This window comes from Sphingomonas yabuuchiae (assembly GCF_001477495.1).
Lineage (GTDB): Bacteria > Pseudomonadota > Alphaproteobacteria > Sphingomonadales > Sphingomonadaceae > Sphingomonas > Sphingomonas yabuuchiae_A.
The window spans coordinates 1-49031 of sequence record NZ_LDTF01000019.1 but is presented as its reverse complement, the minus strand read 5'-3'; the positions used below and the strand labels follow the sequence as shown (position 1 = coordinate 49031).

48 protein-coding genes and 1 tRNA gene are annotated in these 49031 nt (G+C 67.0%); 11 read left to right on the top strand and 38 right to left on the bottom strand.

Features of this window, described 5'->3' with window-relative positions; genetic code table 11:
• Positions 1–435 precede the first annotated feature (435 nt).
• From NS355_RS05575 to NS355_RS05495, 17 genes are all read right to left on the bottom strand, one after another.
• Complete coding sequence (locus NS355_RS05575) at positions 436–2247, bottom strand: glycoside hydrolase family 127 protein (protein ID WP_244489569.1); 1812 nt, start codon at positions 2245–2247, stop codon at positions 436–438.
• A 286-nt stretch (positions 2248–2533) separates the two neighbouring features.
• Positions 2534–3052, bottom strand: coding sequence for an FUSC family protein (locus NS355_RS05570; RefSeq protein WP_058744791.1), 519 nt, complete (start codon positions 3050–3052; stop codon positions 2534–2536).
• The gene (gene poxB / locus NS355_RS05565; protein ID WP_058744790.1) at positions 3049–4773 is read right to left on the bottom strand and encodes a ubiquinone-dependent pyruvate dehydrogenase; all 1725 of its coding nucleotides are present in this window, start codon (positions 4771–4773) and stop codon (positions 3049–3051) included. The genes NS355_RS05570 and poxB overlap by 4 nt, the downstream gene beginning before the upstream one ends.
• Positions 4774–4907: 134 nt before the next feature.
• A complete protein-coding gene (locus NS355_RS05560) occupies positions 4908–6656 on the bottom strand; it encodes a hypothetical protein (RefSeq protein ID WP_153008068.1) in 1749 nt (582 codons plus the stop codon).
• Between the two features lie 13 nt (positions 6657–6669).
• Entirely contained in the window at positions 6670–7743 is a 1074-nt protein-coding gene (locus NS355_RS05555) for a protein-glutamate methylesterase/protein-glutamine glutaminase (protein WP_042490563.1), read from the bottom strand.
• 5 nt (positions 7744–7748) lie between these two features.
• A complete protein-coding gene (locus NS355_RS05550) occupies positions 7749–8603 on the bottom strand; it encodes a CheR family methyltransferase (protein WP_244489568.1) in 855 nt (284 codons plus the stop codon).
• A 70-nt stretch (positions 8604–8673) separates the two neighbouring features.
• Positions 8674–9162 (bottom strand): chemotaxis protein CheW, encoded by a 489-nt coding sequence (locus NS355_RS05545; protein WP_058744788.1) that lies wholly within the window; start codon positions 9160–9162, stop codon positions 8674–8676.
• A complete protein-coding gene (locus NS355_RS05540) occupies positions 9159–10832 on the bottom strand; it encodes a methyl-accepting chemotaxis protein (protein ID WP_058744787.1) in 1674 nt (557 codons plus the stop codon). The genes NS355_RS05545 and NS355_RS05540 overlap by 4 nt, the downstream gene beginning before the upstream one ends.
• Positions 10833–11003: 171 nt before the next feature.
• Positions 11004–12908 (bottom strand): methyl-accepting chemotaxis protein, encoded by a 1905-nt coding sequence (locus NS355_RS05535; RefSeq protein ID WP_058744786.1) that lies wholly within the window; start codon positions 12906–12908, stop codon positions 11004–11006.
• A gap of 37 nt (positions 12909–12945) precedes the next feature.
• Entirely contained in the window at positions 12946–13431 is a 486-nt protein-coding gene (locus tag NS355_RS05530) for a chemotaxis protein CheW (protein WP_058744785.1), read from the bottom strand.
• Positions 13428–15335, bottom strand: a complete 1908-nt coding sequence (locus NS355_RS18140) for a CHASE3 domain-containing protein (protein ID WP_084787564.1) — start codon at positions 15333–15335, stop codon at positions 13428–13430. Before NS355_RS18140 ends, NS355_RS05530 begins: the two co-directional genes overlap by 4 nt.
• A 129-nt stretch (positions 15336–15464) precedes the next feature.
• Positions 15465–17267, bottom strand: coding sequence for a methyl-accepting chemotaxis protein (locus tag NS355_RS05520; protein ID WP_058744784.1), 1803 nt, complete (start codon positions 17265–17267; stop codon positions 15465–15467).
• Between the two features lie 328 nt (positions 17268–17595).
• Entirely contained in the window at positions 17596–18093 is a 498-nt protein-coding gene (locus NS355_RS05515) for a chemotaxis protein CheW (RefSeq protein WP_058744783.1), read from the bottom strand.
• A gap of 4 nt (positions 18094–18097) precedes the next feature.
• On the bottom strand, positions 18098–20065 hold the full coding sequence (locus NS355_RS05510) for a chemotaxis protein CheA (RefSeq protein WP_058744782.1): 1968 nt from the start codon (positions 20063–20065) through the stop codon (positions 18098–18100).
• Positions 20062–20430, bottom strand: a complete 369-nt coding sequence (locus NS355_RS05505; RefSeq protein WP_058744781.1) for a response regulator — start codon at positions 20428–20430, stop codon at positions 20062–20064. Before NS355_RS05505 ends, NS355_RS05510 begins: the two co-directional genes overlap by 4 nt.
• On the bottom strand, positions 20427–20738 hold the full coding sequence (locus NS355_RS05500; protein WP_058744780.1) for an STAS domain-containing protein: 312 nt from the start codon (positions 20736–20738) through the stop codon (positions 20427–20429). The genes NS355_RS05505 and NS355_RS05500 overlap by 4 nt, the downstream gene beginning before the upstream one ends.
• Before the next feature lie 444 nt (positions 20739–21182).
• Positions 21183–22001: an arylamine N-acetyltransferase family protein gene (locus NS355_RS05495; RefSeq protein ID WP_058744779.1), complete on the bottom strand. Its 819-nt coding sequence runs from the start codon at positions 21999–22001 to the stop codon at positions 21183–21185.
• Positions 22002–22069: 68 nt separating this feature from the next.
• Here NS355_RS05495 and NS355_RS05490 point away from each other — a divergent pair, with 68 nt between their 5' ends.
• Positions 22070–23005 (top strand): L-threonylcarbamoyladenylate synthase, encoded by a 936-nt coding sequence (locus NS355_RS05490; protein WP_058744778.1) that lies wholly within the window; start codon positions 22070–22072, stop codon positions 23003–23005.
• 118 nt (positions 23006–23123) lie between these two features.
• On the opposite strand, the gene msrA is transcribed toward NS355_RS05490, so the two are convergent.
• Positions 23124–23663, bottom strand: a complete 540-nt coding sequence (msrA, locus tag NS355_RS05485; RefSeq protein ID WP_058744777.1) for a peptide-methionine (S)-S-oxide reductase MsrA — start codon at positions 23661–23663, stop codon at positions 23124–23126.
• A gap of 79 nt (positions 23664–23742) precedes the next feature.
• On the opposite strand from msrA, the gene galE reads away from it, so the two are divergent.
• Positions 23743–24747, top strand: a complete 1005-nt coding sequence (gene galE, locus NS355_RS05480) for a UDP-glucose 4-epimerase GalE (protein WP_058744776.1) — start codon at positions 23743–23745, stop codon at positions 24745–24747.
• A 4-nt stretch (positions 24748–24751) separates the two neighbouring features.
• A complete protein-coding gene (locus NS355_RS05475) occupies positions 24752–25591 on the top strand; it encodes an HpcH/HpaI aldolase/citrate lyase family protein (protein ID WP_058744775.1) in 840 nt (279 codons plus the stop codon).
• Here the strand turns inward: NS355_RS05475 and NS355_RS05470 are convergent.
• From NS355_RS05470 to NS355_RS05460, 3 genes are all read right to left on the bottom strand, one after another.
• Positions 25568–26299 (bottom strand): phosphatase PAP2 family protein, encoded by a 732-nt coding sequence (locus NS355_RS05470; protein WP_244489567.1) that lies wholly within the window; start codon positions 26297–26299, stop codon positions 25568–25570. The genes NS355_RS05475 and NS355_RS05470 overlap by 24 nt on opposite strands.
• A 455-nt stretch (positions 26300–26754) precedes the next feature.
• Positions 26755–27834 carry a glycosyltransferase family 2 protein gene (locus NS355_RS05465; RefSeq protein ID WP_084787563.1) on the bottom strand — a complete coding sequence of 360 codons (1080 nt, stop codon included), beginning with the start codon at positions 27832–27834 and terminating at the stop codon, positions 26755–26757.
• Complete coding sequence (locus NS355_RS05460) at positions 27831–30326, bottom strand: DegT/DnrJ/EryC1/StrS family aminotransferase (protein WP_058744774.1); 2496 nt, start codon at positions 30324–30326, stop codon at positions 27831–27833. The genes NS355_RS05465 and NS355_RS05460 overlap by 4 nt, the downstream gene beginning before the upstream one ends.
• A gap of 233 nt (positions 30327–30559) precedes the next feature.
• Here NS355_RS05460 and NS355_RS05455 point away from each other — a divergent pair, with 233 nt between their 5' ends.
• Positions 30560–30979 carry a DUF2721 domain-containing protein gene (locus NS355_RS05455; RefSeq protein ID WP_244489566.1) on the top strand — a complete coding sequence of 140 codons (420 nt, stop codon included), beginning with the start codon at positions 30560–30562 and terminating at the stop codon, positions 30977–30979.
• Between the two features lie 17 nt (positions 30980–30996).
• On the opposite strand, the gene NS355_RS05450 is transcribed toward NS355_RS05455, so the two are convergent.
• Together NS355_RS05450 and folK are read right to left on the bottom strand one after the other, a co-directional pair.
• Positions 30997–31072 (bottom strand) — tRNA-Lys (locus tag NS355_RS05450).
• Positions 31073–31092: 20 nt separating this feature from the next.
• A complete protein-coding gene (gene folK, locus NS355_RS05445; RefSeq protein WP_058744773.1) occupies positions 31093–31569 on the bottom strand; it encodes a 2-amino-4-hydroxy-6-hydroxymethyldihydropteridine diphosphokinase in 477 nt (158 codons plus the stop codon).
• A 22-nt stretch (positions 31570–31591) separates the two neighbouring features.
• Here folK and NS355_RS05440 point away from each other — a divergent pair, with 22 nt between their 5' ends.
• Positions 31592–32266, top strand: a complete 675-nt coding sequence (locus NS355_RS05440; protein ID WP_058744795.1) for a uracil-DNA glycosylase — start codon at positions 31592–31594, stop codon at positions 32264–32266.
• Positions 32267–32398: 132 nt separating this feature from the next.
• Here the strand turns inward: NS355_RS05440 and aguB are convergent, their stop codons facing one another.
• From aguB to NS355_RS05400, 8 genes are all read right to left on the bottom strand, one after another.
• Positions 32399–33247 carry an N-carbamoylputrescine amidase gene (aguB, locus tag NS355_RS05435; RefSeq protein WP_058744772.1) on the bottom strand — a complete coding sequence of 283 codons (849 nt, stop codon included), beginning with the start codon at positions 33245–33247 and terminating at the stop codon, positions 32399–32401.
• Positions 33248–33306: 59 nt separating this feature from the next.
• Entirely contained in the window at positions 33307–33759 is a 453-nt protein-coding gene (locus tag NS355_RS05430) for a hypothetical protein (RefSeq protein ID WP_056431983.1), read from the bottom strand.
• A gap of 116 nt (positions 33760–33875) precedes the next feature.
• The gene (locus NS355_RS05425; RefSeq protein WP_058744794.1) at positions 33876–34850 is read right to left on the bottom strand and encodes an agmatine deiminase family protein; all 975 of its coding nucleotides are present in this window, start codon (positions 34848–34850) and stop codon (positions 33876–33878) included.
• A gap of 11 nt (positions 34851–34861) precedes the next feature.
• Positions 34862–36493 carry a M28 family peptidase gene (locus tag NS355_RS05420; RefSeq protein WP_058744771.1) on the bottom strand — a complete coding sequence of 544 codons (1632 nt, stop codon included), beginning with the start codon at positions 36491–36493 and terminating at the stop codon, positions 34862–34864.
• Between the two features lie 14 nt (positions 36494–36507).
• Positions 36508–37368, bottom strand: a complete 861-nt coding sequence (locus tag NS355_RS05415) for a Brp/Blh family beta-carotene 15,15'-dioxygenase (RefSeq protein ID WP_084787561.1) — start codon at positions 37366–37368, stop codon at positions 36508–36510.
• The gene (locus tag NS355_RS05410; protein WP_058744770.1) at positions 37368–38063 is read right to left on the bottom strand and encodes a bacteriorhodopsin; all 696 of its coding nucleotides are present in this window, start codon (positions 38061–38063) and stop codon (positions 37368–37370) included. Before NS355_RS05410 ends, NS355_RS05415 begins: the two co-directional genes overlap by 1 nt.
• Positions 38064–38219: 156 nt before the next feature.
• A complete protein-coding gene (gene rpsD / locus NS355_RS05405; protein ID WP_058744769.1) occupies positions 38220–38834 on the bottom strand; it encodes a 30S ribosomal protein S4 in 615 nt (204 codons plus the stop codon).
• Between the two features lie 160 nt (positions 38835–38994).
• Positions 38995–39219: a hypothetical protein gene (locus NS355_RS05400; protein ID WP_042490487.1), complete on the bottom strand. Its 225-nt coding sequence runs from the start codon at positions 39217–39219 to the stop codon at positions 38995–38997.
• A gap of 105 nt (positions 39220–39324) precedes the next feature.
• Here NS355_RS05400 and NS355_RS05395 point away from each other — a divergent pair, with 105 nt between their 5' ends.
• Entirely contained in the window at positions 39325–39633 is a 309-nt protein-coding gene (locus tag NS355_RS05395) for a chorismate mutase (RefSeq protein ID WP_058744768.1), read from the top strand.
• Between the two features lie 150 nt (positions 39634–39783).
• On the opposite strand, the gene NS355_RS05390 is transcribed toward NS355_RS05395, so the two are convergent.
• The 5 genes from NS355_RS05390 to rpiB all read right to left on the bottom strand — a co-directional run bounded on the left by NS355_RS05390 (position 39784) and on the right by rpiB (position 43157).
• Positions 39784–40515, bottom strand: coding sequence for an RNA methyltransferase (locus NS355_RS05390; RefSeq protein ID WP_058744767.1), 732 nt, complete (start codon positions 40513–40515; stop codon positions 39784–39786).
• Between the two features lie 211 nt (positions 40516–40726).
• Positions 40727–41194: a transcriptional regulator NrdR gene (gene nrdR / locus NS355_RS05385; RefSeq protein WP_058744766.1), complete on the bottom strand. Its 468-nt coding sequence runs from the start codon at positions 41192–41194 to the stop codon at positions 40727–40729.
• Entirely contained in the window at positions 41195–41386 is a 192-nt protein-coding gene (locus tag NS355_RS05380) for a hypothetical protein (RefSeq protein WP_058744765.1), read from the bottom strand.
• Positions 41387–41397: 11 nt separating this feature from the next.
• Entirely contained in the window at positions 41398–42696 is a 1299-nt protein-coding gene (glyA, locus tag NS355_RS05375; protein WP_058744793.1) for a serine hydroxymethyltransferase, read from the bottom strand.
• 17 nt (positions 42697–42713) lie between these two features.
• Positions 42714–43157 (bottom strand): ribose 5-phosphate isomerase B, encoded by a 444-nt coding sequence (gene rpiB / locus NS355_RS05370; RefSeq protein WP_058744764.1) that lies wholly within the window; start codon positions 43155–43157, stop codon positions 42714–42716.
• Between the two features lie 118 nt (positions 43158–43275).
• Here rpiB and NS355_RS05365 point away from each other — a divergent pair, with 118 nt between their 5' ends.
• Positions 43276–43722, top strand: coding sequence for a hypothetical protein (locus tag NS355_RS05365; RefSeq protein WP_058744763.1), 447 nt, complete (start codon positions 43276–43278; stop codon positions 43720–43722).
• Positions 43723–43766: 44 nt separating this feature from the next.
• Positions 43767–44315, top strand: coding sequence for a Uma2 family endonuclease (locus tag NS355_RS05360; RefSeq protein ID WP_058744762.1), 549 nt, complete (start codon positions 43767–43769; stop codon positions 44313–44315).
• A gap of 157 nt (positions 44316–44472) precedes the next feature.
• On the opposite strand, the gene hemA is transcribed toward NS355_RS05360, so the two are convergent.
• A complete protein-coding gene (gene hemA / locus NS355_RS05355) occupies positions 44473–45714 on the bottom strand; it encodes a 5-aminolevulinate synthase (RefSeq protein ID WP_058744761.1) in 1242 nt (413 codons plus the stop codon).
• Between the two features lie 155 nt (positions 45715–45869).
• Positions 45870–46667 (bottom strand): glutamate racemase, encoded by a 798-nt coding sequence (gene murI / locus NS355_RS05350; protein WP_058744760.1) that lies wholly within the window; start codon positions 46665–46667, stop codon positions 45870–45872.
• 103 nt (positions 46668–46770) lie between these two features.
• On the opposite strand from murI, the gene plsY reads away from it, so the two are divergent.
• From plsY to NS355_RS05335, 3 genes are read left to right on the top strand one after another with little or no spacing between them, the layout of a single operon-like run.
• A complete protein-coding gene (plsY, locus tag NS355_RS05345; protein WP_058744759.1) occupies positions 46771–47376 on the top strand; it encodes a glycerol-3-phosphate 1-O-acyltransferase PlsY in 606 nt (201 codons plus the stop codon).
• On the top strand, positions 47369–48448 hold the full coding sequence (dprA, locus tag NS355_RS05340; protein WP_058744758.1) for a DNA-processing protein DprA: 1080 nt from the start codon (positions 47369–47371) through the stop codon (positions 48446–48448). Before plsY ends, dprA begins: the two co-directional genes overlap by 8 nt.
• The gene (locus NS355_RS05335) at positions 48445–48948 is read left to right on the top strand and encodes a GNAT family N-acetyltransferase (protein WP_058744757.1); all 504 of its coding nucleotides are present in this window, start codon (positions 48445–48447) and stop codon (positions 48946–48948) included. Before dprA ends, NS355_RS05335 begins: the two co-directional genes overlap by 4 nt.
• The last annotated feature ends 83 nt before the right edge of the window (positions 48949–49031 follow it).

Sequence of the window (49031 nt, the reverse complement as noted above, 5' to 3'; positions counted from 1 at the left end):
CTGGCGAAGGCCGGGGTCCAGTTGCCATGCGGCAGGTGGAGCGCCGATGCGTCGGACGATTTTATTCGCGCGGAGGCGCGGAGAACGCGGAGGTGTCTCGTCCGTGGCAGCTCTCGACCCTGATGACCTGAAATGGCCCCCCTCCCCTTCAGGGGAGGGGCCGGGGTGGGGCGCTTCCGCAAGCGCGGCGTGCGTGGAAAGGCCCCACCCCAACCCCTCCCCTGAAGGGGAGGGGCTCGCATAGAATCAGCGTAAGTCATCCTGTTCTATGCCTCTCTCTCCATCACCTGTTTATGGAGCCGTGCCGCCGCCAACCGGACACCCTCTCTGCGTCCTCCGCGCCTCCGCGCCTCCGCGCGAACAAATCTTCCGGGATCAACCGCGGTGACAGGGCAACTGGCCCCCCGGCCTTCGCCGGGGTGGTTGATCTTGGATTTAGGCCAGCTTCCAATATGTCGCGTAGCGCTCATGCGCGATGCGGTGGTAGGGGATTAGCCGCACCGGCTGGCCGTTCACCGCCGGGATGGTGAACTCCAGCGGCTTGCCGGTCGCGCTGATCGTCTTCGCCAGGGCATCGGGCTCGCCCGCCAGCGTCGGGGCCTGGAACGGCGTATCGTTATACTCGCCGTACTTCCGCTCGCTGACGATGATGTCCGCGCCCGGAGCCAACCCTTCGCGACCCAGGGCGCCGGCCAGCACCATCGGGCCATAGGTGAAGGCGACGATCTCGGGCGTGGCGGGGGCACTCTCGACTGCGGGTTCCATCACCATACGCCATTCGACCGTGTCGCCGGTCTTCCACGTCCGGGTCAGTTCCACATAGCTTCCCGGCTTGTCGGAGCGCTGTACTTCGGTGCCGTTGACCAGCAGGGTCGCGGTGCGGCTCCATTTGGGGTGGCGCAGCTTCAGGGTCAGCTCGGTCGGCTGGCGCAGTTTCCAGCGGAACTGGGTATTCGCCGCCTCCGGGAAGTTCGTCGCCTGGGTCAGGGACGCGCCCTTGTCGGCCCAGGTCACGGTCGAGGGGATGAACAGGTTCACGTACAGCGCCCGGTCGTCATGGAAGTAGATCGAGTCGCGATACTTCACATGATTTTCCATGCCGGTGCCGGTGCAGCACCAGAAGCTGTCTTCGGGGGTATGGTACAGCTTCATATAGCCGGGCCGTGCACCCTGGAAATAGGTCGCCATGCCCGAGTCCGGGTCCTGCGAGGCGAGGATACCGTTATAGAGCGTGCGCTCATAATAATCGGCATATTCGGCTTGCGGGTCGCGCAGGAACAGCGCGCGGGTCAGCTTCAGCATATTGTGCTGGCAACAAGTCTCCGAACCCTTGGCGGAGAAGACGTGCTTGTCGAAGTCCGCCATGGCGAAGAAATGCTCGCCATCGCCATGCCCGCCGGTGGCGAAGGCGCGGGTATGCGCGACCGTGCGCCAGAAAAAGGCGGCGGCGTTGTGATACGCGTCGTCGCCATTCGCCTCATAGACGCGCTGGAAACCGATGATCTTCGGGATTTGGGTGTTGGCGTGCATCCCGTCGAGATAGTCGCGGCCCTGGCCCAGCGGCTTCATCACCGCCTTTTGCGAAAAGCGCTCGGCGAGGCGGCGATAATCCTCGTTGCCGGTCATGAAATACAGATCGGCATAAACCTCGTTCATGCCGCCATATTCGGTCTCCAGCATCGTCTCGAACTGCGCGTCCGACAGCGGCTTGGTGGCGACGACGCCCCAATCGGCCAGCCGGATCAGCACCGGCCGCGCCGCCTCGCTCCCCGCCAATTGCACCGCATCGCGCAAGCCCGCATAGACCTTGTGCAGCGTGTACCAGGGCACGCCGGTGATCGGCTCACCGCGCAGATGCGCCGCGACCAGCGCAGGGCCCTTGGGAAAGGCGCAGACCAGGCCGGTGCCCGCCGCCTGCTGGCACGCGGCCAGTTCGTTCGCGATATAGTCGATCCGCTGGCGGTAGCGCTTGTCCTTGGTCGCGCGGTAGGCGAGCGCGCAGGCCGAAAGATAATGGCCCAGCGTATGGCCATGGCAGTTGATGTCCGCCCACTGCGCCTCCGACTCCCAGCCGCCATAGACCGGTGCCTTCGGCTTCAACCCGGCATTGGTGCGGAAGTTCGCGAGTAACCGGTCGGGCTGCAGGCGCATCAGATACGCCTCGGTCATCTTCTGCGCATGGAGGAAGGGGCTGTCCGCCAGCGTGACGTCGGCCATGTCGAAGGGCTGGACGGCGTTAGCCGGCATGGGGGCCGCCATAGATGCCATGGGCTTGAGGCCGTTCTGCGCCCAGGCCGAAGCGGGCATCACCGCCCCCCATCCTGTCGCCAACGCGGCCGTGCTGGCCGTGGCAAGGACTTGACGCCGCGACGGGGCGGGACAGCATGAGGGCACCGATCTTCTCCGACTATTGTATTTTCCCGCATTTTGCGTCGGACGGCCGAGATCCGCAAACGTTTTTGAAACCGGCCGCGAAATTTGCGCCCTAGCGACGGAAAAACGGCGTTTATTTGTCCGACAGACGATGCTTGATTCAGCCGGTCCGGCGGAACAGCAATCGCTCGAAACCCCAGTGCAGGATCGCCCCGATCCCAACGCCCAGCATGACCTCCTGCGCCCGCGCCAGTGCCGCCGTCAGGATCGTGCCCCCCGGCGGCACGGTCAGCAGGACAATGACCGAGGTCCACATGCATACCCGCAATTCGGTCCGAATCCGCGCAATGGCGGCGGTGACGCCGACGGCCACCGCCAGCATGGCCACCGCCCCGGCATCGGGCATGGTCAAGGCGACGAGCAGCGCCACCGCCACCCCGATCAGCGTCGCGACGATCCGCCAGGTGAGCGAGCGATGCGTGTCGCCCAGCCGGTCCTGCGAGACGACGAGCGCCGACACGCTGGCCCAGACCGGATGGTCGAGGTGCAGCCGGTCGGCGATGCTGAGCGCCAGCACCGCCGCGCCGGTACAGCGCGCGACGAAGGCGATGGTGCGCACCGTCTCCTCGCGCGAGACATGCGCCGTCACCCAGTCGCGCAAGAGCGGCGGCGGCGTCACCGGAGCAAATTGGCCCGCGCCAGCTCCAGCACCTCGTCACCACGCCCGCTCAGGACCGCGCGCGCCGCATAGAGGCTGAACCCCTTGATCTGCTCGGCCTGGATCTTGGGCGGCATGATCAGTTCCTGCGTCTCGGTCACGACATCGACCAGCGCCGGGCCGTCATGCGCGAACGCCTCTCGCAGCGCCCCCTCCAGCGCGTCCGAACGGGTGACGCGGACGCCGAAATAGCCCATCTCGCGCGCGATCGCGCCGAAGTCCGGGTTCTGGAGCGACACATTGTCGTCGACATAGCCCGCCGCCTTCTGCTCCAAGGCGACGAAGCCCAGCGTCGAGTTATTGAAGACGACGATCTTGACCGGCAGCTTCATCTGCACGGCGGTCAGCATGTCGCCCATCAACATGGTCAGGCCGCCGTCCCCCGACATCGACACGACCTGCCGCCCCGGATAGGCCCCCTGCACGCCCAGCGCCTGCGGCAGGGCATTGGCCATCGATCCATGGTTGAACGACCCGATGATCCGCCGCCGACCGTTCATCGTCAGGTAGCGCGCTGCCCAGACGGCGGGCGTGCCGACATCAGCGGTGAACACGGTATCCTCGTTCGCCAGCCGGTCGATGGTGCGCGCGACGAACTGCGGATGCAGCGGCTTGTCGCCGTCGCGCGGCGTGGCGAGGTCATCCAGCCCCTTGCGCGCATCACGGTAATGCGACCGCGCCTTGTCCAGGAAACGCCCGTCGCGCTCGCCCGCGATCAGCGGGATCAGGCCGCGCGCCACCTCGGCCACGTCGCCGACCACGCCCAGGTCGAGCGGCACCCGCCGCCCCAGCGCGCCCGGATCGCGGTCCACCTGCACCACCTTCGCCTTTTCGGGATAGAAGTTGCGATAGGGGAAATCGGTGCCCAGCATCAGCAGCGTGTCGCACTCCATCATCGCGTGATAGCCCGACGAAAAGCCGATCAGTCCGGTCATGCCGACATCATAGGGGTTGTCGTATTCGATCCACTCCTTGCCCCGGTATGCATGGACGATCGGGGCCTTCAGCGCTTCGGCCAGCGCCACCACTTCGTCATGCGCGCCCGCCGTGCCCGCGCCGCACAGCAGCGTCACCGCCTTCGATCCGTTGAGCAGGTCGGCGATCTTGCCCAGCTCCGCCTGGGGCGGCACGAGGCGCGGGGTGGCCAGCGGGGAAAAGGCGACGCTGCGCGTCTCGGGCGCGGGCTTCAGCGCGACATCGCCGGGGATGACCAGCACCGCCACGCCGCGCTTGCCGATGGCGGTGCGGATCGCACGGTGAAGCAATTCGGGCATCTGGCGCGGGTCCTGCACCATCTCGCAGAAATGGCTGCATTCGCGGAACAGCTCGGTCGGATGCGTTTCCTGGAAATAGTTCAGGCCGATCTCGCTCGACGGGATATGCGCCGCGATCGCCAGCACCGGCACATGGTTGCGGTGGCAGTCGAACAAGCCGTTGATCAGGTGGAGATTGCCCGGTCCGCAGCTGCCCGCGCAGACCGCCAGCCTGTCGGTCGCCGCCGCTTCCGCCCCCGCCGCAAAGGCACCCGCTTCCTCGTTGCGGACATGCATCCATCGGACCTTGCCCGATTTGCGCAGCGAATCGTTGAAGGCGTTCAGGCTGTCGCCCGTCACGCCCCAGATTCGCTCGACACCGGCCTCGACCAGCGTGCGGTTCAAAAGATCGGCGATCGTCTCGGCCATGGTTCGTCTTTCCCTTGCTGTGGATGGGGCCGGTGCCCGTCATGCTGCAAGAGCGAAACGAACCGGGGTGCGAATGGCTTCGCACCCCGGGAATGAACTTCGTGCAAGGCGGCTAAAGCGCCGTGCAATCGCGATCAGAACAGTCCGTCATCATCGTCGTCGAACATTACCGCCGCCGTCACCGTCACGACCGGCTCCATACCGGGCAGCAGATAGGCCGCATGGATCAGACGCTCAGAGGCCATCGTATAGAGGCTTGCCGCCCAGGGCAGCAGGTCCGCCAGCACGGCCTCGTCCGTCGCCGTCAACTCGGTGCCGTCCGGGGTCTCGGGTGCGACCCGATCGGCATAGCGGGTCAGCTCCAGCGCCACGGAGCACAGCGTCTCGGCGAAATCATGCTGCTCGCCCAGATCCCCGGCGCTCGCCTGGAGCGAGGCGACGATCCGTTCGGCATCGCCGCCGCCCTTGACCATGGCCCCCGCCGAGCTTTCGCAGGCGCGTCGCACGACCGCCAGCGCTTCCTGCAGCGCGCCGCGCGTGTCGCCATTCTCGCTGTGCGTGTTGTCCTGCTGGACCAGATCGATCCCGCTGAGCACGCCGATCAGCGAACCGACCGCCACGCTCAGCTGGTCGAGGCGGCTGGCACAGGGGGCGACTTCCTTGGCGATCACCGCCACCGCGCGGCCCAGCGTGCCGTGGCGGCGGCACAGCAGCTGGGTGTTGGTCGAGATGTCCTGCACATTGACCGCGATGTGGCGGATGCGGCTCAGCCCATCGGTCAGGTCGGCCAGCGTGCGGCTGACAAAACAGGTCAGCTCGGCGAGATGACCATCGGCGTCGCACAGCTGGTCGGTGACATTGCCCAGCGACGAGATGCCATGTTCCAGCCGGAACAGCAGCTGCCCGTCCGCGCCGCCCTGCGCCCCCAGCAGGTCGCGCAAGTGATCCGCCAGCGGCGCCAGCCGTTCCAGCGAGGTGACGATCGAGGCGATCTCGCGCCCGAACTCGTCGGCCATCGCGTTCAGCTGTGCCGAGATCAGCCGCGCCATATGCGCCTTGGCCCCTTCCGGCATGCCGCCCTGCGCATCGTCCATCGCGACCCGGCGCAACATGGCGATGGCATGTTCGGCACGCTGGCGCACGCTGTCGCCGATCTGGATCGCGCCCAGGATGCGAGCGACCTCGCCCTGCACGGTGCGCACGATGCCGCCGACCTCTTCGGTCATGCGCATCACCGCTTCGATATGGTCCTGCAGCGCGTTGGCGTTGGCGGTCAGCTCGGCGGGCACGGCGGCCCCGGCGCGGTCGCATTCGGTGGCGAGCAGGCGGTCGGCCTGCTGCACATCGCCCACCACCCGGCCGAACTGGTCCAGCTGTCGCTCGATCTGGCGCAGTTCCTGGCGGCCGGTGGTCAGCTTCTCGTCCATGCCGACGACGAAGTTGAAGAACGCCGCCTCGCCCGACGAGGCGATCTTGATGTTCATCCCATAGATGCCGAGCAGCTTCAGGATGGTGCTGACCTCGTTCAACAGGCCGCGCAGCTCGCGGGTGCGGCCGGTCAGCGTCTCGACCTCGATCGCGCGCCGCTTCTGGATGATCGGCAGGGTGATCAGGCGATAGGCGACGTCGCGCAGCCGGGACACCGCCACCCCGGCGGTGTCGTGCGACAGGGCCTGGCGAATGGTCGTCAGCCCGTCCGCCATGCCGTCGATCGTGCCGATCGCGGTGGCCAGCGTCTCGCCGGTTTCGCGAAAGGTATCCTCCAGGCCACCCATCCGGTTCTGCACCTGCTCCGCCAGCATCGCGAAGGAAATGGCGGGCGGGGTCGGCAGGCCACCGGCCAACGGAACCGCAGTATCGGTATCGATCCGTGCCACAAACATCTGTCGTTCCTTCCTAGCGGGCCGTGGCGTGGAGCAGTTCGCGTGCGACGCTGCCCAGCGGGATAATCTTGTCATGGGCGCCGCGCGCGATCGCTTCCTTGGGCATGCCGAACACGACCGAGGTCGCCTCGTCCTGCGCAAAGGTACGCGCACCCGCCTGCTTCATCTCCAGCAGGCCGCGCGCGCCATCGTCGCCCATGCCGGTCAGGATGATGCCGACCGCATTGGACCCGGCATTGCGCGCCGCCGAGCGGAACAGCACGTCGACCGAAGGGCGATGGCGCGAGACCAGCGGCCCCTCGCGCACCGACACGACATAGCGGGCGCCCTGCCGCTCCAGCATCGTGTGGCGCAGACCGCCTGGCGCGATCAGCACGCGGCCGCGCATGACCGTGTCGCCGTCCTCGGCCTCCTTGACGTCGACCTGGCACAGCCCGTCGAGCCGCTTGGCAAAGGCGCGGGTGAAACTCTCCGGCATATGCTGGACGATGACGATGCCCGGCGAATTGGCGGGCAGCGCCTCCAGCACTTCGCGCAGCGCCTCCGTCCCGCCGGTCGAGGCGCCGATGCACACCACCATCTCGGTCGTGCGGCTCATGGCACGGCCGGTCGGCGGCGGCAGGACGGCATCGGCGGTCAGCTTCTGCGCAGGGCTCAGCCTGGTCTGGGCACGCCGCGCGCCGAGCCGCGCCTTGGCCGCGCCCTTCACCGTCTCGCGGATCATCATATGCGCTTCGTTCAGGTGATCGGCGACGCCGACGCGCGGCTTGAGGATGACGTCGACCGCCCCGGCCTCCAGCGCCTGGAGCAGCGTTTCCGACCCCTCCTCGACCAGCGAGGAGCACATGACGACCGGCAACGGGCGCTGCGCCATCAGCTTGCGCAGGAAGGTGATGCCGTCCATGCGCGGCATTTCGACGTCCAGCGTGATGACGTCGGGCACCTCCTCCTGGATGTAGCGCGCCGCGGCGAAGGGATCGGCGGCCGCGGCGATCACCTGGATATCGGGATCGGCGGACAGGATCGCGGTCATCGCCTGGCGGACGCTGGCGCTGTCGTCGATCACCAGCACGCGGACTTTGCTCATCGCCGTCAGATCCGTTGGAACACGGTGTTGGACACCGTCTTCAGGGGAAGGTCGAAACCCGTGATCGACTCGGAATGGCCCAGGAACATCCAGCCGCCGGGGCGCAGGCATTCGGCCAGACGGCGCACGACCTTTTCCTGGGTCGGCTTGTCGAAATAGATCAGGACGTTGCGGCAGAAGATGATGTCCATCGGATCACCCACCGGATAGCGCTCGTCCATCAGGTTCATCTGGGCAAAGCCGATCGACGAGCGCAGCGCGGGCACGATGCGCATCTCGTCGCGCTTGGGATCGCTGGCGCTCATGACATAGCGTTTGCGCAAGGTCGTCGGCACCGGATCGAGCATCGCGGCCGGATAGATGCCCCGGCGCGCGGTGCGCAGCACCTCGCTGTCCAGATCGGTCGCCAGAATGCCGAAATCGGGGCCACCCCTGTCGGCGGCGTAGGCGTCGAGCAGCATCGCCAGCGTATAAGGCTCCGCGCCGGTCGAGCAGGCCGAACTCCACACCCGCACCCGGCGCTGCCCCTCGTCGCGGAGACGCGGCATCACCGTGCCCATCAGATAGTCGAAATGCTTGGGCTCGCGGAAGAAATCGGTCTTGTTGGTCGTGACCGCGTTCAACAGATGCTCGCGCTCGCCCTCCAGATGATCGGCCTGGAACACCCAGGCGCAATAATCCCCCAGGCTGCTCAACCCGGTCGCACGTACCCGGCGGCGCAGGCGGCCCTCGATCATCGTCATCTTGGCGGGCGGCAGGCGAATGCCGCACTCCTTGTACACATAAGCGGAGATGCGATCGAAATCGCGACGCTGCAGCGCGTCGGGTAATGCCGATGCCGCGCGGGCCAGACTGCTCAAAGGGACGGCTCCTGTCGGAAGCAAGAGATGGGGATCGGCCGCCGCGCCGGGCGGCCGAAAAGCAATGGGATCACGCCGCCATGCCGAAATCGGCCAGGGCGGCCTGGGCCCCATCCGCGCCGAACAGACGCGCCGGGTCGAGCAGCGCGACGAAGCCCGCCCCCCGCCGCAGGATCGCCTCGATCTGCTCGGACCGCCAGCGACCGCCCAGATCGGGCGCGCCCTCGACCGATTCCGCCGGGAAGGTCGAAACGTCGAGCACCCGGTCGACGACCATGCCCAGCGCCAGCGGCTTGCCCTCGCCGCCCGCCACATCGACGACCAGCACGCGGGTGGTCAGCGTCGGCTCGACCGGGCTCATGCCCAGCCGGACGCGCAGGTCGACCATCGGCACGGAGTCGCCGCGGACATCGGTCAGCCCCAGGAACCAGTCGGGCGCGTGCGGCACGCGGTAGGCGTTGCGGTGGTCCAGGATTTCGCGAACCGTGGCGACGGGCAGCGCGAACTCTTCGTCGCCCAGTCCGAAGACCACGACCTGGATGTCGGATGCGCCGCTCATGCCGCACGTCCGAACGCGGCGTCTTCGCCGTCCGGGCCGCCACTGCTCAGGTCCAGCGCGAAGCCGCGCACCCGCGCCTGCTGGTCGGCGACCGAGCCGCTGCGTGCCGGAGCCGCCTTGGGCTTGGCCTTGGTCGGGCGCGGTGGGGCGCGGTGCACCGAGCGGATCTGCGTCCCCTGTCCGTCGACCCGGAAATAGGCGATGCTTTCCTGAAGCTCCTCGGCCTGGCTGGCGAGTTCTTCGGAGGTCGACGAAATCTGCTCGGAGGCCGAGGCGTTCTGCTGCGTCACCTTGTCGAGCTGCTGGATCGCCTCGTTGATCTGGACCGCGCCGATATCCTGTTCGCGGCAGGCGGCGCTGATCTCGGCGACCAGTTCGGCGGTGCGGCGGATGTCGGGCACCAGCTTGGTCAGCATCTCGCCCGCCTGGGTCGCGGCACCGACGGTATCCGACGACATGCCGCTGATCTCGGCCGCCGCCGTCTGGCTACGCTCGGCAAGCTTGCGGACCTCCGCCGCCACGACCGCGAAGCCGCGACCATGTTCGCCCGCACGCGCCGCCTCGACCGCCGCATTCAGCGCCAGCAGGTCGGTCTGGCGCGCGATTTCCTGCACGATGCCGATCTTCTCCGCGATGGTGCGCATCGCGATCACCGCCTTCTGGACGGCGGCACCGCTCTGTTCGGCGTCCTGCGACGACTGGCGCGCGATCTTCTCGGTCTGGGTCGCATTGTCGGCATTCTGTTTGATGTTGGCGGCCATCTGTTCCATCGACGCCGAGGCTTCCTCGGCGGCGGCGGCCTGTTCGGTCGCGCCCTGGCTCACCTGTTCCGACGAAGACGACAGCTGCTGACTGCCCGCCGCGACATTCTGCGCCGCCTGGGTGGTCTGGCCGATCGTCTCGCGCAGGCGGGTCGTCATCCGGTTGACGGTGTCGACCAGGTCCTTGATCTCGTCATTGCTGGCAACATGCACCTCGTTGCTCAGGTCGCCATTGGCGACGGCAGACACGGCTTCGCCGATCTTGCGCAGCCCCTTGGACACCAGCAACGCGACCCACAGCGCGCCCCCGACCGCAATGAGCAGCGCCACGACCGCCGTGACCATCAGGGTCGTGCGGGCCGAGGCATAAAGGACTGCGGCATCGGCCTTGGCCTTGGTCATCTGCCCCTGCGTGATTTCGGTCAGCTTGTTCAGCGTGTCGGTCAGGCGCATCGCTGCGGCGCGGCCTTCGGTCATCGAAATGGCCGATGCCTCGACATTCTTGTTCTGCATGGCCAGACCACGTGCCCGATCGCTGATCGTCTTATAGGCGCGCCATTCCTCCAGCGCGCGGGTCCAGACCGGCCGTCCCTGTTCGGTCGCGATCTTGAGACCGCCGTTCAGGCTTTCCACAATCTTGGCGTCATATTGAACGAAGCTGCTGTCGAAGGTCCGCGTCTGCACGAGATCTTCCGTCAGCATCATGTTCTTTTCGGCGCGGATGGCGCGTCCGATATCGCCATCGGCGGTCAGCGACAGCTTGATGCGCTGGGCCGGGCCGTCGATGATGTCGCCGATCATCACGTTCAACGCGTTGACCTTGGAAACCCCTACTCCGACAACAATTGCCAGAAGCAACAAGACGATCGCAAATGTACCGGCCAGTTTGGCCTTGATCGTAATGCGCATATGCCCACCCCGTTATGAAACCCGACACTGGCGGATGCTATGAACTCACCCGCCGAAACTGAGCGGATCATAGGCAGAAATTGATGAATTATTGGTTCAGGACGATGATATCGGCGTCATGACCGTGGCGCTTGCGAAGCCCCCCGGCCCTCCGCAAGCGCCACGCGTCGATCATGCCGCGTGGCCGAACTCGGCATCTTCCCCGTCCGGCCCGCCCTCGCTCAGGTCGAGGGCGAAACCGCGCACCCGCGCCTGCTGGTGCCCGATCGAACCCGCCTGCACCGCCGCCTTGCGCGGCTTGGCGACCGGGCGGCGGGACGCAGGCGTGCGCACCGCCGGCCCGGCGTGTTCGGCCACCTGGAAGAAGGCGATGCTGTGCTGAAGCTCCTCGGCCTGGCTGGCAAGCTGGCCCGAGGTAGAGGAAATCTGGTCGGAGGCGGAGGCGTTCTGCTGCGTCACCTTGTCCAGCTGTTGGATCGCCTCGTTGATCTGCGCCGCGCCGATATCCTGTTCGCGGCACGCCGCGCTGATCTCGGCGACCAGTTCGGCGGTGCGGCGGATATCGGGTACCAGCTTGGTCAGCATCTCGCCCGCCTGGGTCGCGGCCGACACGGTGTCGGACGACATGCCGCTGATCTCGGCGGCGGCCGACTGGCTGCGCTCGGCGAGCTTGCGGACCTCCGCCGCCACGACCGCGAAGCCGCGGCCATGTTCGCCCGCGCGGGCCGCCTCGACGGCGGCGTTCAACGCCAGCAGGTCGGTCTGGCGCGCGATTTCCTGCACGATGCCGATCTTCTCCGCGATGGTGCGCATCGCGATCACCGCCTTCTGCACGGCGGCACCGCTCTGTTCGGCGTCCTGCGACGACTGGCGTGCGATCTTCTCGGTCTGGGTCGCGTTGTCGGCATTCTGTTTGATGTTGGCCGCCATCTGTTCCATCGACGCCGAGGCCTCCTCGGCGGCCGCGGCCTGTTCGGTCGCGCCTTCCGACACCTGTTGGGACGAGGACGACAGCTGCTGGCTGCCGCTGGCGACCTGATCGGCCGCCCCGGCGACGTTGCTCGCGAAATGGGCGAGGTTGTCGACCAGATTGTTGATCGCATCCTTCATCCGGCGGTGATCGCCGTCGCAATCGATCTCCACGCGTTCGAGCAGCGAGCCGGTGCTGACCAGGTTCAGCACGCGGTTGCCCTCGCCGATCGGCAGCAGGATCGCGTCGAGCATCCCGTTGATCCCGCTGACCAGCCCGGCAAAGTCACCGGGGAAGCGGGTCGCATCGCCACGCTCGCTCAGCCTGCCTGCGGTCGAGGCCGCGATCAGGCGCTGGATCTCGCCGATGATCGCCTGGAAATTGGCGCGCAGAAGCTCGATCGTATCGTTGATGAACGCCTTCTTGCCGGGCAGCTGCTGCATCGGCGCGTTGAAATTGCCTTCGCCGAACTGCTTGATGCAGGCCATCGCCATCTTCTTGGCGGCGATATGGTTGGCGACCATCTCGTTCAGGCCGCGGGCCATGACGCCAAAATCGCCCTGGAACTTCTCGACCGGCACGAACACGTCGATGTCGCCGCGATCATGTTCGGCCGACATGGTGTTCATCTCGGCGATCAGGCCCTTCAGATTGCCGCGAAGCTGCTCGATCGTGTCGTTGATAAAGGCCTTCTTGCCCGGCAGTCGTGCCAGCGGCGCCTCGAAATCGCCCTGCGCCAGCGCGGCCACACAGGCCATCGCCTGTTTCTTCACCGCGATATGGCTGGCGACCAGTTCGTTGACGGTCCGCGCCGCAAGGGCCAGCTCGCCGGAAAACTCCTCCACGGGCAGCACCGCGTCGATGTCGCCACGCTCATGCTCGGCCGCGACATGCGCCAGCCGCCGGTTGAAGGTGTCCGCAGGCATGGCGGCGGTTTCGAGCAGTTCGTTGACCGCGACGAGCATCTCGCGCGCCTTGCCCGTCGCACCCGACAGGTCGGCCCGCTCGCCGACCCGCCCCTGGGCGAAGGCGCGCTGCAGACGGCCGATCTCCGTCGTGGCGACGTCGACATGCGAGGTGTCTTTCAACGAAGCATGGAAACGCATGATAGTCCTCTTTCCTATTCTATGCTGAGAGCCAGAATCAGGCGGCCACCGCCGCCGCACGGGTGACGTCGAGGTCCGCCGCGCCGAACAGACGCGCCGGGTCGAGCAGCGCGACGAAGCCCGCCCCCCGCCGCAGGATCGCCTCGATCTGCTCGGACCGCCAGCGACCGCCCAGATCGGGCGCGCCCTCGACCGATTCCGCCGCGAAGGTCGAAACGTCGAGCACCCGGTCGACGACCATGCCCAGCGCCAGCGGCTTGCCCTCGCCGCCCGCCACATCGACGACCAGCACACGGGTGGTCAGCGTGGGCTCGACCGGGCTCATGCCCAGCCGGACGCGCAGGTCGACCATCGGCACGGAGTCGCCGCGGACATCGGTCAGCCCCAGGAACCAGTCGGGGGCGTGCGGCACGCGGTAGGCGTTGCGGTGGTCCAGGATTTCGCGGACCGTGGTGACAGGCAGCGCGAACTCTTCGTCGCCCAGTCCGAAGACCACGACCTGGATGTCGGATGCGGCGCTCATGCCGCACGTCCGAACGCGGCGTCTTCGCCGTCCGGGCCGCCACTGCTCAGGTCGAGCGCGAAACCATGCGCGCGGGCCTGCTGCTCGGCGACCGAACCGGCGCGGCGTGCCAGCTGCTTCGATCTGGCTTGGGCCGGACGGCTGGCCGTATGCCGGATAGCGGCACGTCCGACACCATCGATCTGGAAATAGGCGATGCTTTCCTGAAGCTCCGTCGCCTGGCTGGCCAGTTCTTCGGACGTGGACGAAATCTGCTCGGAGGCGGTCGCGTTCTGCTGCGTCACCTTGTCGAGCTGCTGGATCGCCTCGTTGATCTGGACCGCGCCGATATCCTGTTCGCGACATGCCGCGCTGATCTCGGCCACCAGTTCGGCGGTGCGGCGGATATCGGGGACCAGCTTGGTCAGCATCTCGCCCGCCTGGGTCGCGGCCGACACGGTGTCGGACGACATGCCGCTGATCTCGGCGGCGGCCGACTGGCTGCGCTCGGCGAGCTTGCGGACCTCCGCCGCCACCACCGCGAAGCCACGACCATGTTCCCCGGCCCGCGCCGCCTCGACGGCGGCGTTGAGGGCCAGCAAATCGGTCTGGCGCGCGATTTCCTGCACGATGCCGATCTTCTCGGCGATGGTGCGCATCGCGATCACCGCCTTCTGGACGGCGGCACCGCTCTGTTCGGCGTCCTGCGACGACTGACGCGCGATCTTCTCGGTCTGGGTCGCGTTGTCGGCATTCTGTTTGATGTTGGCCGCCATCTGCTCCATCGCGGCCGAGGCTTCTTCGGCGGCGGCGGCCTGTTCGGTGGCGCCCTGGCTCACCTGTTCCGACGAGGAGGACAGTTCGTGGCTGCCGCTGGCCACATTATGCGCCGCCTGGGTCGCGTCGCCCACGACGCCGCGCAGGCGATCGACCATCGACACCAGCGCCCGGCCCAGCTTGTCCTTGTCCGACAGCGCCTGGGGCTGGACGTTCAGATTGCCGCCCGCAATCTCCTCGGCGATCTTCGCCATGCCCTCGAAGCTGGTGCGCAGGGCGTCCAGATTGGCGGACAGCTGATCGGTCAGGCCGCCGAAGCGCTGATTCATGCCGATGCCGGTATCGCCCTTCGACACGGCGGTCAGCACGGTCGAAATCTGGTCGAACGCGCCCTCGACCGCGCCGACACTGCCCTGCATCCGCCCGATCTCGTCGCGGCGGTCGGTCGCCAGCGGCTCGGCCAGACGCGCCAACGCCTGGGTCAGTCGGGCGATGGGCCGTGCGATCGTGCGGGTCATCAGCACGCCGATGCCGATCGCGGCCAGCACACTGGCCGCCATGCCGATCCAGATGGCGAGCGTGATGGACGAGAAGGACTGACGCTGCGCCGCCTGCCGCTGCGCCAGCAGCCCCTTCTCGGTCGCGATCATCTCGTCCACCCGCTGGCGCAGCTGGTCCATGGCCTGCTTGCCCACACCGCTGCTCTCCAGCGCACGCCCGGCCTCGCGGGTTTCAGGATGCGCCATCAGGCGGATGGCCTTTTCGGCCACGTCATTATGCCAGCTTTCGGCCAGCCGCTTGATCTCGTCCAGGCGACCCTGCTGCACCGGATTGTCGCTGGTCAGGCTGCGGACTTCGCCCCACGCATGAGCGAAATCGGTCCATCCCTTGTGATAGGGTGCCAGGAACTGGTCGTTCCCCGACACGAGATAACCGCGATAGCCGGCTTCCTGATTGACCATGCTGGAGACGATGCCGTCGGCGGTGGCGATGACCTGATAGGTATGTTCGTTGATTTCGGTCGTCGCTCTCACCTGTCCGGCGTTGGACAGGATGACGCCATCGACCCCCACGGTGATGGCGATGATCGCGCCAAGACATAAGGTGAGCTTTTTCGGCATCGAGAGGTGGTTGAAGGAACCCAGCATGTTCTTGTCCTAAAGGGTTGACCAGCGCGTCGTGCGGTTCGCCTGCCTGGGGCCTGCGTAGCGGCGGGATGTTCGCGAATATCCCGGCTGTCAGGGGGCGGAGCACCGCCCGCCCCCGATCGTCTTGGCTCAGGCGGCACGCCCGAATTCGGCGTCCTCGCCGTCCGGACCACCATTGGTCAGGTCGAGCGCGAAGCCGCGCACCCGCGCCTGCTGATCGGCAACCGAGCCCGCGCGAGGCGCTTGGCCCGACTTGCCGGACTTGGCCGCCGGACGGGCGAGCGGCTTGCGGACCGCCGCCTTGACGCGGCTGCGATTGCCACCGGCATCGACCCGGAAATAGGCGATGCTTTCCTGAAGCTCCTCGGCCTGGCTGGCGAGTTCCTCGGAGGTCGACGATATCTGCTCGGAGGCCGAGGCGTTCTGCTGCGTCACCTTGTCGAGCTGCTGGATCGCCTCGTTGATCTGGACCGCACCGATATCCTGTTCACGGCACGCCGCGCTGATCTCGGCGACCAGTTCGGCGGTACGACGGATGTCGGGCACCAGCTTGATGAGCATCTCGCCCGCCTGGGTCGCAGCACCGACGGTATCCGACGACATGCCGCTGATCTCGGCCGCCGCCGACTGACTGCGCTCGGCGAGCTTGCGGACTTCTGCCGCCACCACCGCGAAGCCGCGACCATGTTCCCCGGCCCGCGCCGCCTCGACCGCCGCGTTCAACGCCAGCAGGTCGGTCTGGCGCGCGATTTCCTGCACGATGCCGATCTTCTCGGCGATGGTGCGCATCGCGATCACCGCCTTCTGCACGGCGGCACCGCTCTGTTCGGCGTCCTGCGACGACTGGCGTGCGATCTTTTCGGTCTGGGTCGCATTGTCGGCATTCTGTTTGATGTTGGCGGCCATCTGTTCCATCGACGCCGAGGCTTCCTCGGCGGCGGCGGCCTGTTCGGTCGCGCCCTGGCTGACCTGCTCCGACGAGGACGACAGCTGCTGGCTGCCCGCCGCGACATTCTGCGCCGCCTGGGTCGCATCGCCCACGACGCCGCGCAGACGCTCGACCATCGACACCAGGGCATGGCCCAGCACGTCCTTGTCCGACAGCGGCTGGTGATTGACGGTCAGGTCGCCGCTCGCGATCGTGTCGGCGAGCTGCGCACTTTCGCGCAGGTTGGCGGTCATGCGGTTGACCGTGTCGACCAGGTCCTTGATCTCGTCATTCGAGGTGACGGCCACGTCCTGCGACAGATCGCCGATCGCCACCGCGTCGATCGCCGCCGACACCTTGTTCAGACCCTGCGAGACGAGACGCGAAATCCACAGCGCACCGCCGATAGCGACCAGCAGCGCCGCCGCCGCCGTGGCGAACAGGACATTGCGGGCCACGGCATATTGGGCGCTGGTGTCGGCATCGGCCTGTTTCATGCCGTCCTTGGCGATGGATACGATCTGATCGATCTGGCTGCTGATCTGGCCTGCTACTTCGCGCGACTTGGTGACCGAAATCTGTCCGGCCTCGCCATTCCTGTTGGCCAGCGCCAGAGTGCGAATCTGGTCGTTGATCGGTACATACTGGTCGAAGAGCGTCTGGATCTGCGTCCAGCGCGGCTTGCCCTCGGCCGTGGAAATGGCAAGGCCCGCCGCGATGAGATCGCGAGTTTCGTTACGCGATTTCAAAACCTCGGCATCGAACTTCTGGGTGAGCCCGACATCTTCGGTCAGCGCCATATTCTTTTCGAAACGCAGCGTCTTGTTCATCCGCTCGTTGACGCTCAGCGCGATTTCGAGCCGCTTGGACGGACCGGCGATGACATCGGTGATCGCCGTGTTCAGCGCACTCATCTTCATCACGCCGACGCCGACGACCGCCAGCAGAAGACAGACGATCAGCGCGAATGTCGCGCCCAGCTTCATTTTTATGGTGGCTCGCATGATCAGGATCCCCCCCGTAAATTGTTAATGGTGGTGTGAAGCGCCGACACGCTGTCGGACGCCCGGTGAATGGTCGTACAGGCCGGACAAGGGTCCGGCGGGAATGTCAGGAATACTGCCCATTACGCGGGCGTCGGCGGTGGTCCCGCCAGATGCGATAAGGTCGCTCCCGGGGCGGGAAATTGTCCGCCGGGGGCTGCACCGGGGATATCCGTGATGGATACCCGACCCGGTGCAGTGCGGTCCGATCCGTTTGCAGAGGCGTCGATACGGCATGGTATCGCGCGACGATGGCCTCAAAGGCACCCGACGCTCTCTGCGTCAGTAATTAGTGAATGGTGGTTTCGGCGTCGGTGGTCAGGCGGGCGAACAGCGCCGTCAGGTCCGGCAACACCACGAGGTCGCCCTCGCGCCGCACCAGGCAGCGGACATGGTCGCGCGGCCAGCGCATGCCGATGACCGGCACCTCCTCGGCATCCCCCGCGTGCAGCACGGTGACCTCGTTGACCCGGTCGGCGGTCAGGCCGATCAGGAAGGGGTCGCCGTTCACGTCCAGCTCGATCACGATGATCCGGCTGTCGGCGGTGTTGGCGTGCGCCTCCATCCCGAACGAGCCGCGCAGATCGGCCAGCGGCACGATGCGGCCGCGAAAGTTGATGACCGAGGCGGCGAGCGGATCGGCACCCGGCACCATCGTCACCGGCATCATGTCCAGGATTTCGCGGACGATGCCCGCCTCCAGCGCGAAGGTCTCGCCGCCCAGGCCGAAGGTCAGGACCTCCAGGCCGTTCTCGGGCGTCCAATGGGGTACTTTGTGATAGGGCATGGGCTTATCCAGCGGCCAGACGCCGCTCCTCCCTGGGCTGGCTCATCGCGATGAGCTGGGCGATGTCGAGGATCAGGGCGACCGAACCGTCGCCCAGGATGGTCGCGCCGGCAAAGGCCGCGACGTTGCGGTGCAGGGGCGACATGGCCTTGATGACCGTCTGGTGGTTGCCGACGATCTGGTCGACGACCAGGCCGACGCGCTCCGACCCCGTGCCGACGACGACGATCTTCTGATAGGTGTCGGGCTTGGTACCCGTGTCGAACAGGTCGCGCAGCCGCAGGAAGGGCACCAGGCGTTCGCGCAGCGTGATGATGCTGCGCCCGCGCGAACGCAGATCCTCCTCCAGCGACAACTCCAGGCATTCCTCGACCGCCGCGAGCGGGATGACATAGCGTCCCTCACCCACGCGAACGAGCAACCCTTCGATGATCGCCAGGGTCAGCGGGATGCGCAGCGTGATGGTCGAGCCCTGGCCGGACACGCTCTTCACGTCGATCGAGCCGCGCAGGCTTTCGATCGTGCGCTTCACCACATCCATGCCGACACCCCGGCCCGACAGGTTCGTGACCTGCGCCGCCGTGGAGAAGCCGGGGTGGAAGATCAGGCCCAGCAGCTCGTCCTCGCTGACCGCCTGGCCCGGCTGGATCAGGCCATTGGCCTCCGCCTTGGCGCGAACGCGCTCGACATCGATGCCGCGCCCGTCATCGGTGATGGTGATCAGGACTTCACCGCCCGCCTGATGCGCGCTCAGCCGGATGACACCGTTCGCCGACTTGCCCGCCGCGAGACGGTCCTCGGCCTTTTCCAGGCCATGGTCGCAGCTGTTGCGGATGATATGGACCAGCGGATCGAACAGCCGCTCGATCACGGTCTTGTCGACCTCGGTCGTCTCGCCTTCGGTGACCAGCTCGATCGCCTTGCCGGTTTCGTTGGCCAGATCGTGGATCAGGCGGCGGAACCGGCCGAACAGCGTCGACACCGGCACCATGCGCAGGATCATCATCGTGTCGCGCATCTCGCCCGCCAGACGCTCGATCTCTTCCGAGACCGACCGCAGGCTGAGGTCCTGGCCATGCGCCGCCAGCTGCGACAGACGGCTCTGCGCGATCACGAGTTCGCCGACCCGGTCCATCAGTTCGTCGAGGCGCTCGGCGGGCACGCGGACATGCTCGCCCTGCGCCCGGTTGGCCGATGCACCGCGCGGCGTCGTATCGTTGGCGGCCACCGGGGCATCGACGGCAACCTGCGTCGTCTCTGGAGCCGCCATGTCCGCTTCGTCGGCCTGCTCGACCGCCAGCGGGATGATGGTGATGTCCATATCGTCCATGACGAACAGGAACACGTCCTCGATCGCCTCGCGCGAGATGTCGCCGACCAGCGTACAGTCCCAGCCGACGAAGCAATGACCGGGGTTGAGGTCGTCCAGCGCAGGCAGCGTGTCGAAGGTCGCCACGATGGTCGCCTCGCCCAGTTCGCGCAGTTCGTCGAGCAGCGCCAGCGGGCTGGTGCCATTGGCCATCGCGTCGGGCGGCAGGCGGAAGGACAGGGTCCAGCCCTGCTTGCGCGGTGCCGCAGCGGCCACGGGGGCCGAGATACCGGCGGCCGCGTCGACCGCCGCCGCCAGCCGGTCCAGAATCGCCTGGCCATGGGCGGCGGGCGCGTCGCCATCGACCAGCGCGCGCATATGGTCCGCCGCCGACAGGATCACCGAGACCAGCTCCGGCGTCGCCCGGACATCGCCCTTGCGCACACGGTCGAACGCGCTTTCGCAGTGATGGGTAAAGGCCGCGAGCGCATCGAAGCCAAACATCGCGCCCGAGCCCTTCAGCGTGTGAAGGCCCCGGAACACGGCGTTGACGAGGTTCATGTCGTCCAGCCGGTGCCCCAGGTCGAGCAGGCCCTGTTCGACCTGCTCCAGAAGCTCGCCCGCCTCGATCCGGAAGGCGGCTGTCGGATCCTCGGCGCTCATCGCGCCAGGACCTTCTGGGCGACGCGGATCAGCTGTTCGGGCTGGAAGGGCTTCACCAGCCAGCCGGTCGCGCCCGCCGCCTTGGCCTGCGCCTTCATCGAGTCATCGGACTCGGTGGTCAGGAAGATGATCGGCACGCCCGCCTGGGCGGGCTGCTGGCGCAAGGCACGGATCATTTCCAGACCGTCCATATTGGGCATGTTGAGATCGGTAACGATCAGGTCGAACCGGGTCTCGGTCGCCTTGGCCAGCCCCTCGGCGCCATCGGCGGCTTCCGTCACCGTATAGCCCGCGCCGGTCAGGGCGATGCGGATCGCCATACGCAGGCTCGCGCTGTCGTCGACGGTCAGGATGGAAGCGGTCATTGGGTGGTATCTCCGTGAAGCCAGAATTGGGTGTCGTCGACCGAGGCGGGCAGGAAGGCCGCGCGGACCAGCAGGGCGTGCAGGGTCGCGTCGGCGGGCGCCGACAGCGCGAAATCGCACCCCGCCGCCGCCGCGCTGACCCGCGCCGCCTGGACAAGCTGGATGACGCTGAGGTCCGGTGACGCGACGCCGGACAGGTCCAGCCGGACGGCCGCATCGGGCGCGATCGCGGTCTTCAAATCTTCGGCCAAAGCGCCGATGGTCGGGAGGCACACGTCCTCGTTTGCCACCACCATGGTGATCGACATGATCGTTCCTTCAGGTCAAAGGTTCGGGCACACAGGATCACCCCGCGGCCCCGTCAATATTTCACGAAATACCCGTCAAAGCTGACCAAGCCGTCAACGTCCGGTGTCCGGATGGAATGGAATGGCCGGGCCAGAACCTCTTGGTACCAGCCCGTGCTTTCCGCGCCCGATCATCTCTTATGCCCCCAAGTTCATCCCTGGAGATAAGGCACAATGGTAAAATCCGACTTAAATGCTCAAGACATATGACGAAAATGGCGAATGGCCGACCAAGGCCCGCTTCGCACGCCTTACGTTCGGCATATGCTTGAAATGATTGAGGGCAACCGGTTCCGGGGCGGGCGGTACATCTGCACCACCCGACACCCGCGACCAACATAGATCAGGTAACGATCGGACTGCCCGATCCGGGCGTCACGCCATGACGGCAGGAGCCCGAATCGGCTATTGGCCGAACACCATACCCGCGTCGTCGCTGCTCAGGTCGATGCCGAACATCAGGCTCAACCGCATCCGATAGACGCGAGGGTCGGTGATTGTTGCGGCGGTTTCGTCCTCCCCGACCCGGCGGCGATAATGCCGGTCGGTCAGCGCCGCGAAGCCGCGCGGCAGGACGATGCTGACGATCGTCGCCTGACGAAAACGGCTCTGCGGCGCGGTCGAGGTCCAGTGATTGGCCATCGCCAGATCGGCATCCCACACATGGTCGGTGGTAAAGCTGTACTGGGGCTGCCACCCTTCGCCGGTCGCGCGGCCATCGGTTAGACCGGGATGGCCGTTGCGCAGCAGCATCCAGCCATGCTGCGGATCGCGGTCGAGCCGGAACAGCGCGCCGTCGGGTGCGGTCGCCTCCGCCCCTTCGACCAACGGCATGGGCGGCAGATAGCTGCCCCCGAAGCCGGCATCGGCGATCCAGTCCTGCCCGTCGATATGGACGAGGCTGAGCGTGTGGGTGGTCGGCGGCACGTCGGTCGCCGCAAGCCAGACCCGTGCGAGCAGCGGCCGCGCATGGAAGCCATGCGCCGCCAGTGCATCGAGGAACAGGCGGTTCTGCTCGAAACAATAGCCGCCGCGCTTGGCCGTCACCAGCTTAGCAAAGACGCCCGCGCTGTCGATGGCGATGGCGCGCCCCAGTCGGACATCGATATTCTCGAACGGGATCGCCTGGCGATGCGCCCATTGCAGCCGCCCCAGCCCTTCGGCATCGACGGTCACGCGCGAGGGCAGAGCGATACGGGCGAGATAGGAATCGAGATCGAACATGCGTGCGTCCTTTAAGGGCCCCGGCCTCTTCTGTCACCGCGTGCGCAAGGATATAGGCGGGGGCGATCATGACCTTTCCCCCTCAAGACCCGACCCTGCCCTTCGGCCCCGAAGCGATCCGCGCCGCCGCGGCGGTGATCCTGGATGGCGGCATCGTCGCCGTACCGACCGAGACGGTGTATGGGCTGGCCGCCGATGCGACGGCATCCGAGGCGGTGGCGCGCATCTATGCGGCGAAGGGGCGTCCGTCGTTCAATCCGCTGATCGTGCACGTCCCCGATCTGACGGCGGCGCTCGCCCTGGCGGACTTCGACGACGATGCGCTGGCGCTGGCGCATGCCTTCTGGCCGGGACCGCTGACGCTGGTGCGACCGCTAAAGGCCGGGGCGGGGATCGCCTCGCTGGTGACGGCGGGACTGGATACGGTCGCGATCCGCGTGCCGCGCCACCGCGCGATGCAGGCCCTGCTGGCCGAAACCGGCCGCCCGCTCGCCGCCCCCTCCGCCAATGCCAGCGGCGGGATCAGCCCGACCCGCAGCCCCCATGTCCGGGCCAGCCTGGGGCCGGGGGTGCCTATCCTCGACGACGGCGCGACCGAGGCGGGGCTGGAATCGACCATCGTCTTCGGCCGCACCATCCTGCGCCCCGGCCCGGTGACGGCGGCGATGCTGGCGGACGTGCTGGGCGAGGTTGAGCAAGGCCCGAAGGCCCCCGCCATCGTCACCGCACCGGGCCAGCTCGCCAGCCATTATGCACCGCGCAAAGCTCTGCGCCTGAATGTCACCGAAGCGGCGGCAGACGAATGGCTGATCGGTTTCGGGGCTGTGCGCGGGCAGGACAATCTGTCGGAGAGTGGCGATCCGGTCGAGGCGGCGGCCCGCCTGTTCGATGCGCTCCACCGCGCCGATGCCAGCGATCGCGCAAGGCTGGCGGTGGCGCCGATCCCGGACGGAGGGATTGGCGAAGCGATCAACGACCGTTTGCGGCGGGCGGCGACGCGGTAGGGTCCAGGGCCTGCATTTCGACCTCGCCCGGTACAAACGAGTTGGGCAATACCCCCCTTCCGTTCAGCCTAAGCGAAGGCAGGGGCAGAGCGAGCAGTGCCCGCCCCGCCCCAGTCCCTTACGCCGTCACCGCCTTCGACCGCGCGGCAAAGCTCTTGCGCAGCTTCTGCAGCTTGGGCGGGATCACCGCCATGCAATAGGGGTTCGACCTCCCCGAGGTTTCCCAATAATCCTGATGATAATCCTCCGCCGGATACCACTGCGCCATCGGCTCGATCGTGGTCACGACCGGCTTGTCCAGCCCGGCTTGGGCGCGTTCGACAGCGGCCTTCATCGCGGCTTCCTGCGCCTCGTCCGCCGGGAACATCGCCGAGCGATATTGCGTGCCGACGTCGTTGCCCTGACGATTGAGCTGCGTCGGATCGTGCGTCGCGAAATAGATGTCGAGCAGGTCGTCCAGCGCCAGCTGCTCCGGATCGAAACCGATGCGGATCGCCTCGGCATGGCCGGTGTCGCCGCCGCACACCTGCTTGTAGGTCGGGTTGGGCACGGTGCCCCCGATATAGCCGCTTTCGACCGATTCGACCCCGATCACGTCCTTGAACACCGCCTCGGTGCACCAGAAACAGCCCCCGGCCAGCGTCACATATTCGGTCACTCGGAATCTCCTTGTCGTCTTGTATGCTTAGATAGGAAGCGGCTAGGCCACGGCAATCCAGCGACTTGAGGCAAATGTGATGGCGACGATCGACGGCAAGGTGATGGTGACGGGCGGGGCTGGCTATATCGGCAGCCATGCCGTGCTGGCGCTGCTGGATGCGGGCTATGAGGTCGTCGTGCTCGACAATCTCGTCACCGGCTTCGACTGGGCGGTCGATCCCCGCGCGTCGCTGGTCGTGGCGAACGTCGCCGACGACGACGCGGTCCGTGCCGCGATCCGCGAGCACAAGGTTCGCGCGATCATGCACTTCGCCGGATCGATCATCGTGCCCGAGTCGGTCACCGACCCGCTCAAATATTATCGCAACAACACCGCCGCCAGCCGCTCGCTGATGGAAAGCGCGGTGGCCGAAGGCGTCGCCCACTTCATCTTCTCCTCGACCGCCGCCACCTATGGCACGCCCGAGCGGGTGCCGATCAAGGAGAGCGATCCCAGGGCGCCGATCAACCCGTACGGCATGTCCAAGCTGATGACCGAGATCATGCTGAAGGACGTCGCCGCCGCGCATCCGATCAACTATTGCGCGCTGCGCTACTTCAACGTCGCGGGTGCCGATCCGCAGGGCCGTTCGGGCCAGTCGACGGTGGGCGCGACGCACCTCATCAAGATCGCGGTCGAGGCGGCGATCGGCAAGCGCGACGCCGTCGGCGTCTATGGCACCGACTTCGCGACCCGCGACGGCACCGGCGTGCGCGACTATATCCACGTCTCCGACCTCGCCGCCGCGCATGTCGCCGCGCTGGAGCTGCTGGTCGAACGGCCGGGCGAGAGCCACACGCTCAACTGCGGCTATGGCCGTGGCTTCTCGGTGCTGGAGGTGCTGGATGCGGTCGACCGCGTGACCAACCTGACGATCGAGCGCCGGATGGAAGGCCGCCGCGCGGGCGACCCCGCCGAGTTGGTCGCCGACAATGGCGAAATCCTGGCCACCCTGTCCTGGCGGCCCGAGCGCGACGATCTGGAGGGCATCGTGCGCGACGCGCTGGCCTGGGAGCGCAAGCTGGCCGAAATGGGCCGCTGATCCGGTGCGGCTGCGCTCGCTCCTCTTCGTGCCGGGCGACCGGCCCCAGCGGATGGCCAAGGCTTTGGGGATGGGCGCGGATGCGCTGATCCTCGACCTGGAGGATGCGGTCGCCCCCGATGCCAAACCGCGGGCGCGCGAAGCGGTGGCGCGGTTCCTGGACCAGCCGCGTCAGGCGGACGTGCAGTTGTTCGTCCGCATCAACCCGGTCGATGGCCCGCTGGCGGCGGACGATCTGGCCGCGATCCTGCCCGCCCGGCCCGACGGCATCGTCCTGCCCAAGGCCGAGGGGCTGGTCAGCCTGCATGCGCTGGCGGCACGCGGGGTGGCGCATATCCCGATCCTGCCGATCGCGACCGAGACGCCGATGGCGCTGTTCCGGCTGCACGAATATGCCGGATCGCCGCTGCCGCTCACCGGGCTGACCTGGGGCGCGGAGGATCTGCCCGCCGCGATCGGCGCCGTCACTTCGCGCGAGGCGGATGGCGGCTATACCGCCCCCTATGAGCTTGCCCGGTCGCTGACCCTGTTCGGTGCGCATGCGGCGGGCGCAGCGGCGATCGAAACGGTCTATCCCGATTTCGCCGATCTGGAGGGGCTGGCCGCCTATGCCGCGCGCGGGCGGCGCGACGGCTTTACCGGCATGATGGCCATCCATCCCAAGCAGGTGCCGGTCATCAACGCCGCCTTCACCCCCTCTCCCGAGGAACTGGCACGCGCGCAAGCGATCGTCGATCTGTTTGCGGCGAATCCGGAGGCCGGGGTGCTCCAGCTGAACGGCAAGATGCTCGACGCGCCGCACCTGAAGGCGGCGCAGGCGTTACTGGCGCTCGGCCGTCCATGACCGGCGGGCGGCCGCCGTCGCCCACCACCAGCCCAGTGCCCAGAGCGTGCCGAAGCACCAGCCCGCCGCCACGTCGGACGGCCAGTGCACGCCCAGATAGACACGACTGGCCCCGATCGCCCCGACCAGCAGCACCGCGACCCCGACGATGGCATGGCGCACCCGGCGATGATCGGTCAGCTGCGTCGCGAGGGCCGCCAGCGTCATATAGACCATCGCACTGCCCGCCGCATGGCCGCTGGGGAAACTGGCATTGTGGACATCGACCCAGTGCGGCACCAGGTCCGGCCGCGGGCGCGCGACCATCAGTTTTACCCAGGTCACGACCGCCCCGCCGGTGATCCCCGACAGCGCCGTCATCAGCGCCAGCAGCCACCAGCCGCGCGCCAGCAGCAGGACCGCCGCGCCCGCCACGATCAGGACCAGCACCGGCACGCTGCCCAGCGCGGTGAAATCCACCGCCACCGTCCGCAACCCCTGCGACGATGCATGGGTGCGCAAGCCGGTCAGGATCGCCCGATCCCAGTCGAAGGGCCAGTGATCGACCGCCAGTCCGAAGAGCAGCAACAGCGCAAGCGCCACCGCCACCGCCGCCACCCCGCGCAATGCCATCGGCATGGCCGACAGGCGCGATGGCGCGGCGAGCGGCGAATCACGCGATTCGTCGCACGACGAATTGCTGCCCGAAAAATGGGTCTGGTCGATCATCGGAATGGCCTCGTCATGCCCGGCTTTTGTGGCGAATACCTCGTAAGGGCAAGCCAATCAGGCTTTCAGGCGGTAGCCGGAAGTTTTTTTGTCGGGCTCAAGCCATTGATCGACCGGCAGCTCTTTCAGAACCGGCCTTATCGATCAGCGTCATTCGAAAAACGGGTTTGTCTGTTAACCGGTTCTGTTTCATGAATGAGACACGCCGACGACAATGATTGGCGGGAGAGGACTGCACCACCATGGAAGAACATGTGATTTCGCCGATCGATCGCCTGATGATCCTGACCATCGGTGCGGTATCGAGCTGGCTGGCCGTCGGCGGCGTCGCCCTTGGCGCGTCCAAGCTGATCAAGCATTTTTTCTAAGACGGGTTGGCGCAATCCCCGGCGCGTTTGGCGGCTGGGGGTTGCCTTCGGGAAACGGCGCATGGCTCAGGCTTGAACGGGATCGGATCAATCCCGGTCGGGAGCCCGCCCCTTCCGATAGACGTGCCGCGCCATACCGATCGCGCGCCATCGCAGCAGATCGTCGACCCCGGCATAGCCGAGCCCCAGATGCGGCGGCCGCGACGCCAGTACATTGCCCAGCGTGACTTTGCCGCCCCGCAGCGCCGCCCGCGCCAATTGCCGCCAGCGTCGCGCGGTTTCCCAGCGGATCAGCGTCAGGCTCTGCGCATCGGGCGCGAACCGCTCGACGAACGCGCCCTGAAGCTGCGCGATCGCCTCCCCCAAATGGCGGAGCGTCGCGCCGTCGGGGATCGGCACGCCCCCCATATTATGCTGGACCAAAAGGCGCGCGACCGCGTCGGCGTCGTCGCCGAGCAACGGCTTATGCGCCTCGGCCAGCACGCGCGTCGCGCTGGCGCGCATCATCGTCGTGAACCGCTTCGACGCACCGCCCTCATGCTGGCGATAGATCAGCAGCGGCTCGTCCAGCCGCGCGATGCGCCCGAATGCAGCGATGCGGTGATACAGGTCGAAATCCTCGGCATAGAGGATTTCGGGCCGGGTGAACGGATCGAGCCGCCGTGCGACATCGGCGCGGACCATCACCGTCGACCATGCCAGCGGATTCTCGATCCAGCTGAGCCAGGCGATCAGCGCGGGCGTGGTGTGCGGCGCATAGTCCATGGGCAGCACGCGTCGCCCGACCAGTTGCTCGGTCTGGGTGCCGACCAGCACGATATCGGGGTGCGCCTCCAGAAAGGCGACCTGCCGCGCCAGCCGTTCCGGACGACACAGATCGTCCTGATCCAACCCCGCCAGATAGCGCCCCCGCGCCTCGGCAAATCCCCGGTTGCGCGTCGTCACCGGACCGCCATTGACCGCATTCTCGATCAGGCGAACGCGCGGATCGGGCCAGTTCCGCACCAGCTCGCGGGTGCCGTCCGACGAACAATCGTCGACGACCAACGCCTCCCAGGCGGTCAGCGTCTGTTCGCCCAGGCTCGCCAGCGTCTCACCGATCAGCGCCGCGCCGTTATAGGCGGGGATGACGACGCTGACGACAGGATCGGCGATAGGATCGCTCATGCCGCCGCGCTGCTCCGTGCCGCCGCATCGTTCCCCAGCAGCTGGTCGACGATCATCTGGCCGACATCATTCTGCCAAAGCCACAAGCCATTGGCCTGCCCCCGGAAACTCTTCTCCCCGCCCAGCGCGCCCCAGGGCACGAAACCGGCAGAGAGGCCGATGCCAAAGACGCCCGGCACCGGTCGATCCTGATCGTCGAGGACTCGGCAATGGCGGTCGACCATCGGCCGCCCCGCACGGTGCGCCAGCGCGATCGGCTGGCCGTTCACGTCGAACAGCGGCAGCGAGCGCGGGCGATAGCCGAGCGCCCCGATTACCAGATCGGCCTCGGCGATGATCCGCCGCGCCTCGGCATCGTCATCGCCCGCGATTCGGTGGAGGCGCAGGCGCGGGTCGGGCGTCCGTCCGCCCAAGCCCAGCATCCGCATCACCAGCTCGCGCGACTCCAGCCGGAGCCCGGCGAGGCGCAGCACGAACCCGCTGACCGGGCAAATATCGTCCGGGGTGAAGTCGGTGAAGCCTTCCGCCGCCGCCGCCTCGACCGATGGAAAGAAGGGCTTGGGCGGAGTGCGCACCATCAGCGTGATCGCGCCCGCCCCCCAGGGCAGGTCGTGGCATTTGAGCAGCTGCACGGCCGAGGCCAGCGCGCTGGTCGAGGCCCCGACGATCACGACGCGCGGCGCACGCCGGTCGGCCAGCCGTTCTGCCACCGCCTCCACCCCGCCACGCCGCAACACCAGGTCGGAGCGCATCAGCCGGTCACCCGCCAGCTCGCCCAGGCTGGCGCCCGCAACCCTCTTGTCCGCGACATGCGCGTCGGTCTGGTAGCCGCCGGTCGCCACGACCAGATGGCGCGAGGTCAGCACGCGCTGCCCTTCACGCCCGACGATGGTGGTCCGCCAGAGCCCGTCCGCCGTGGCCTGGGCGCTCAACGCCTCGGTATCAGTGCGGATTTCGCCGCCATGCGCCGTCACGATACCGCGCAGCCGCTGCGCGGTCGCCGCCAGCAATGGCGCGGTTTCGGCCAGCGGCGCGCCCAGCGCCCCGCAATGCCGCGCCATCATCTGCCCCGCCGGATGCGTCTCCAGCGCCGCCAATTCGGGATAAGGGTTGCCGCGCACCGCCGACAGGAAGGTTTCCGCCGTGGTGTCCGAACGGATCGCATAACCGCCCAGCGCGCCGGGCCCGACATGGGGCGACCGCTCGACCAGGACGAGCCCGTCTGCGGCCAGCCGCTCCAGCAGCCCCTTCTTGCTCGCAGCGGTCAGCACCGCGGTGCCCGCCGGTCCGCCGCCGATCATCACGCAGCCCAGCGCGGCGTCACCGCGCGCCTGTCCTGCCCCTGCCGACCCGGTATCGGCCGCGACGCGCGCGATCGCGCTCATCAGCCGCCCGGCCACGATCGTCGCATCACCGGGCCGCATCGCATCGGTGATCGGCAGGCTCAGCATCCGCGCCGAGACGTCATCCGCCACCGGCGTCGCCTCGACCAGCGCGGTGTCGCGGAACAACGTCTGCTCACCCAGATGTGGGCTGAAATACTGCCCCGTCCCGACCCCGTCCGCCGCCAGAACTTCGGCGATGGCCGCCCGGCGCGGTGCCAGTTCGGGGGGAAGCAGCACCGGCATGAACTGCGTCGCCTGCCGCCGGGCCGTCCCATGCTGGCATGTCAGCCCGGGCAGCGCCGCGCGATATTCGCGGTCCAGCGCGGCGCGGGCATCGCAGATCGTATCGAGTTCGGCCAGCTTGGTCCGCGCCATCAGGCCCAGTATCTCGGACATCTTGGCGTTGATGCCGGGCAGAGTCGCGTTGCGTCCGCGCTCAAACCCGAAATTCACCATCGCGCGCAGCTGGTCGATCCGGTCGACATCGGCGCTATAGACCAGCCCGCCCTCCCCGACCGAAAAGGTCTTGGTCGCGTGCATCGAATAGACCAGCGCGAAGGGCGCGCCCGTGCCGAAGCCCCGCCCCGCCTCGTCCAGCGTGCCGAGCGAGGCCGCCGCATCGATGACGACCCCGACCTCGTACCGCCGCGCCAGCCAGGCATAGCGATCCAGGTCGATGAGCGTGCCGAAGGTCGCATAGGGCACGATGACGCCGATCCGGCCGCCATGCTGCGCCAGCATCCGCTCTTCCTCGGCCGCGTCGGCAGTCCAGTCCCGCGGGTCGATATCGACGATCAAGGGAGTCAGCCCGGCCCAGATCGCCGCCTGCGCCGTCGCGGCAAAGGTCATGGCGGGCATCATGGCAAGCGTGCCCGGCCGGGGATGCAGCCCCGCCGCCTGCCGGATGGCGATCATCAGCCCCAGCGTCGCATTGCCGACCGCCAGCGCCGCACCGCGCCCGTCGAACAGCCGCGCCACCATCTCGGCTTCCAGCGCGCGAACCTCGGGGCCGTTATTGCTGAACTGGCCGGATGCCTCGATCCGCTTCAGGCCTTCCATCTGTTCGGACAGCCGGGGCGGTCGTGGCGCGATGAGCGGGAATTCCATCTGCCTCTCCCCCTGAAAATGGCCCCTCTCTTCCATATCCGTCCTAAAAAGCTCTTAGCACAAGATGATTGGGGTCACATGGTCGTCCGCACCATCCCATTTCGGGAGAGACATTTCGGGAGGGACAGGCCCCCGCTTCGGACCGGTCCCGGCCCATGTCGGTCCCTCGGGGATGCTTGTCCCGGGAACATTGGCGGCATTCGTTCGATCGTGGATCGTCCGAGAAGCGAGCCATGATGACCGACCCCCTGAACGCTGCTGCCCGCGTCATCCAACTGGCCCTGACGCCGATCTTCCTGCTGACCGCCGTGGGATCGCTGCTGAACGTCTTTGCGACTCGCCTGGGGCGGATCAGCGACCGGATCCAGGGATTGAAGAAGGATGGCCGGACGAACGGCTATGAGATGCGCCGCCTGCGCCTGCGCTCGAAGATCCTCGACATCGCCGTCACGCTGACCGCGGCGGCGGGCGCGATGACCTGCTGCGCGGCTATCACCCTGTTCCTGGGGACATTGCGCGACTCGCGCCATGCGGGGGTGCTGTTCTTCTTTTTCGGCGGCGGCCTGATCTGCGCGGTGGCGGGGCTGGCGTGTTTCGTCGGGGAGATCACGATCGCCGGGCGGGCACTTCGCGACGATCATGGCGAAGGCTGATCGGTATATCATCCCGGTGGTGGGTCCGCCGGGACTCGAACCCGGGACCTCTCGATTAAAAGTCGCTTGCTCTACCAACTGAGCTACGGACCCTCCATCGGGGTGGAAGCGACCTAGGGGCGCGGACGCCTGCGGTCAACACCATGTCGCATATGGCGCACAAACCGCCCGTCACGCGGATCGCGCCAGTCCGCCGCGATTGCCGCCAGCGGATGCAGCACGAAGTCGCGCGCGGCATAGGCGATGTGTGGTACGACCAGCCCCGGCGAGCGCCACCGTCCCCCCGACCATAATATGATGTCCAGGTCGATCACCCGCGCCCCCCAGCGCTGCCCGCGCCGCCGCCCGAAATCGCGCTCGATGGCTTTCAGCATGGACAGCATGGCCGGCGGGTTCAGCGGGCTTTCGACCAGCGCGGCGGCATTGGCGAAGGCGCGGATCGACGGCCCGATCGGCGCGGTGGTCAGGATCGGCGACACCGCATGGACGCCCGGCAACGCCGCCAGCGCCGCGCGGATTTCATCGCGCGGGCCGCCATGCCGCCCCGGACGGTTGGAACCCAGTGCGATGGCATAGCTTGTCGTCGTCATGCCCTGCGACTACCCGAGCGCGATGCCCGACGCATCCTTTCCTGTCATCCCGGCGCCCCTGGCCCCGATCCAGCCGCCGCGCGACTGCCCGCTCTGTCCCCGCCTGGTCGAGGTCCGCGAGACCGTCGCCGCCGAATATCCCAATTGGTGGAACGCCCCCGTACCGCCGTTCGGCGATGGCGACGCCTGGCTGGCGGTCGTCGGCCTCGCCCCCGGCAAGCATGGCGCGCACCGCACCGGCCGCCCCTTTACCGGCGATGGCGCAGGGCCGCTGCTCTATGGCACGCTCGCCAAATTCGGTCTGGCCGAGGGCGAGTTCGCCGCCAAGGTCGATGACGGGCTGACGCTGAAGGGTGCGGTGATCCTGAACGCGGTCAAATGCCTGCCGCCCGAGAACAAGCCGACGCCGGACGAGATTCGCACGTGCCGGACGTTTCTGGAACAGGAACTGACCGCGCTGCCCCGGCTGTCGGTGGTCATCGCGCTTGGCGAGATCGCGCACCGATCGGTCGTTAAGTCGCTGGGCGGCCGCCTGCCCAAGGCCCGATTCGCGCATCTGGCCGAACATCGCCTGCCCGGCGGCGGGCCGGTGATCCTCGATAGCTACCACTGCTCGCGCTACAACCAGAATACCGGGAGACTGACGCCCGAGATGTTCGAGGCGGTGTTCGCGCGGGCGATGGCGTTGCGGGGGTAAACTTATTCCTCCCCTGCAAGGGGAGGTGGCAGGGCGAAGCCCTGACGGAGGGGTGTCACCTTCTCGAGAGCGGGACACCCCTCCACCATGCTGCGCATGGTCCCCCTCCCCTTACAGGGGAGGAATTTAGGTTCAGATATCCTGGACCAGCCGCCCGTACAGTTCCGGTCGCCGGTCACGGAAAAAGCCGAACGCCGCGCGGTGGCGCTTCACCCGGTCGATGTCGAGGGTGGCGACGATCACGCCCTCTTCCTCGCGGTCCAGCTCGGCCAGGATGTCGCCGCGCTCGTCGCAGATGAAGCTGGTGCCGTAGAAGGTCTGGCCATGCTCGCAACCGACACGGTTGGCGGCGACGATCGGCACGACGTTGGATACGGCATGGCCGACCATGGCACGACGCCACAGCCGCGCGGTGTCGAGGCTGTCGTCATGCGGCTCGCTGCCGATCGCGGTCGGATAGAACAGGATTTCCGCGCCCATCAGCATCATCGCGCGCGCCGTCTCGGGATACCATTGGTCCCAGCAGATGCCGACGCCCAGCTTCGTCGCGGGGCCGTCCCACACCTTGAATCCGGTATTGCCGGGGCGGAAATAGAATTTCTCCTCATATCCCGGACCGTCCGGGATATGGCTCTTGCGATAGACGCCCGCGACCTTGCCGTCCGGGTCGACCATCGCCAGCGAGTTGTAATGATGCGGCCCGTCCGCCTCGAAGAAGCTGGTCGGGATATGGACCTTCAGCTCGGCGGCCAGCTCCTGCATCGCGCGCACCGCCTGATGCTCGGCGGTCGGCTTGGCGTTGGTGAACAGCCCCTCATCCTCGACGCGGCAGAAATATTCGCCCTCGAACAACTCGGGCGGCAGGATCACCTGCGCTCCCTGGGACGCCGCCTCGCGGACGAGGCGCGACACCTCGGCGATGTTGCGGTCGATATCGGCGGTAAAGGCCAGTTGCAGCGCGGCGACGGTGATCTGGGTCATGGCCCCGCCCTTTAATGGCTCCGCACGCGGGCGTCACCCCGCTTCCGCATCCAGCCGCGTCACGCCGTCAGGCGGGATGCCGGGACGGGATCGAGCAGGATCGAGCGCAGGACCACCGGGTAGAAGCTTTTCATCTTCAGGTCGCACAGCGCCATCAACCGCTGGTTGAGCGCGCGCGTCACCCCGACATATTCGTTCCACCGTTCCTCGATGGCGCGGGCGGTCCAGGTTCCGATATGTTTGGAATAGGTCAGGCGCAGTTCGCGGGTCTCGACCACGACCGCCTCGCATCCGGGAATGCTGGCCATCAGCCGCCGTTCGCGCAGCGGGGTCAGCAGCAGTTCGTCCTCGCTCTTCAGATGCTTGGTGATGACCTGCGCGATTCGGGTGCGGGCCGGGCCCAGCAGCGGCGCGGCCTCGGCATAGCGCAGGTCGAACAGGGCCATGAGAACGCCGACGGCGCGCGCTATGTCCTCGTGTTGCGCACGGAGCAGATTGATGGTGACTTGCAAGACGTGGGGCTCCGATCCCGGACGGGTGAATGTACCACCCTAGCCAACCCACGGTTTATGCACGGTAAAGGGAAAGGCCCGCGCTTCGACGAAGAAGCACGGGCCAGGGAGACATATCAGCCGATCGTCGGAATCTGCTGCGAGATGCAGTGGAAGCTGCCGCCGCCGGTCAGGATCGCGTCGGCGCGCAGGCCCACGACCTGGCGGTCGGGGAAGATCGCCTGAATCGCGGCGACCCCGGCATCGTCATTCTCGCTGCCATAGAGCGGCACCACGACCGCGGCGTTGCCGATATAGAAGTTCATGTAGCTGGCGGGCACGACCTCTTCATCGCGCAGCACGCGGCCCGGCGACGGGATGCCGACGACCTCCAGCCCGGCGGCCTGCGCGTCGCGCTTGGCGGCGGCATAGACCTGCCAATTGGGGTCGTTCTCGGCGGCTTCGGGAATGGCGACCCGGTTGGGGCCGACGAAGCGGGCCAGATTGTCGACATGGCCGTCGGTATGGTCGTTGAGCAGGCCGTTGCCCAGCCAGACGATCCGGGTCAGACCCAGGTCATGGGCCAGCCGCTCGGCGATCTCGCCCTCCCGCAGGTCGGGATTGCGGTTGGGGTTGAGCAGGCACTGGCGAGTCGTCACGACCAGCCCGGTGCCGTCCCCGTCGATCGCGCCGCCCTCCAGCACCCATTCGCAGCGGGTGGCGGAAAGCCCGCGATCCTCGGCCAGACGCGCGCCGACCGTGTCATCGCCGGGCAGGTCGTACTTGCCGCCCCAGCCGTTGAACTGGAACAGCCGGGCCGAGCCGTCGCCGGTGACGATCGGGCCGGTATCGCGCAGCCAGATATCGCCAAAGGGCTGGACGACGACGTCCGCCATGTCGCCCGCCATCGCGCGCGCGGCATCGGCCGCCTCGCCATCGGCGGCGACCAGGATCACCCGCTCGCCCCGGCCATCGGCATGAACGGCGCGCGCGAAGGCCAGCACCTCCTCGCGCGCAGGGTCGAGATCCTCTTCCCACAGCTCCGGATGGCTGGGAAAGCCGATCCATACGGCGTCATGCGGGGCCCATTCGGCGGGCGGGGGCGTGGTCACGGTTGGCGTGGTCACTGGACGTTCTTCCTGCTTTGATCGCGAATGCCGCGAAATTCGGCGGTGGGATACCAGTTGGGCCACAGGCCCGGCCGGTCGGCGAGCGTCCTGCCCAATTGATAATAGACCGTCAAATCCTCGACGGCGCCCGACCAATCCCAGTTGGCGTCATATTCGTCGGCGGGCTTGTGATAGCGGTTGGCCACATAGTCCTCCGCCGCCGCCTTGCCCGCCGCGACGCCGCCCATCACCTTGTCCTGCCCCGACCCGCCATCGAGCATCGGCACGCCCAGCTTGGCGAACGAGAAATGGTCGGAGCGGTAATAGCCGCCACGCTCGGGATTGGCCTCCTCGCCGATATAGCGGCCTTGCGCACCGACCAGCGACTTGGCGATATCCTCGATCTCGGACTTGCCCTTGCCGACCAGCACGAAATCCTTCGACCGGCCGGTGACGTTCAGCCCGTCCATGTTCACCCCGCCCACGGTGCGGGCGAGCGGAAAGACGGGATGCTGCGCATAATAGCCCGAACCGAGCAGCCCGCTTTCCTCCGCCGTCACCGCCAGGAAGGCGATGGACCGCTTGGCCGGGCCCGCCTTGGCCTGCGCCTCGGCCAGAGCGACCAGCCCCGCCACGCCGGTCGCGTTGTCGAGCGCGCCGTTGCAGATATCGTCACCTTCCACCGCGTCGCAGCGGCCCAGATGGTCCCAATGCGCCGAATAGAGGACGTAATCGCCCGGCTCGGTCGTGCCCGGCAGGACGCCAATGACGTTCTTCGATGCCTGGCGCCGGATGGTGTTGGTGAAGCCGCCCGAGAGGGCCAGGCCCAACGGCACCGCCTTGAAGCCCTTTTGCTGCGCCGCCTTGGTCAGCGTGGCGAGGTCCCTGCCCGCCGCCTTCAGGATGCGCTGCGCCACCGGTTCCTGAATCCAGCCGATGACCTGGCTCTGGTCCCGATGGTCGCCCGGCTCGTCCAGCTCCAGTTGCGGCCCGGTCCAGGAGGACTGCACCACCGCCCAGGGATAGGCGGCGGGTTCGGTCTGGTGAACGATCAGCGCGGCGGCGGCGCCATGCTTGGCGGCATTCTCGAACTTATAGGGCCAGCGACCATACCAGGTCATCGCGCGGCCCTCGAACGGCCCCTCGCGCCCCATGGTCTGCCAGTCGGCATCGTTGATCAGGATGACCACCGTCTTGCCGCGCACATCGACCCCGGCATAATCGTCCCAGCCCTTTTCGGGCGCGGTGATGCCGTATCCGACGAACACCAGCTCGCTGTCCTTCACGTCGATGCGCGGAGTCACGCGATAGGTGCCGACGACCATGTCGGTGCGATAGGCGAGCGGGATCGGTGCACCCTTGCCCTTGATGGTGAAGGGCTGGACATCGGTGGCGGTGATCTCGACCATCGGCACGTCCTGGGTCCAGCTGCCCTTGTTGCCGGGCTTCAGACCCGCCTTCTGGAAACGGTCGATGATATAGGCGACCGTCTTGTCCTCGGCCGGGGTGGTCGGCGCACGGCCTTCATAGGCGTCGGAGGACAGGGTCTGCGTGACCGTCTTCAGCGTATCGACCGAGATGGCGGGCTTGTCCTGCGCCATCGCAGTGCCGGACAGGAGGAGGGACAACAGGACCAGACGGCGCATGACAGGCATTCCTCTTATGTTTGGGGATGTTGTGCCCGGCCGCCGATCGCGGGGCAAGGGTGTGCGACGGGGCGGCCTGCCCGCTCCTCGAACCATGGTGTCACCAGCAGATGGGGCATGGCCAGGGCCGCGATACCGGCGAACAGGGCCCGGACGCCGGTCCCCTCGCGATAGACGAAAAATGCCCCCGCCGCCGCCGCGATGAGAAGGGCCGCAAGCAGGATGGGGCCGACCGCCCGAAGATAGGCGCGATGGCTGACGCAACCGATCGCTTGCCGCCGTAGATCGGTCTGCGGAAGCGCGTGCAGAACCAGAAAGCCGATCGAAAAGCCGACCAACGGCGGCAGGACCAGCAACGCGCCGGTGCCGATCAACAGGCGCCCGTCGCGGCGCCGTGCCGCCATGATCAGAACCAGCGCCGTCGCACCGACTCCGGCAACGGTCAGCAGGAAAAGCATGGTCGTCGATATGTCATGGCCTGCCGCGAAGGCGAGGATGTCGCCATAACCCTCGCGATGCAGGATCACCGGCGTCGCCACCAGCGAGATGCCGCGCGCCGTCCGTTCCAGCGGAGCACCACGGGGTGCATCCTCGACCCCGAAATGAATGGCCGAGGCCGCCAGGAACAGGGGCAATGCAATCTGCGGATACCCCGTCCACCACATCAGGCAGATCAGGGACACAGAGATATACAGGAACAGGAACAAGGGGCGCCGATCCGGCGCGACGATCGCCAGATCGCTGGCCCCGTGCGCCATGCCGAGGACACCGATGGCCAGGATCGCAAAGCCCAACTGGATCGGCAACGAACCGGCGGAGGCGGCCAGCGCCGCCCCCACCAACATGGTCCAGCCGATGGCCGGGGCACGGGTCATCAGGCGCGATGGTCGTGCAGCGCCGTCTTCAGATTGGCGGCCGCATAGAAGGCGTAGACGACCTTCGCCAGCACATCCATGATCAGGATCGCCCAGACCGACATCGGATCGCTGATGATCTTCAAGCCTTCCGGCCCGACCAGGAAGACGATCGGGTACAGGAACCAGATCACCGTCAGGAACACGACGTTTTTGCGATAGGCCGTGCCCAGGGCTTCGCCCCGCTCGGCCGCCAGGACGCGCAGCGGCCCCCACAGCAGATACAGCACGCCGACAAAGGCCGCGCACGACCAGAGATACCAGACCCACTTTAACACGGGCACCAGCGCCAGCGACGAGATCAGACCGGTGACGATCATGAGGACGTCGAGGACGATGATCGCGGTCAGATACCCACCGACCTCGCCCGTCTTGCCCCGCTCGTGAAAGGCCAGCAGCACCAGGCTGGCGAGCAGGATCGGCGTCGTGACGGACCAGTCGGCATAACGGGCCAGATAGGTCACCGACCCGTCGATGTTGATCAGCGTGCCGATGCCGAAGGCCATGGCAAGATAGGCCGTCGCCGCGATGAACGGCACGGCGGCATGGAGCAATGTGTGATGCAGCGACGGCGACGTCTTGCTGCCTTTTGCGTATATGGCCAGCGAGGCCAGGGACATGATCGTGAAGCCGATCAGGAACGCCATCCAATCCATCTGCAACCCTCCGGTTCAGGGGCGACGGTGGGCCGACCCATCACCTGAACAGCGCATGGGGTTTGTCGATCCGGCATGACACAAATGTTAGAATTGCAAACAAAAAGGGCGGCCCCGAAGGACCGCCCTTTCCGAAACTTCGGTAAGATCCGAAACTTAGCGCGAATAGAATTCGACGACCAGGTTCGGTTCCATCTTCACCGGATAAGGCACCTCGTCCAGGGTCGGGATGCGGGTCAGCGCGACCTTGGCGTTGCCGTCGGCGGTGACGTAGTCGGGCACTTCACGCTCGGCGAGCTGCTGTGCTTCCATGACCAGCGCCATTTCGGTCGCCTTCGAACCCAGCGAGATCTCGTCGCCGACGAAGCAGCGGCGCGACGCGATGTTGCACTTCACGCCGTTGACGCGGATGTGGCCGTGGCTGACCAGCTGGCGCGCAGCGAAGATCGTCGGCGCGAACTTGGCGCGGTACACGATCATGTCCAGGCGCTGCTCGAGCAGGCCGATCAGGTTCTGCGAGGTATCGCCCTTCATGCGGGCGGCTTCCTGATAGCAGGCCTTGAACTGCTTCTCGGTCACGTCGCCATAATAGCCCTTCAGCTTCTGCTTGGCGCGCAGCTGCAGACCGAAGTCCGACATCTTGCCCTTGCGACGCTGACCATGCTGGCCGGGGCCGTATTCACGCTTGTTGACCGGGCTCTTGGGGCGACCCCAGATGTTCTCGCCCATACGGCGATCGAGCTTGTACTTTGCGCTTTGACGCTTCGACATGTGTAATCCTTGGCAATTACGAACGACGTTGGTCCCGGTATCGCACCATGCAAGCCTTTAGGTGGACAAGCGCAGGCCCACCGCTTCACCGGGATGCGGGGGCAATTGCGAAGCGGCGCGCCTAGACGACGCGCAGCCGTAAGTCAAGCGAAGCGGGCGATCAGCGACCGCTGGCGGTGTTCAGCCGCCCGGTGGCGTTTTCCACATCGTTGCGCGCATTGGCCGCGATCTCGTCCCATTCCGCCTGGGTCTTGCAGATGCGCTTGGACGACAGGCGCGAGCCGGTGGTTTCCTGAACCCGGCAGATCTTCTTTTCCTTCACCGGCGCGGGCGCGGGTTCGGCCTGTTGCCCGGTCAGGGCCAGCAGCAACAACGTGGTCAGCATCGTTCTATCTCCCAATTGGAACGCAGGCGCCATGCTATCCCGCGCGCGGCCCGATCGGCAAGCCGGACTGGACAGCGGGAACGCCGCCCGGCAGAGCCATAATCCATGACCCAGATTCTCGCCGGCCCCGATTGCACCACCATGGCGGAGGTCCGCGCGGGCGTGGACCAGCTCGATCGCGAACTGGTCGCCCTGCTCGCGCGCCGCTTCGCCTATATGGACGCCGCCGCCCGGATCAAACCGACCCGCGACCGCGTGCGCGACGAGGACCGCAAGACCCAGGTCATCGACCAGGCCCGCGCCGAAGCCCGCCGCCTGGGCGTCCCCGAAGCGGTCGTGGCCGACATCTGGGAAGTGCTGGTCGAAGGCTCGATCGCCTATGAACTGGCGGCGTTCGACCGGACGCGGGGGTAAGCTCCCTCCCACCCTTCACATCCCAACCTCCGTTCAGGCCGAGCGAAGTCGAAGCCCACGCCGTAACCGCTACCGCAAGGGCATCGTGGCCAATGCCACCCTTGGCCTTCGACTACGCTCAGGCTGAACGGAGGTTGGGGATTTGTCCCCTTACCGCTGGCGCGGCCGTGCCAGTGTCGACAACACACCGCGCAGCGTCCGCACCTCCTGGCTCGACCAGCCGGGCTTGGTCAGCAGGGTGCGCAGCGTCCGCTTGCTCGCCGGCGTGCGGTCGGGCGGGAAGAAGAACCCGGCATTCTCCAGCATATCCTCCAACTGGCCGATCATCCCGTCCAGCTCGCCCTGCGGCGCGACCTCGGGCAGTTCGACCTCGGGCGGCTGGGCCAGTTCGATCCCCTTGGACCATTCATAGGCGATCAGGATCACCGCCTGCGCCAGGTTCAGGCTGCCGAATTCGGGGTTGATCGGCACCGTCACGATCTTGCGCGCGATGGCGACGTCGTCGGTCTCCAGCCCCGACCGTTCCGGGCCGAACAGAAAGGCCGCGCGACCAACGGTATCGGCATGGATTTCGCGCGCCGCCTCTTCCGGGGTCACGACCGGCTTGGTCACGCCGCGCTTGCGTACCGTGGTCGCATAGACCTGCGCACAATCGGCGACCGCGTCCGCCACGCTTTCATAGACCTTGGCCCGTTCCAGCACGATGTCCGCGCCCGATGCGGCAGGCCCCGCCTGCGGATTGGGCCAGCCGTCGCGCGGGGTGACGAGGCGCATCTCGACCAGCCCGAAATTCAGCATGGCGCGCGCGGCCTTGCCGATATTCTCGCCGAGCTGCGGGCGGACCAGGACGATGACGGGGGGCTGGGACTGGGGCTGGGACACAATTCAATCTTCCGTTCGCCCTGAGCGACGTCGAAGGGCACGTTCGTCGCGCGGTATCGCGGCTTCTGTGAGCGCCGTCCAGTCCGATGCGATCAGCGCGGCCTTCTTGGTGCGGGACCAGCCTTTGATCTGGCGTTCAGCGGCGAGGGCTTCGTAGCGGGTGGGGATTGGGACAAGGGATTGCCTTGGGCTTCGACGCCCGCCACACAGCTCATTCCCCCCGCGGCGCCACTTCCTCGACCGTCCCGGCAAAAGCCTCGAAATCCTTCGCCTCACCGAACTCGCGATACACGCTCGCGAAGCGGATATAGGCCACCGAATCCAGCCCCTTGAGCCCTTCCATCACCATTTCGCCGATCCGCTTGGACGACACCTCGCCCTCGCCGCTGGTTTCCAGCTGGCGCTGGATGCCGGACACCAGCTTCTCCACCCGTACCGGATCGATGGGTCGCTTGCGGGTCGCGATGGCGATGGATCGCAGCAGTTTCTCGCGATCGAAGGGTTCGCGCCGGTCCTCGCTCTTCAGCACGAACAGTTCGCGCAACTGGATCCGCTCGAACGTGGTGAAGCGCGCGCCACAGCCTTCGCATTGGCGGCGGCGGCGGATGGCCGCCCCATCTTCGGTGGGGCGGCTGTCCTTTACCTGACTGTCTTCATGGCCACAAAAGGGGCAGCGCATTCAGATCTTCTTCTTGGCCTTGAGATAGGCATAGCCCGCACCCGCCGCCGCGCCGAAGATCGGGCCGACGAACGGCACCGGGATCGCGACGACGGCGCCGAGCGCGCCCCATTTCGCCATGCTCTTGCCGAGGCCCGGGGTCGACTTGATGTCGTTCTGCACCTCGGAAAACTTCTCGTCGAACTTGGCCATTTGAAACGTCCTTATCCCTGATAGATCGGAAAGCGTGCGCAAAGCTCACGCACACGGGCACGAACGTTTGCCTCGACCTCCGGGTCCCCATGTTCGCCCTTGGCCTTCAGACCGTCGAGCACATCGGCGACCATATGGCCGATCTGCTCGAACTCCGCGACGCCGAAGCCGCGCGTGGTGCCCGCGGGCGAGCCGACGCGGATGCCGCTGGTCTTCATCGGGGGCAGCGGGTCGTTGGGGATGCCGTTCTTGTTGCAGGTGATGCCCGCGCGCTCCAGCGCCTCGTCGGCGTCGCGGCCGGTGATGCCGAGCGGCGTCAGGTCGACCAGCGCCAGATGCGTGTCGGTGCCGCCAGCGACCAGGTTCGCGCCGCGCGCCTTCAGCGTCGCGGCCAGCGTGCGCGCGTTCTCGACGACCGCCGCGATGTAGGTCTTGAACTCCGGCTGCAGCGCCTCGCCGAACGCGACCGCCTTGGCGGCGATGACGTGCATCAGCGGACCGCCCTGCAGGCCGGGGAACACCGCCGAGTTGATCTTCTTGGCGATCGCCTCGTCATTGGTCATGATCATGCCGCCGCGCGGACCGCGCAGCGTCTTGTGCGTGGTGGTGGTCACGACATGGGCGTGACCGAACGGGGTCGGATGCAGTCCGCCCGCGACGATGCCCGCGAAATGCGCCATGTCGACCATGAAATAGGCGCCGACCTCGTCCGCGATGGCGCGGAACTTGGCGAAGTCGATGACGCGCGGATAGGCCGAGCCGCCCGCGATGATGATCTTGGGCTGGCACTCGCGCGCGATGCGGGCGACCTCGTCATAGTCGATCAGGTGCGTCTCGGGGTCGACGCCATACTGGACCGCGTTGAACCACTTGCCCGACAGCGCGGCCTTCGCGCCGTGCGTCAGATGGCCACCGGCGTCGAGCGACAGGCCCATGATCGTGTCACCGGGCTTGGCCAGCGCCAGCATCACCGCGCCGTTGGCCTGCGCGCCCGAATGCGGCTGCACGTTGACGAAGTCGCAGCCGAAAATCTGCTTGGCGCGGTCGATCGCCAGCTGCTCGACCTCGTCCGACGGCGCGCAGCCCTGGTAATAGCGCTTGCCCGGATAGCCCTCGGCATATTTGTTCGTGAAGACCGAGCCTTGCGCCTCCATCACCGCCTTGGAGACGATGTTCTCGCTGGCGATCAGTTCGATCTGGGTCTGCTCGCGTTCCAGCTCGTGCGCGACACCGGCGAAGACGGCGGGGTCGGCATCGGCCAGGGTGCGGGTGAAGAAACCGGCGGGCTGGACGTCGTTAAGCGTGCTCATGAGGGTATCCTTGGCGTTCAATTCTGGGCGGGCGCGGTGGACAGCATGTCGACACGGCGCTGATGACGTCCGCCCTCGAACGGGGTGGACAAAAAGGCTGCGAGGCAGGCCTTGGCCATTTCGTCGCCGATGACGCGTGCGCCCATGGCGATGGCGTTGGCGTCGTTATGCTGGCGGGCGAGCGCAGCCGACAGCGGCTCGGAGACGAGCGCGCAGCGGCAGGCGGGGTTGCGGTTGGCGGCGATCGAGATGCCGATGCCCGATCCGCACAGCGCCACGCCACGCTCGGCGCGACCATCGGCCAGCGCTTCGCCGACCGCGCGGCCGAAATCTGGGTAATCGACGCTGGCATTGCCGTCGGTGCCGAGGTCCAGCACCTCATGCCCCTGGTCGCGCAACCAGTCCGCCAGCACGGTCTTCAACAAGACGGCGGCATGATCGGATGCGATCGCGATGCGCATGGGACGGGCGCTCCTGGCAGGGTCGAATGGAATGCCCGCGCCTTTACGCGCGCACGCGGGCTATGGCTACCCCTTCGCGCAACGGAACGTGCACCAGGGTTGAGGGGTTTTGCGCGCCATGAAGCGCATCCTGATCCTCGCCGCCCTCTCCGCCCTGACCGCCTGCTCGCGCGAGACGCCGGAGGAGGTGAAGAACGCCGCCGCCGCGACGAACACGCCCACCGCAGCCGCCACGGCAGGCCCGGCGGGGGACGGCGCGACCTTCATCGGCCTGCCCAAGCAAAAGGCCCCCGATTATGTCGGTCGCTATGTCGGGGTGGAGGGCATGTACCTGACCATCAGGCACGCCGCGACGCCGGACCGTTACCGCATGGAGATGCAGTGGGACCTCGACAACAAAGGCGAGTTCCGGGGCGAGCAGGTCGGCGACACCATCGTGTTCGAGCGGAACGGCGTCCGCGAAACGCTGCGCCCGACCAACGGCGATGCCACCGGGCTGAAATATCTGGCGGGTAAGACCGACTGCCTGACGGTGAAGGCGGGCGAGGGCTATTGCAAGAAGTGAGGCGCGGCTAGGCTCGCTATCGTCGCCATGATAGGATCGCGACCGTGAACCAACTGGCCCGCCTTTCCCCGGATACCCGCGCGCGCTTCACCACCGCCGAGTTCCTGCGCATGGTCGAGAGCGGCGCGTTCGAGGACATGAAGGTCGAACTCATCGACGGGGAACTGGAACGGATGAACCCGCCCATGGGGGGCCATGCCGCCGCGCAGGCCAATGTCGTGTTCCATCTCGCTCAGGCCGTGGGCGTCGCGCTGGTCCTGGGTGAAACCGGTCTTGTTATCGACGATTCGACGGTCGTCGCCTGCGATGCCGCGCTGCTGCGCCAGCCGATCGCCGAGAACCGCTTCCTGACGCCAGACGATGTTCTGCTGGTGGTCGAGATCGCGCAGACGACGCAAAGCCGTGACATGGGGCTCAAGCGGATGCTCTACGCCCAGGCGAACATCCCGTCCTATTGGGTGATCGACGGGATACGCCGCGTCGTCCATGTCTATGCCGATCCGGTGAAGGGCGACTATAGCAGCGTCCACACGGTGCGATTTGGCGCACCATTGGCCGTGCCGGGAACCGACGCGGCGATCACACTAGATTAAAATCGGGCCTTTAACATTGCGACCACCCCGGCGAAGGCCGGGGTCCAGTTACCCTAACGTTGGTGGGGATAAGCTCGCATCGCTTCGCGCACACCACCCGCTTCGCCGCAACTGGGCCCCGGCCTTCGCCGGGGAAGAATGAAAAAGATGGAGCCCCTTACGCCGCTATCTTCAACTCGAGCCGCTCCCAGATTTCGACCAGAGCCGACACTAGTTCCGCCATCATCGCCTCGTCATGCGCGGGGCCGGGGGTGAAGCGCAGTCGCTCGGTGCCGCGCGGCACGGTCGGATAATTGATCGGCTGGACGTACACGCCATATTCGGCGAGCAGGATGTCGCTGATCTTCTTAGCCTTGACCGGATCGCCGACCATCACCGGCACGATATGCGTCTCGCCCAGCATCACGGGCAGATTCGCCGCGGTCATCATCGCCTTCAACTTGGCGGCCGCGGCCTGCTGGCCTTCGCGCTCGACCGAGCTTTGCTTCAGGTGGCGCACGCTCGCCAGTACGCCCGCGACCAGCACCGGCGACAGCGAGGTGGTGAAGATGAACCCCGGCGCATAGGAACGGATCACGTCGACGATCATCCGGTCGGCCGCGATATAGCCGCCCATCACGCCGAACGCCTTGCCCAGCGTCCCCTCGATCACGGTCAGCCGGTGCGCGACGCCGTCGCGCTCCGAAATGCCGCCGCCGCGCGCGCCGTACATGCCGACCGCATGGACCTCGTCCAGATAGGTCAGCGCGTTATACTTGTCGGCGAGGTCGCAGATCGCCGCGATCGGGGCGACATCGCCCTCCATCGAATAGACGCTCTCGAACGCGATCAGCTTGGGCACCGCCGGATCGGCCGCCGCCAGCAGTTCCTCCAGATGCGCCAGGTCGTTGTGGCGGAAGACCTGCTTCTCGCAGCCCGAATTGCGAATTCCCGCGATCATCGAAGCGTGGTTCAGTTCGTCGGAAAAGATCACGCAGCCCGGCAGGATCTTGGCCAAGGTCGCCAGCGTCGCCTCGTTGGAGACATAGCCGCTGGTGAAGAGCAAAGCCGCTTCTTTGCCGTGCAGGTCGGCGAGTTCGCCCTCCAGATCGACATGATAATGGGTGTTGCCGCCGATGTTGCGCGTGCCGCCCGAGCCCGCGCCGACGTCGTGGAGCGCTTCCTCCATCGCGGCGATGACCTTGGGATGCTGTCCCATCGCCAGATAGTCGTTGGAGCACCAGACGGTGATCGGCTTGGGTCCGTTATGCCCGGCAAAGCACCGCGCATTGGGAAACATGCCCTTGTTGCGCAGGATGTCGATGAAGACGCGGTAACGTCCCTCGGCGTGCAGGCGGTCGATCGCCTGGGTGAAGACGCGGGAATAATCCACGCGCACGTCCGTGCCTTCGATGCTCATGGAGCGGGAATGTAGGCGCAAGCCGCGCATGAATCGAGTCGGGAACTGCGCTCACTGTGATCGATCATGGTGGACATATTGTCCCAAGCGGCGATCGGTTCCTGATGCGGGTGGTTCTCAGGCTCGCTAGCCTTGTCCCCCACCTCCGTTCAGGCTTACAGCGCCTCGATCCGCGCAAAGCCCCGCGCCGCCAAGCCGGGGGCGAGTGCCTGCTCCCGGGGCCCAAGTCGCGTGAATACGGCCACGCCCTCGCCCCGATCGGCGGGCCAGTCCTGTCCGTGCGTCAAAAACGCGATTCGCCGCGCGATGCCTGGTCCGCCATCGACGAAGCGCACCGCATGCGGTGCCGCCGCCGCCAGTTCCGCCTCGACCAGCGGGAAATGGGTGCAGGCATTGACGATGACATCGATCGATTCGCCCCCCTCTTGCCCGAACAGCCCGTTCAGCACCGCCGCGAAGGATTCGGGTGCCAGCGTCTCGCCGCGCAGCTTCGCCTCAGCCAGTTCGACCAGTTCGGCCGAGCCGTGCCGGATCACCCGGCAGTCACCGGCGAAGCGCGCGGCCAGATCGTCGACATAGGCCTGCCGCACGGTCGCGCGGGTGCCGAGCACGCCGATGGTGCGCGTCCCGCTCATCGCCGCCGCCGGTTTGATCGCGGGCACGGTCCCCACGACGGGCAGGTCCAGCGCCGCCCGCACCGCGGGCAGCGCGATGGTCGAGGCCGTGTTGCACGCGATCACGATCAGGCGCGGCCGATACCGCTCCGCCAGTCGCCCGAGCAGCGCGGGCACCCGACCTGCGATCTCGTTCTCGGTCTTCTCGCCGTAAGGAAAGCCCGCACTATCGGCGACATAGACGAAGGGCGCGCTTGGCAGGGCGGCGCGCGCGGGCCCCGCGATCGACAGCCCGCCCACACCGGAGTCGAAGAACAGGATGGGACGCGCATCGCTCATATCCGCCCCTTAGACGTCCCGCAGCATCGAAACCAGAGCCGCGCCGGATTGGACAGGCCAGCACGCATGTTCTATATCTGTCCCGGAGCACAGGGGAAGACTATTGCCGACCGAAATCATCTGGGGGCCGCCCACCTGGGCCTTGCTGATCGGCTATCTGCTGGGATCGATTCCCTTCGGAATCATCCTGACCCGCGCGGCGGGCGCGGGCGATCTGCGCAGCATCGGGTCGGGCAATATCGGCGCGACCAACGTCCTGCGCACCGGCCGCAAGGGCCTGGCCGCCGCGACGCTGATCCTCGACTTGCTGAAGGGTGTCGCCGCCGTCTTGCTGGTCCGCCACTGGTTGCCCGGTGAGGAAGTGCTGGCGGCGGCCGCCGCGTTCGTCGGGCATTGCTATCCGATCTGGCTGAAGTTTCGCGGCGGCAAGGGCGTGGCCACGCTGATGGGCGTCGTCACCGCGCTCTACTGGCCGCTGGGTCTCGTCTATGCGGTCGTCTGGCTGGGCCTGCTCGCCACGCTGCGCATCTCGGCCGTGGCGGGGATGACGGCGGCGGTCAGCGCACCGCTGGCGGCGGCGGTGATGGGCCGGTTCGACCTGGTCCTGCTGCTGATCGCGCTGGCGCTGATCGTCGTCTGGAAGCACGGCTCGAATATCGAGCGGCTGCTGGCCGGGACCGAACCCCGTATCGGCAAGAAGCGTGACTGACGCCCGGTTCGCACAGCTTCGGCTGTTGCGGACGCATGGCATCGGACCCGTTACGTGGCGGCAGTTGATGGCGCGCTTCGGCGAGGCGCAGGCCGCGCTCGACGCCTTGCCCCATCTCGCCCGGCGCGGCGGCGGCGTGGCCCCCAAGGCCGCCGAGCCGGCGGTGATCGCGCGTGAGATCGAGGCGGTCGCGCGGCTCGGCGCGCGTCATGTCCTGCTGGGTGAGGCCGATTATCCCGCGCTGCTCGCCGAACTCGACACCGCCCCGCCCGCGCTGATCATCCGCGGCGACATCGGGCTGGCGCAGCGCGGCGGCGTGGCGCTGGTCGGTGCGCGCAACGCCTCGGCCGCGTCATGCCGTTTCGCCCGAGGGCTGGCGCAGGACCTGGCGGCCCAGCACGTACCCGTCACCTCCGGCCTGGCGCGCGGCATCGATACGGCGGCGCATATCGGCGCGCTGGAGGGCGGCACCATCGGCGTCATCGCCAGCGGCATCGACATCGCCTTCCCGCCTGAAAACGCCCGGTTGCAGGAGGAGGTCGCCACGCGCGGCCTGCTGATCGCCGAGCAGCCGCCGGGGACGCAGCCACTCGCCCGCCACTTCCCCTCGCGCAATCGGATCATCGCCGGCCTGGCGCAAGGGACCGTCGTGGTCGAGGCCGCGCCGCGCTCCGGCTCGCTGATAACCGCACGCCTGGCGGGCGAGGCGGGGCGCGAGGTGATGGCGGTGCCCGGCCACCCCGCCGATCCGCGCGCGCAGGGGTGCAACATGCTGATCCGCGAGGGGGCGACGCTGATCCAGTCGGCCGCCGATATCCTCGAACAAATCCGCCCCATCGACGCCCGCATGGTCCGCGCGCCCGAGAACCGCTACACGCCTCCGCCGCCGCAAGAGGCGAACGACGCCGATCGCGCGCGCGTCACCGACCTGCTCGGCCCGGTGGCGGTGACGGTCGACGAACTGATCCGCCAGAGCGCCCGCCCGCCCGCCATCGTCCAGACGATCCTGCTGGAACTGGAACTGGCCGGACGGCTGGAGCGCCATGCGGGCGGGCGGGTGGCGCTGACGTGATTCAGACCGAACGCCTGACCCTGCGCCCCTACACGGTCGCGGACTATGACGCCTATGCCGCGATGGTCGCCGATCCGGTCGTGGTTCGCCATGCCGGTACGCCGATGACCGGCGAGGAGGCGTGGATGCGGCTGCTGCGCTTCATCGGCTACTGGTCGGTGTTCAGCCACGGGCTGTTCGCCGTTCTGAATCGGAAAACCGGCCAGTATCTTGGCGAGACCGGATTCATGGATTTCCGACGAGAGGTCACGCCCCGGCTAAATACCATGCCCGAGGCCGCCTGGGTCTTCACCAGCGCCGCGCATGGCAAGGGCTATGCGTTCGAAGCGGCGACCGCCGCGCATCGCTGGATGGACGAGCATCATGCGCCGCCCGCGACCCAGTGCATCATCTCACCCGCCAATCTTGAATCGATCCGGCTGGCGGAGCGGCTGGGCTACGTCCTGCACGACCGGCCGACCTATCGGGGGGAGGCGCTGCGATTTGTTCGAACGCGCTGAACGTGGCCTTCGACGCCCCGCCACCTCCGATCCAACCCCGCTTGACCTCCCCCCGACCCCCTCCCCATCCTCGCGTACACACG

Coding starts and splice junctions, on each gene's coding strand:
- NS355_RS05545 (WP_058744788.1), bottom strand. CDS start 9,162: ATGAGCGGCGCATCCGACATCCAGGTCGTGGTCTTCGGACTGGGCGAC.
- NS355_RS05365 (WP_058744763.1), top strand. CDS start 43,276: ATGAAGCGCATCCTGATCCTCGCCGCCCTCTCCGCCCTGACCGCCTGC.
- rpiB (WP_058744764.1), bottom strand. CDS start 43,157: ATGCGCATCGCGATCGCATCCGATCATGCCGCCGTCTTGTTGAAGACC.
- NS355_RS18140 (WP_084787564.1), bottom strand. CDS start 15,335: ATGCTGGGTTCCTTCAACCACCTCTCGATGCCGAAAAAGCTCACCTTA.
- NS355_RS05465 (WP_084787563.1), bottom strand. CDS start 27,834: ATGAGCGATCCTATCGCCGATCCTGTCGTCAGCGTCGTCATCCCCGCC.
- aguB (WP_058744772.1), bottom strand. CDS start 33,247: ATGACCCAGATCACCGTCGCCGCGCTGCAACTGGCCTTTACCGCCGAT.
- NS355_RS05420 (WP_058744771.1), bottom strand. CDS start 36,493: ATGCGCCGTCTGGTCCTGTTGTCCCTCCTCCTGTCCGGCACTGCGATG.
- NS355_RS05500 (WP_058744780.1), bottom strand. CDS start 20,738: ATGTCGATCACCATGGTGGTGGCAAACGAGGACGTGTGCCTCCCGACC.
- NS355_RS05520 (WP_058744784.1), bottom strand. CDS start 17,267: ATGCGAGCCACCATAAAAATGAAGCTGGGCGCGACATTCGCGCTGATC.
- NS355_RS05495 (WP_058744779.1), bottom strand. CDS start 22,001: ATGTTCGATCTCGATTCCTATCTCGCCCGTATCGCTCTGCCCTCGCGC.
- NS355_RS05415 (WP_084787561.1), bottom strand. CDS start 37,368: ATGACCCGTGCCCCGGCCATCGGCTGGACCATGTTGGTGGGGGCGGCG.
- NS355_RS05505 (WP_058744781.1), bottom strand. CDS start 20,430: ATGACCGCTTCCATCCTGACCGTCGACGACAGCGCGAGCCTGCGTATG.
- NS355_RS05490 (WP_058744778.1), top strand. CDS start 22,070: ATGACCTTTCCCCCTCAAGACCCGACCCTGCCCTTCGGCCCCGAAGCG.
- hemA (WP_058744761.1), bottom strand. CDS start 45,714: ATGAGCATCGAAGGCACGGACGTGCGCGTGGATTATTCCCGCGTCTTC.
- NS355_RS05515 (WP_058744783.1), bottom strand. CDS start 18,093: ATGCCCTATCACAAAGTACCCCATTGGACGCCCGAGAACGGCCTGGAG.
- NS355_RS05395 (WP_058744768.1), top strand. CDS start 39,325: ATGACCCAGATTCTCGCCGGCCCCGATTGCACCACCATGGCGGAGGTC.
- NS355_RS05410 (WP_058744770.1), bottom strand. CDS start 38,063: ATGGATTGGATGGCGTTCCTGATCGGCTTCACGATCATGTCCCTGGCC.
- folK (WP_058744773.1), bottom strand. CDS start 31,569: ATGACGACGACAAGCTATGCCATCGCACTGGGTTCCAACCGTCCGGGG.
- glyA (WP_058744793.1), bottom strand. CDS start 42,696: ATGAGCACGCTTAACGACGTCCAGCCCGCCGGTTTCTTCACCCGCACC.
- poxB (WP_058744790.1), bottom strand. CDS start 4,773: ATGGCCGAGACGATCGCCGATCTTTTGAACCGCACGCTGGTCGAGGCC.
- NS355_RS05400 (WP_042490487.1), bottom strand. CDS start 39,219: ATGCTGACCACGTTGTTGCTGCTGGCCCTGACCGGGCAACAGGCCGAA.
- NS355_RS05380 (WP_058744765.1), bottom strand. CDS start 41,386: ATGGCCAAGTTCGACGAGAAGTTTTCCGAGGTGCAGAACGACATCAAG.
- NS355_RS05575 (WP_244489569.1), bottom strand. CDS start 2,247: ATGCCGGCTAACGCCGTCCAGCCCTTCGACATGGCCGACGTCACGCTG.
- NS355_RS05470 (WP_244489567.1), bottom strand. CDS start 26,299: ATGATCGACCAGACCCATTTTTCGGGCAGCAATTCGTCGTGCGACGAA.
- rpsD (WP_058744769.1), bottom strand. CDS start 38,834: ATGTCGAAGCGTCAAAGCGCAAAGTACAAGCTCGATCGCCGTATGGGC.
- nrdR (WP_058744766.1), bottom strand. CDS start 41,194: ATGCGCTGCCCCTTTTGTGGCCATGAAGACAGTCAGGTAAAGGACAGC.
- NS355_RS05530 (WP_058744785.1), bottom strand. CDS start 13,431: ATGAGCGCCGCATCCGACATCCAGGTCGTGGTCTTCGGACTGGGCGAC.
- NS355_RS05455 (WP_244489566.1), top strand. CDS start 30,560: ATGATGACCGACCCCCTGAACGCTGCTGCCCGCGTCATCCAACTGGCC.
- galE (WP_058744776.1), top strand. CDS start 23,743: ATGGCGACGATCGACGGCAAGGTGATGGTGACGGGCGGGGCTGGCTAT.
- NS355_RS05440 (WP_058744795.1), top strand. CDS start 31,592: ATGCCCGACGCATCCTTTCCTGTCATCCCGGCGCCCCTGGCCCCGATC.
- NS355_RS05555 (WP_042490563.1), bottom strand. CDS start 7,743: ATGAGCAAAGTCCGCGTGCTGGTGATCGACGACAGCGCCAGCGTCCGC.
- NS355_RS05540 (WP_058744787.1), bottom strand. CDS start 10,832: ATGCGCATTACGATCAAGGCCAAACTGGCCGGTACATTTGCGATCGTC.
- NS355_RS05460 (WP_058744774.1), bottom strand. CDS start 30,326: ATGGAATTCCCGCTCATCGCGCCACGACCGCCCCGGCTGTCCGAACAG.
- NS355_RS05535 (WP_058744786.1), bottom strand. CDS start 12,908: ATGCGTTTCCATGCTTCGTTGAAAGACACCTCGCATGTCGACGTCGCC.
- murI (WP_058744760.1), bottom strand. CDS start 46,667: ATGAGCGATGCGCGTCCCATCCTGTTCTTCGACTCCGGTGTGGGCGGG.
- NS355_RS05510 (WP_058744782.1), bottom strand. CDS start 20,065: ATGAGCGCCGAGGATCCGACAGCCGCCTTCCGGATCGAGGCGGGCGAG.
- NS355_RS05560 (WP_153008068.1), bottom strand. CDS start 6,656: ATGTTTGTGGCACGGATCGATACCGATACTGCGGTTCCGTTGGCCGGT.